The sequence below is a fragment of the Vibrio sp. SSH13-20 genome (genome assembly GCF_040104475.1).
In the GTDB taxonomy this organism is placed as follows: Bacteria; Pseudomonadota; Gammaproteobacteria; order Enterobacterales; family Vibrionaceae; genus Vibrio; species Vibrio harveyi.
Map to the genome: position 1 here is coordinate 112965 of NZ_JBECOU010000009.1, position 57671 is coordinate 170635.

At 46.5% G+C, this 57671-nt stretch carries 52 protein-coding genes and 12 tRNA genes (2 of these 64 cut by a window edge); 32 read left to right on the forward strand and 32 right to left on the reverse strand.

The window, feature by feature from the left end; translation table 11 throughout:
- The 3 genes in view from mutL to tsaE are tightly spaced (at most 18 nt apart) and all read right to left on the reverse strand, a layout consistent with a single transcriptional unit that may run on beyond the window.
- Positions 1–1381, reverse strand: partial view of a DNA mismatch repair endonuclease MutL gene (gene mutL / locus ABMY42_RS22810; RefSeq protein WP_009699455.1) — the 5' portion only. It extends 683 nt beyond the left edge of the window; the window shows 1381 of its 2064 coding nt (coding positions 1–1381); the start codon lies at positions 1379–1381; its stop codon lies beyond the left edge, outside the window.
- A gap of 18 nt (positions 1382–1399) precedes the next feature.
- Positions 1400–3130 carry a LysM peptidoglycan-binding domain-containing protein gene (locus tag ABMY42_RS22815; RefSeq protein ID WP_005451397.1) on the reverse strand — a complete coding sequence of 577 codons (1731 nt, stop codon included), beginning with the start codon at positions 3128–3130 and terminating at the stop codon, positions 1400–1402.
- On the reverse strand, positions 3124–3588 hold the full coding sequence (gene tsaE / locus ABMY42_RS22820; protein WP_005438321.1) for a tRNA (adenosine(37)-N6)-threonylcarbamoyltransferase complex ATPase subunit type 1 TsaE: 465 nt from the start codon (positions 3586–3588) through the stop codon (positions 3124–3126). Before tsaE ends, ABMY42_RS22815 begins: the two co-directional genes overlap by 7 nt.
- 297 nt (positions 3589–3885) lie before the next feature.
- On the opposite strand from tsaE, the gene queG reads away from it, so the two are divergent.
- Positions 3886–5013 carry a tRNA epoxyqueuosine(34) reductase QueG gene (queG, locus tag ABMY42_RS22825; protein ID WP_005451394.1) on the forward strand — a complete coding sequence of 376 codons (1128 nt, stop codon included), beginning with the start codon at positions 3886–3888 and terminating at the stop codon, positions 5011–5013.
- Between the two features lie 528 nt (positions 5014–5541).
- Here the strand turns inward: queG and ABMY42_RS22830 are convergent.
- The 13 genes from ABMY42_RS22830 to orn all read right to left on the reverse strand — a co-directional run bounded on the left by ABMY42_RS22830 (position 5542) and on the right by orn (position 7757).
- Positions 5542–5618, reverse strand: a tRNA-Met gene (locus ABMY42_RS22830).
- 280 nt (positions 5619–5898) lie between these two features.
- A tRNA-Gly gene (locus tag ABMY42_RS22835) sits at positions 5899–5974 on the reverse strand.
- Between the two features lie 35 nt (positions 5975–6009).
- Positions 6010–6085, reverse strand: a tRNA-Gly gene (locus tag ABMY42_RS22840).
- A gap of 35 nt (positions 6086–6120) precedes the next feature.
- Positions 6121–6196, reverse strand: a tRNA-Gly gene (locus tag ABMY42_RS22845).
- A gap of 18 nt (positions 6197–6214) precedes the next feature.
- Positions 6215–6291, reverse strand: a tRNA-Met gene (locus ABMY42_RS22850).
- Between the two features lie 39 nt (positions 6292–6330).
- Positions 6331–6406, reverse strand: a tRNA-Gly gene (locus ABMY42_RS22855).
- A gap of 18 nt (positions 6407–6424) precedes the next feature.
- Positions 6425–6501 (reverse strand) — tRNA-Met (locus ABMY42_RS22860).
- Between the two features lie 42 nt (positions 6502–6543).
- Positions 6544–6619: transfer RNA gene (locus ABMY42_RS22865), tRNA-Gly, on the reverse strand.
- Positions 6620–6637: 18 nt separating this feature from the next.
- A tRNA-Met gene (locus tag ABMY42_RS22870) sits at positions 6638–6714 on the reverse strand.
- A 39-nt stretch (positions 6715–6753) separates the two neighbouring features.
- A tRNA-Gly gene (locus ABMY42_RS22875) sits at positions 6754–6829 on the reverse strand.
- 18 nt (positions 6830–6847) lie between these two features.
- Positions 6848–6924: transfer RNA gene (locus tag ABMY42_RS22880), tRNA-Met, on the reverse strand.
- Positions 6925–6979: 55 nt separating this feature from the next.
- Positions 6980–7055: transfer RNA gene (locus ABMY42_RS22885), tRNA-Gly, on the reverse strand.
- A gap of 156 nt (positions 7056–7211) precedes the next feature.
- Positions 7212–7757 (reverse strand): oligoribonuclease, encoded by a 546-nt coding sequence (gene orn, locus ABMY42_RS22890; RefSeq protein ID WP_349266829.1) that lies wholly within the window; start codon positions 7755–7757, stop codon positions 7212–7214.
- A 129-nt stretch (positions 7758–7886) separates the two neighbouring features.
- On the opposite strand from orn, the gene rsgA reads away from it, so the two are divergent.
- The 5 genes from rsgA to ABMY42_RS22915 all read left to right on the forward strand — a co-directional run bounded on the left by rsgA (position 7887) and on the right by ABMY42_RS22915 (position 14685).
- Positions 7887–8951 (forward strand): small ribosomal subunit biogenesis GTPase RsgA, encoded by a 1065-nt coding sequence (gene rsgA / locus ABMY42_RS22895; RefSeq protein WP_005448333.1) that lies wholly within the window; start codon positions 7887–7889, stop codon positions 8949–8951.
- Between the two features lie 116 nt (positions 8952–9067).
- Complete coding sequence (gene asd / locus ABMY42_RS22900) at positions 9068–9925, forward strand: archaetidylserine decarboxylase (RefSeq protein ID WP_009698885.1); 858 nt, start codon at positions 9068–9070, stop codon at positions 9923–9925.
- Positions 9926–10099: 174 nt separating this feature from the next.
- Positions 10100–11515 carry an SLC13 family permease gene (locus ABMY42_RS22905; RefSeq protein WP_274790503.1) on the forward strand — a complete coding sequence of 472 codons (1416 nt, stop codon included), beginning with the start codon at positions 10100–10102 and terminating at the stop codon, positions 11513–11515.
- Between the two features lie 278 nt (positions 11516–11793).
- Positions 11794–13674, forward strand: coding sequence for a methyl-accepting chemotaxis protein (locus ABMY42_RS22910; RefSeq protein ID WP_017190943.1), 1881 nt, complete (start codon positions 11794–11796; stop codon positions 13672–13674).
- A gap of 123 nt (positions 13675–13797) precedes the next feature.
- Positions 13798–14685 (forward strand): DMT family transporter, encoded by an 888-nt coding sequence (locus tag ABMY42_RS22915; protein WP_009702506.1) that lies wholly within the window; start codon positions 13798–13800, stop codon positions 14683–14685.
- A gap of 119 nt (positions 14686–14804) precedes the next feature.
- Here ABMY42_RS22915 and gpmM read toward each other — a convergent pair whose 3' ends face one another.
- Positions 14805–16337 (reverse strand): 2,3-bisphosphoglycerate-independent phosphoglycerate mutase, encoded by a 1533-nt coding sequence (gene gpmM / locus ABMY42_RS22920; RefSeq protein WP_349266830.1) that lies wholly within the window; start codon positions 16335–16337, stop codon positions 14805–14807.
- Between the two features lie 486 nt (positions 16338–16823).
- On the opposite strand from gpmM, the gene ABMY42_RS22925 reads away from it, so the two are divergent.
- The 5 genes from ABMY42_RS22925 (at position 16824) to ABMY42_RS22945 (ending at position 21242) form a co-directional block, all read left to right on the forward strand.
- Positions 16824–17258: a rhodanese-like domain-containing protein gene (locus ABMY42_RS22925; protein ID WP_005448321.1), complete on the forward strand. Its 435-nt coding sequence runs from the start codon at positions 16824–16826 to the stop codon at positions 17256–17258.
- Between the two features lie 201 nt (positions 17259–17459).
- Positions 17460–17924 carry a protein-export chaperone SecB gene (secB, locus tag ABMY42_RS22930; protein ID WP_005386410.1) on the forward strand — a complete coding sequence of 155 codons (465 nt, stop codon included), beginning with the start codon at positions 17460–17462 and terminating at the stop codon, positions 17922–17924.
- Between the two features lie 205 nt (positions 17925–18129).
- Positions 18130–19167 (forward strand): NAD(P)H-dependent glycerol-3-phosphate dehydrogenase, encoded by a 1038-nt coding sequence (gpsA, locus tag ABMY42_RS22935; protein ID WP_005448320.1) that lies wholly within the window; start codon positions 18130–18132, stop codon positions 19165–19167.
- Between the two features lie 78 nt (positions 19168–19245).
- Positions 19246–20067 carry a serine O-acetyltransferase gene (gene cysE / locus ABMY42_RS22940; RefSeq protein ID WP_349266831.1) on the forward strand — a complete coding sequence of 274 codons (822 nt, stop codon included), beginning with the start codon at positions 19246–19248 and terminating at the stop codon, positions 20065–20067.
- Between the two features lie 26 nt (positions 20068–20093).
- Positions 20094–21242, forward strand: coding sequence for a murein hydrolase activator EnvC (locus tag ABMY42_RS22945; RefSeq protein ID WP_005448319.1), 1149 nt, complete (start codon positions 20094–20096; stop codon positions 21240–21242).
- Positions 21243–21337: 95 nt separating this feature from the next.
- On the opposite strand, the gene ABMY42_RS22950 is transcribed toward ABMY42_RS22945, so the two are convergent.
- The 4 genes from ABMY42_RS22950 to epmA all read right to left on the reverse strand — a co-directional run bounded on the left by ABMY42_RS22950 (position 21338) and on the right by epmA (position 24493).
- Positions 21338–22294, reverse strand: coding sequence for an acetyltransferase (locus tag ABMY42_RS22950; protein WP_050907133.1), 957 nt, complete (start codon positions 22292–22294; stop codon positions 21338–21340).
- A 186-nt stretch (positions 22295–22480) separates the two neighbouring features.
- Positions 22481–23116 (reverse strand): TetR/AcrR family transcriptional regulator, encoded by a 636-nt coding sequence (locus ABMY42_RS22955; RefSeq protein ID WP_005448317.1) that lies wholly within the window; start codon positions 23114–23116, stop codon positions 22481–22483.
- 21 nt (positions 23117–23137) lie between these two features.
- Positions 23138–23512 carry a VanZ family protein gene (locus tag ABMY42_RS22960; RefSeq protein WP_017190947.1) on the reverse strand — a complete coding sequence of 125 codons (375 nt, stop codon included), beginning with the start codon at positions 23510–23512 and terminating at the stop codon, positions 23138–23140.
- 9 nt (positions 23513–23521) lie between these two features.
- On the reverse strand, positions 23522–24493 hold the full coding sequence (gene epmA, locus ABMY42_RS22965; protein WP_017190948.1) for an elongation factor P--(R)-beta-lysine ligase: 972 nt from the start codon (positions 24491–24493) through the stop codon (positions 23522–23524).
- Between the two features lie 449 nt (positions 24494–24942).
- Here epmA and frdA point away from each other — a divergent pair, with 449 nt between their 5' ends.
- Genes frdA through frdD form a run of 4 tightly spaced genes read left to right on the forward strand, consistent with a single transcriptional unit; the run spans position 24943 to position 28297 of the window.
- Complete coding sequence (gene frdA, locus ABMY42_RS22970) at positions 24943–26763, forward strand: fumarate reductase (quinol) flavoprotein subunit (RefSeq protein ID WP_005448312.1); 1821 nt, start codon at positions 24943–24945, stop codon at positions 26761–26763.
- Positions 26763–27521 (forward strand): succinate dehydrogenase/fumarate reductase iron-sulfur subunit, encoded by a 759-nt coding sequence (locus tag ABMY42_RS22975; RefSeq protein WP_005425032.1) that lies wholly within the window; start codon positions 26763–26765, stop codon positions 27519–27521. The genes frdA and ABMY42_RS22975 overlap by 1 nt, the downstream gene beginning before the upstream one ends.
- 2 nt (positions 27522–27523) lie before the next feature.
- Complete coding sequence (gene frdC, locus ABMY42_RS22980; protein ID WP_349266832.1) at positions 27524–27907, forward strand: fumarate reductase subunit FrdC; 384 nt, start codon at positions 27524–27526, stop codon at positions 27905–27907.
- A gap of 12 nt (positions 27908–27919) precedes the next feature.
- Positions 27920–28297 carry a fumarate reductase subunit FrdD gene (gene frdD / locus ABMY42_RS22985; protein ID WP_069687533.1) on the forward strand — a complete coding sequence of 126 codons (378 nt, stop codon included), beginning with the start codon at positions 27920–27922 and terminating at the stop codon, positions 28295–28297.
- A gap of 91 nt (positions 28298–28388) precedes the next feature.
- Here the strand turns inward: frdD and ABMY42_RS22990 are convergent, their stop codons facing one another.
- The 3 genes from ABMY42_RS22990 to efp form a co-directional block, all read right to left on the reverse strand.
- Positions 28389–29072, reverse strand: coding sequence for a nitroreductase family protein (locus ABMY42_RS22990; protein ID WP_017190949.1), 684 nt, complete (start codon positions 29070–29072; stop codon positions 28389–28391).
- 243 nt (positions 29073–29315) lie between these two features.
- Complete coding sequence (locus ABMY42_RS22995) at positions 29316–30719, reverse strand: SPFH domain-containing protein (protein ID WP_005425046.1); 1404 nt, start codon at positions 30717–30719, stop codon at positions 29316–29318.
- 273 nt (positions 30720–30992) lie between these two features.
- On the reverse strand, positions 30993–31559 hold the full coding sequence (efp, locus tag ABMY42_RS23000) for an elongation factor P (RefSeq protein ID WP_005425036.1): 567 nt from the start codon (positions 31557–31559) through the stop codon (positions 30993–30995).
- A 32-nt stretch (positions 31560–31591) separates the two neighbouring features.
- Between efp and epmB the strand changes: the two genes are divergently transcribed.
- Positions 31592–32614: an EF-P beta-lysylation protein EpmB gene (gene epmB / locus ABMY42_RS23005; protein ID WP_069687534.1), complete on the forward strand. Its 1023-nt coding sequence runs from the start codon at positions 31592–31594 to the stop codon at positions 32612–32614.
- Positions 32615–32708: 94 nt separating this feature from the next.
- The gene (locus tag ABMY42_RS23010) at positions 32709–33206 is read left to right on the forward strand and encodes an MgtC/SapB family protein (RefSeq protein ID WP_005425045.1); all 498 of its coding nucleotides are present in this window, start codon (positions 32709–32711) and stop codon (positions 33204–33206) included.
- Between the two features lie 77 nt (positions 33207–33283).
- On the opposite strand, the gene ABMY42_RS23015 is transcribed toward ABMY42_RS23010, so the two are convergent.
- From ABMY42_RS23015 to ABMY42_RS23025, 3 genes are all read right to left on the reverse strand, one after another.
- Entirely contained in the window at positions 33284–33847 is a 564-nt protein-coding gene (locus ABMY42_RS23015; protein WP_005448292.1) for a hypothetical protein, read from the reverse strand.
- A gap of 407 nt (positions 33848–34254) precedes the next feature.
- Positions 34255–35901 carry a chaperonin GroEL gene (gene groL, locus ABMY42_RS23020; protein WP_009698895.1) on the reverse strand — a complete coding sequence of 549 codons (1647 nt, stop codon included), beginning with the start codon at positions 35899–35901 and terminating at the stop codon, positions 34255–34257.
- A gap of 74 nt (positions 35902–35975) precedes the next feature.
- On the reverse strand, positions 35976–36266 hold the full coding sequence (locus tag ABMY42_RS23025; protein ID WP_005448290.1) for a co-chaperone GroES: 291 nt from the start codon (positions 36264–36266) through the stop codon (positions 35976–35978).
- Positions 36267–36495: 229 nt separating this feature from the next.
- On the opposite strand from ABMY42_RS23025, the gene ABMY42_RS23030 reads away from it, so the two are divergent.
- The gene (locus ABMY42_RS23030) at positions 36496–37875 is read left to right on the forward strand and encodes an MATE family efflux transporter (RefSeq protein WP_009698896.1); all 1380 of its coding nucleotides are present in this window, start codon (positions 36496–36498) and stop codon (positions 37873–37875) included.
- A 113-nt stretch (positions 37876–37988) separates the two neighbouring features.
- Here the strand turns inward: ABMY42_RS23030 and pfkA are convergent, their stop codons facing one another.
- The 3 genes from pfkA to ABMY42_RS23045 form a co-directional block, all read right to left on the reverse strand.
- Complete coding sequence (gene pfkA / locus ABMY42_RS23035) at positions 37989–38951, reverse strand: 6-phosphofructokinase (protein WP_005448288.1); 963 nt, start codon at positions 38949–38951, stop codon at positions 37989–37991.
- A gap of 284 nt (positions 38952–39235) precedes the next feature.
- Positions 39236–40144: a CDF family cation-efflux transporter FieF gene (gene fieF / locus ABMY42_RS23040; RefSeq protein WP_005448287.1), complete on the reverse strand. Its 909-nt coding sequence runs from the start codon at positions 40142–40144 to the stop codon at positions 39236–39238.
- A gap of 123 nt (positions 40145–40267) precedes the next feature.
- Entirely contained in the window at positions 40268–40777 is a 510-nt protein-coding gene (locus tag ABMY42_RS23045) for a CpxP family protein (protein ID WP_047517347.1), read from the reverse strand.
- A gap of 191 nt (positions 40778–40968) precedes the next feature.
- Between ABMY42_RS23045 and ABMY42_RS23050 the strand changes: the two genes are divergently transcribed.
- The 4 genes from ABMY42_RS23050 (at position 40969) to trmL (ending at position 44351) form a co-directional block, all read left to right on the forward strand.
- Positions 40969–41658: a response regulator gene (locus ABMY42_RS23050; RefSeq protein ID WP_005448283.1), complete on the forward strand. Its 690-nt coding sequence runs from the start codon at positions 40969–40971 to the stop codon at positions 41656–41658.
- Positions 41658–43061, forward strand: a complete 1404-nt coding sequence (gene cpxA, locus ABMY42_RS23055; protein WP_009700534.1) for an envelope stress sensor histidine kinase CpxA — start codon at positions 41658–41660, stop codon at positions 43059–43061. The genes ABMY42_RS23050 and cpxA overlap by 1 nt, the downstream gene beginning before the upstream one ends.
- Before the next feature lie 72 nt (positions 43062–43133).
- Entirely contained in the window at positions 43134–43742 is a 609-nt protein-coding gene (locus ABMY42_RS23060; protein ID WP_349266833.1) for a superoxide dismutase, read from the forward strand.
- A gap of 129 nt (positions 43743–43871) precedes the next feature.
- Positions 43872–44351, forward strand: a complete 480-nt coding sequence (gene trmL / locus ABMY42_RS23065) for a tRNA (uridine(34)/cytosine(34)/5-carboxymethylaminomethyluridine(34)-2'-O)-methyltransferase TrmL (RefSeq protein WP_009698900.1) — start codon at positions 43872–43874, stop codon at positions 44349–44351.
- 70 nt (positions 44352–44421) lie between these two features.
- Here trmL and ABMY42_RS23070 read toward each other — a convergent pair whose 3' ends face one another.
- Positions 44422–44940: an FxsA family protein gene (locus ABMY42_RS23070; protein ID WP_009698901.1), complete on the reverse strand. Its 519-nt coding sequence runs from the start codon at positions 44938–44940 to the stop codon at positions 44422–44424.
- 424 nt (positions 44941–45364) lie between these two features.
- Here ABMY42_RS23070 and aspA point away from each other — a divergent pair, with 424 nt between their 5' ends.
- From aspA to ABMY42_RS23120, 10 genes are all read left to right on the forward strand, one after another.
- The gene (gene aspA, locus ABMY42_RS23075; protein WP_005428778.1) at positions 45365–46816 is read left to right on the forward strand and encodes an aspartate ammonia-lyase; all 1452 of its coding nucleotides are present in this window, start codon (positions 45365–45367) and stop codon (positions 46814–46816) included.
- Positions 46817–46994: 178 nt separating this feature from the next.
- Entirely contained in the window at positions 46995–48302 is a 1308-nt protein-coding gene (locus ABMY42_RS23080; RefSeq protein ID WP_017190954.1) for an anaerobic C4-dicarboxylate transporter, read from the forward strand.
- A 161-nt stretch (positions 48303–48463) separates the two neighbouring features.
- On the forward strand, positions 48464–50299 hold the full coding sequence (locus tag ABMY42_RS23085) for a protein-disulfide reductase DsbD (protein ID WP_349266834.1): 1836 nt from the start codon (positions 48464–48466) through the stop codon (positions 50297–50299).
- 195 nt (positions 50300–50494) lie between these two features.
- Complete coding sequence (locus ABMY42_RS23090; RefSeq protein WP_005448275.1) at positions 50495–51130, forward strand: response regulator transcription factor; 636 nt, start codon at positions 50495–50497, stop codon at positions 51128–51130.
- 291 nt (positions 51131–51421) lie between these two features.
- Positions 51422–52048, forward strand: coding sequence for a MarC family protein (locus ABMY42_RS23095; RefSeq protein WP_005448274.1), 627 nt, complete (start codon positions 51422–51424; stop codon positions 52046–52048).
- A 200-nt stretch (positions 52049–52248) separates the two neighbouring features.
- Positions 52249–52512, forward strand: coding sequence for a DUF4212 domain-containing protein (locus ABMY42_RS23100; RefSeq protein WP_005448273.1), 264 nt, complete (start codon positions 52249–52251; stop codon positions 52510–52512).
- Between the two features lie 12 nt (positions 52513–52524).
- Positions 52525–54252, forward strand: a complete 1728-nt coding sequence (locus tag ABMY42_RS23105) for a sodium:solute symporter family protein (protein WP_005448271.1) — start codon at positions 52525–52527, stop codon at positions 54250–54252.
- A gap of 260 nt (positions 54253–54512) precedes the next feature.
- Positions 54513–54998 carry a hypothetical protein gene (locus ABMY42_RS23110; protein WP_009707868.1) on the forward strand — a complete coding sequence of 162 codons (486 nt, stop codon included), beginning with the start codon at positions 54513–54515 and terminating at the stop codon, positions 54996–54998.
- Positions 54999–55212: 214 nt separating this feature from the next.
- Positions 55213–55593 (forward strand): hypothetical protein, encoded by a 381-nt coding sequence (locus ABMY42_RS23115; protein WP_349266835.1) that lies wholly within the window; start codon positions 55213–55215, stop codon positions 55591–55593.
- A 16-nt stretch (positions 55594–55609) separates the two neighbouring features.
- Positions 55610–56995, forward strand: a complete 1386-nt coding sequence (locus ABMY42_RS23120; protein WP_047517328.1) for a class II fumarate hydratase — start codon at positions 55610–55612, stop codon at positions 56993–56995.
- A gap of 56 nt (positions 56996–57051) precedes the next feature.
- On the opposite strand, the gene ABMY42_RS23125 is transcribed toward ABMY42_RS23120, so the two are convergent.
- Positions 57052–57671, reverse strand: partial view of a PAS domain-containing hybrid sensor histidine kinase/response regulator gene (locus ABMY42_RS23125; RefSeq protein ID WP_009698905.1) — the final stretch only. The gene runs 2812 nt beyond the window's last position; 620 of the gene's 3432 nt are visible here — the last part of the coding sequence; its start codon lies off the right edge, out of view; the stop codon is at positions 57052–57054.

Genomic DNA, 57671 nt, shown 5'->3' on the forward strand with positions numbered 1-57671 from the left:
TGCTTGGTGCTGGCTCAGCATGACGCTGCTCTTTGTGTGCACTCGGTTTAGGCGCAGGTTTTGATTCAATCCAATCTGTTCTCTTGAACGAGTCTGCTACGCGCGCTTCCCGCACAGAGGAATCGCTTGGCATACGATCGCGAGGTTTCGTTTCGTAGTCTGAGCGCCCCGGATAGGCTGGGGTATTATCAATCGCTTGATACACGCGTTCTGGCACTGGGGAAGCGATATGTTCTGGAGCACCAGTTAGTTCTGGAGTGCTAGTTGCCTCAGGTGAACTTTCTGGTTCAGGGAGAGACGTCATTGCCTCAAGTGACTCTGCTACCTCAATAGGATCTGCGTGGTGGAATGCAGATTCATTCACATGTGGCTTATCAATCACTGAACTTTGCGCAAGGGCATCTGCCAACGCTTGATAGATGAAATCATGCACCAGACGTGCTTGATGGAAACGCACTTCATGCTTTGCAGGGTGCACGTTAACATCCACTTGGTGCGGATCGATCTCAATAAACAATACATACGCCGCGAATTGATCAGGTTTGAGGCTGGTTTCGTAACTTTGACGAATCGCGTGATTGATCAATTTGTCACGCATCATGCGGCCATTCACGTAGCAATATTGTAGATCACTTTGCTGCCTAGCCCCTTCTGGCGTTGTAATCCAACCATGAAGCTTGAGCCCTTGATGTTCCAGTTCGATGCGCAGCATATTACGCACAAAAGCATTACCACATACCGCAGCAATGCGTTTTTCTGTTTGAAGCTGATTTTTTGCCGCGCGGTATTGGCGAATCATTTTACCGTTGTGGCGAACATTGATAGTGACATCAAAGCGACTTAACGCAATACGCTTTAGCAGCTCGTCGATGTGAGCAAATTCGGTTTTTTCCGTGCGGAGGAATTTACGGCGCGCAGGCGTATTAAAGAACAGGTCTAAGACTTCAACTGAGGTACCAATTGGATGCGCCGTCGGTTGGAGTTTGACCTTCATGTCACGCCCTTCAGAATAGGCACTCCACGCTTGTTCCTGTGCGGCTGGACGAGAAGTCATGGTCAAGCGCGACACCGAGCTAATACTCGCTAACGCCTCACCGCGGAACCCCAAACTCATGATGGCTTCGAGATCGTCCAATGTATGGATCTTAGACGTAGCATGGCGACTTAGCGCCAAACCTAACTCATCTTTCACAATCCCTTTGCCGTTATCGCGCACACGAATTAGCTTAGCGCCACCTTTCTCGATATCAATATCGATACGGGTTGCACCAGAGTCGAGACTGTTTTCTACCAGTTCTTTCACGACAGAGGCAGGTCTTTCAACTACCTCCCCTGCCGCGATTTGGTTTGCCAATCGTGCTGGCAAAATCTTAATGGTCATGATGAGTTATCAGTTCACTTACTTGTTTGGAATAATCAGTACCTGCCCGACGGCAAGCTCATCAGAGCGCAAGTTGTTCGCTTTGCGAATGCTAGAGACACTGACACCATATTTCGACGCAATCTTGCCTAGGTATTCTCCACGAGCAACCTTGTGTTTGCGAATTGGTTTGTCTTTCACCGCAACGGTGATCTTCAACTTCTGACCGACCCAAAGCGTATCTGATTTCAAATTATTTTCACGGCGGATATCAGCAATCCTCACTTTGTAGTGGCTTGCGATCTTACCGAGGAACTCGCCAGATTTAACAGTGTGCGTAATTGTCTCAGTTTCTACCGTGTTAGGTTTATTCGGGATGGATACTGAAACGGCACCTGTACCCGGGATTTTCAGCTTCTGACCGACGGCTAAACCGCTTGATTTGAGCTTGTTCGCACTCATGATCGCTTTGGTCGACGAGCCATATTTCTGTGCAATCACAGAAAGCGATTCACCACGCTTCACGGTATGAACAACAGGTTTCGCAGAAGACGAGAACACCGTGCCTTCTGGAGGATTATCTTTCAAGTACTGTACGACAGCTTTAGTAATCGCACGCGCTAGCTTATCTTGGTGAGAGCGTTGGAATAGTAACTTCTCTTCCGTTGGGTTCGAGATAAAGCCCGTTTCAACCAAAACAGAAGGAATCTGCGGAGAACGCAAAACTGCCAAGCTGGTATTGATTGGTTTCGAGTTATGCAGGCGAGCAACTTTGCCCATCTCACCTAAAATGTTTGTCGCTAACTTATAACCTTCTTTTTGCGAATGGCTGAACTGAAGATCTAACAAAGTTTGGTTGACGTTACGGTCATTTGAATTGCTCACAAATGCCGTTCCAGAGCCACCAAGTAGCTCAGATTGTTTCTCGTGATTCTCTACCCAACGTGCAATTTCGGTATTGGCACGACGAGTATTTAACACGAACACCGAACCACCACGAGGTTTAGGAGAAGTAAACGCATCGGCGTGAATCGAAATTAATAAGTGTGCGTCATGTTCACGAGCAATCGCAACACGGCGATTCAAGTTGACGAAGTAGTCACCAGTACGAGTCATGCGAGTTTTGATGCCAGGTACTGCATTTAGCTGGGCTGAAAGCTTACGAGAGATGCTCAATACCGCGTCTTTTTCATACTTTCGACGTGATGGACCAATTGAACCAGGATCTTCACCACCGTGGCCTGGGTCGATCACGATCAGAATCTCTTGTGCACGTTGGACCGTACTCATGTCTTTGCTTGGTTTTGCCGGTTTGCTCGGCTTAGAAGTATTACTCGCCGCCGCTGATGTTTTCGCCCCATGTGGCAAATCAATCACCAAACGATGACCATACTGACCACCTGGCGTTGGTTTTAGCGTAAACAGTTCAGCTTTGACGCTCTTCTTCAACTCAAAAACCAAACGGTATGTGCTTTTGTTTGGCGGAGAGCTTTTACGAACACGCTTCAACACAGGACTGTCCGTTACCGTAACAGGCAACTTAGCTTGCATAGACGTGTTTTTAATATCCACGACCAAGCGATCCGGTCCAGATAAAGAGAAATAGGAATAGTCAGCTTCCGCGCTTAAATCGATGACAACACGAGTCTCATCTGGTGAAGGCCAAACTCGGAAACTTTTAACGACGTTAGCAAATGCTAAATTGGGGATGATAAGGAGAAAAGTGGCGACAAATGCCGCCACTACTCTAAATTTTGAAAGACTCAACATAGCTCCAATCGACTGAGTAACTGCACACCATATTCATTATTTGCCGTAAGTTCGGCTACGCGCTGCTCGCCTTGGTAGCGAATATCCACATCAAGATCCGGTTGTGGCAGCATTCCTTGCCCTTTTTCTGGCCATTCAACCAAACAAATCGCATCATCCGTGAAGTAATCGCGAATCCCCATGAATTCTAACTCTTCAGGATCTGCCAGTCGGTATAGATCAAAGTGGTAAACTTGCCACTTATCCAGCTGATAAGGTTCAACCAAAGTATAGGTCGGGCTTTTTACGTTTCCTTGATGGCCAAGAGCACGGACAAAACCACGACTAAAGGTTGTTTTACCCGCACCCAGATCGCCATGCAGATAAATAGTGGTTTGTTGGGAACAAAGTTGAGCCAACGCGGTACCTAGTGCTACCGTTTCATGCTCATCTTTCAGGTTAAATTGTTTCGTGCTCATTGATGTTTCTCTAACTAATGATCGTTGACTATATAAAAATCAAAAGAACAGGAATAGTAAACTGTGTTGGTTTTGAGAGACAAGCTTTCAAATGTCATATGTGCGAAAAAAGTAGCCAATAAGGCAAAACCTAATTACCTGATTCTATTGAATGCATAAACAAAATTGCTCATGCCTGCGTCAACTTTTGATGACTTTGTTTCAAAATCTATTTCTCGACTTTATGTCTAGACTTTCTGGTAGCACCAATTCATAAGATCCGGTAAGATCCGCCCCCCTTTATCTCGGTGATAAAACATGAACTTCGAACAACTCGCTCAACAAATCAAAATTTGGGGTAAAGAGCTCGGCTTTCAGAAAGTCGGTATCTGCGATGTTGATCTTAGTGAACATGAAGCGGCTCTGCAAAAATGGCTTGATCAAGGCTACCACGGTTCAATGGACTGGATGGCTCGTCACGGCATGATGCGCGCCAGACCAAATGAACTTTTGCCGGGAACCGTGCGAGTGATTAGCGTACGTATGGATTACTTGCCACCCGAAGCAAAGTTTGCTTCCAATCTGGCAAACAAAAACCACGCTTATATCAGCCGTTACGCGCTCGGGCGTGACTATCACAAATTGGTGAGAAAACAGCTTAATAAACTTGGCAAACTTATTGAGCAAGAAGTCGGACAATTTGGCTATCGCCCTTTTGTCGACTCAGCCCCGATCCTTGAACGTCCATTGGCGCAAAAAGCCGGATTAGGCTGGACTGGCAAACACTCTCTGATTTTGGATAAAGATTGCGGCTCTTGGTTTTTCCTTGGTGAGCTGCTTATCGACTTACCTTTGCCTGTTGATGAACCAAGCGTTGATCAATGTGACAAATGTAAAGCTTGCATCACATCTTGTCCGACACAAGCGATTGTCGATGAAAAAGTCGTGGATGCGAGACGCTGTATCTCATATCTCACGATTGAGTTTGATGGTGTGATCCCAGAAGAGTTCCGCAAACCGATGGGAAACCGTATCTATGGATGCGACGATTGCCAATTAGTTTGCCCTTGGAACCGATATGCAGAAATCACTGAGCAAGAGGATTTTCATCGCCGCGAGAGTTTTGAAGACCCAGATCTCGTTACCATGTTCAATTGGGATGAGGCAACCTTCCTAAAACAAATGGAAGGGTCAGCAATTCGTAGAATTGGACACCTGCAATGGCTACGTAATATTTCTGTCGCACTTGGCAATGCAGAATACAGCCAGAGAACAATTGATGCCCTAGAAGCAAGACGCGGTGAAAGTGAACTGCTCGATGAACACATTGAATGGGCTCTTGCACAACAATTCAACCAACTTCCAGCAAATGAATCGGATTCTATTGAGACCAAGAAAAAGCGTTTAATCAGAATCGTAGAAAAAGGACTTCCAAGAGACGCATAATGCGTAGCTCATATGCAAGAGATTGAAAACTCTTTTTGCACGATCAATTCATGACCTTGTTCTCAATTCTGTAATGTGGAAAAAAATTATAGAGTCGAAGGAATTCAGGGAAGATAAAAAAGTTAAACACAACCTGAAGAAATGACTAGGATCAAAAAAACACAAATTAATGATCCTAATTTAACGCATCCGATCCGCAATAAAAGCAAGTTTTACTATATAAAACAAGCAGTTACGCAGTTACAGAAAACTTTTATTGTGCCCTCACAAAGAAAAGATCTTTCTTTACAGTCCTTCAAATTGAAGCTGAGAACACTTTATCAACCAACTTATCCACAGAATGACATATGTGGATAACTCTGTTAATTAAAGAGCAGAAAGGGACCCGAACACCAGATTATTCGCTGTTCAGACAAGTCGTCTCATGTTTAAAACACAAACGAAATCGTCCGACATCGAGTGATGCGGATTAAATATTGTTTTTCAGGGGTTCATGCTTCGCAGCATTATGAAAAGAGCGATGTGAATTGGTTGCGGGAGCCGGATTTGAACCGACGACCTTCGGGTTATGAGCCCGACGAGCTACCAAGCTGCTCCATCCCGCGTCCATGTATCACTGCTTTTGCAGTAATAAGAATTGGAGCGACACACGAGGTTGCCCTATCTATAACAGAAAGGCGTGACCTCAACCTTGACAAGTTTTTACTCTATAAACGAGCGAGTGTCGCAATTCATTGTTAAGCACAATGAAAGCTATAAAGCTGGAGCGACACACGAGGTTCCCTATTCATAATAGAAAGGCGTGACCTCAACCTTGGCAAGTTTTTGCTCTATAAACGAGCGAGTGTCGCAATTCACTGTTAAGCACAATGAAAGCTATAAAGCTGGAGCGACACACGAGGTTCGAACTCGTGACCTCAACCTTGGCAAGGTTGCGCTCTACCAACTGAGCTAGTGTCGCAATGTCACTGTTAAGCACAATGAGGGCTATCAAATTGGAGCGACACACGAGGTTCGAACTCGTGACCTCAACCTTGGCAAGGTTGCGCTCTACCAACTGAGCTAGTGTCGCAATGTCATTGTTAAGCACAATGAAGGCTATCAAATTGGAGCGACACACGAGGTTCGAACTCGTGACCTCAACCTTGGCAAGGTTGCGCTCTACCAACTGAGCTAGTGTCGCATATTCTCAGAAGAGAATTGGTTGCGGGGGCCGGATTTGAACCGACGACCTTCGGGTTATGAGCCCGACGAGCTACCAAGCTGCTCCACCCCGCGTCCGTATTTCATTGTTAAGCACAATGAGAGCTATAAAATTGGAGCGACACACGAGGTTCGAACTCGTGACCTCAACCTTGGCAAGGTTGCGCTCTACCAACTGAGCTAGTGTCGCATACTCTCAAAAGAGAATTGGTTGCGGGAGCCGGATTTGAACCGACGACCTTCGGGTTATGAGCCCGACGAGCTACCAAGCTGCTCCATCCCGCGTCCATAGTTCATCATTTAAGGTATGATGAAAACCTTTTAATTTGGAGCGACACACGAGGTTCGAACTCGTGACCTCAACCTTGGCAAGGTTGCGCTCTACCAACTGAGCTAGTGTCGCATATTCTCAGAAGAGAATTGGTTGCGGGGGCCGGATTTGAACCGACGACCTTCGGGTTATGAGCCCGACGAGCTACCAAGCTGCTCCACCCCGCGTCCGTATTTCATTGTTAAGCACAATGAGAGCTATAAAATTGGAGCGACACACGAGGTTCGAACTCGTGACCTCAACCTTGGCAAGGTTGCGCTCTACCAACTGAGCTAGTGTCGCATACTCTCAAAAGAGAATTGGTTGCGGGAGCCGGATTTGAACCGACGACCTTCGGGTTATGAGCCCGACGAGCTACCAAGCTGCTCCATCCCGCGTCCATAGTTCACCATTTAAGGCATGATGAAAGCCTTTCTTTCCACTTAAGAAAATTGGAGCGACACACGAGGTTCGAACTCGTGACCTCAACCTTGGCAAGGTTGCGCTCTACCAACTGAGCTAGTGTCGCATCAACAACGTTTCCGCTGTTCAGGGCTGCGAATTATAAGAGCATTTTTTTGTGATGCAAGTCCTTCGTTCAAAAAAACTTTATTTTTTTACTGACAGATGAAAAAGCAAGCAAAACGCTCATTAATTACAACAATTTGGATCGCAGCCTTAACAGTTAGATCTTAAAGATCGTTTCGCGGTAGTACTTTAGCTCAGCAATCGACTCACGGATATCATCCAATGCCAGATGCGTGCCCTGCTTCGAAAAACCGTCTAACACTTCTGGTTTCCAACGGCGAGTCAGTTCTTTAAGCGTACTCACGTCCAAATAACGGTAGTGGAAGTATTCTTCCAACTCAGGCATATGCTTGTACAAGAATCGACGGTCCTGACCAATACTGTTACCACAAATTGGAGAAACGCCTTTTGGTACCCATTTCTCAAGGAACTCGATGGTCTGCGCAACGGCATCTTGTTCAGAGACGTCACTGTTGCGAACGCGATCAACCAAACCACTTGCAGTGTGCGTATTGGTACACCAGTCATCCATCTTCGCCAGCTCTTCTTCTGGCTGATGAACGACTAAAACTGGACCCTCAGCTAAAATATTTAACTCACTATCCGTGACGATAGAAGCAATTTCGATGATTTTGTGCGTTTCAGGATCGAGACCTGTCATCTCTAAATCCACCCAAATCAGGTTTTGATCGCTAAAGGACATGGTTACGCCGCCTATTTGTTTATCGATAAAAGAGGTACTATACCTGAAAATACTTGAAACACGATACTCACGAGTTTGAGCCGAAAGCGTGCTCAATCAGTTGAGTTAACTCACATTAAGTACAAGATTGTGGCAAAAAAGAAAAAGTTAACCAAAGGTCAGGTGCGCCGCGTACGCAGCAACCAACAAAAACGCCTAAAGAAGCAAGAAGAGTCTATCCAGTGGGATGAGAACATGCTGGGCGCAAGTAAACAGGGTCTCGTTATCACTCGTTTCGGTCAGCACGCTGACATCGAAGATCTAGAAACCGGTGAGGTGCAGCGCTGTAACCTTCGTCGTGGTATCGAATCACTGGTGTCTGGTGATCGCGTGCTTTGGCGTGAAGGGCTTGAGTCAATGGCAGGTATCTCTGGCGTGGTTGAAGCCGTAGAACCTCGCACATCAATGCTAACTCGCCCTGACTACTACGATGGCTTGAAACCTGTCGCCGCTAACATCGACCAAATGGTGATCGTGTCTTCGGTTTTGCCTGAGCTTTCGCTCAATATCATTGACCGCTACTTGGTGGCGTCAGAAACCCTGAACATCGCACCGCTACTAGTACTCAACAAAATAGACCTACTTGCTGATGAAGATCGAGCGATGTACGAAGAGTGGCTAGAAGAATACAAACGCATTGGCTACAAAGTACTGTTTGTGAGCAAGCAGTCAGGTGAAGGCATTGCCGAACTTGAAGAGCAATTGCGTGATCGTATCAATATCTTCGTTGGTCAATCTGGCGTAGGTAAATCGAGCCTAGTAAACGCACTGATGCCTGAACTTGAGCAGGAAGTGGAAGAAGGCGAGATCTCAGAGAACTCAGGTTTGGGTCAGCATACAACCACAGCAGCTCGCTTGTATCACATCCCTACTGGTGGCGATTTGATTGACTCTCCAGGAGTACGTGAATTCGGTCTGTGGCACTTAGAAGCAGAGGAAGTGACCAAAGCATTTGTTGAATTCCGTCCTTATCTTGGCGGTTGTAAGTTCCGCGACTGTAAGCACAATGACGATCCTGGCTGTATCTTGCGAGAGGCCGTGGAAAAAGGCGAAGTGAGTGAAGTCCGTTTTGAGAACTACCATCGCATCCTAGAAAGCATGGTGGAAAACAAAGCCAACCGTCAGTATTCACGCAGCAAGAAAGCTGATCTGTAGCCGAGATAACGCTGCAACTGTGTAAGAAATCATCACCTAATACTGACAAGCAGATGAAATTTCAGTAACATCACGCGCCCTAAAGCGAGAATCTAACAGAAGTATCGGAATTAAAGATGGACAAGATTAAAGTTGGACTGCAGTACTGGATCCCACAACACGGACTAACGCGCCTAGTGGGTAAACTGGCTTCAGCTGAGGCTGGCGGTCTAACAACAGCAATCATTCGCTGGTTTATCAAACAATACAATGTGAACATGGATGAGGCGAAGCACTCCGATCCTAAGCACTTCAAAACCTTCAATGAATTCTTTGTACGTGAGCTAAAAGAAGGCGCTCGTCCAATTACGGAAGGTGAAAAGGTGATCACTCACCCTGCGGACGCGTGCGTAAGCCAATTTGGTCCGATTGAAGATGGTCAGCTTATCCAAGCTAAAGGTCATAACTTCTCAGCACAAGAGCTACTAGGTGGTGACGCAAAACTGGCTGAAGAGTTCCAAGACGGCTCTTTTGCTACTTTGTACCTATCGCCTCGTGACTACCACCGCGTACACATGCCATGTGACGGTACGCTGCGTCAGATGATTTACGTACCTGGTGACCTATTTTCAGTTAACCCACTAACCGCAGAGAACGTGCCAAACCTATTTGCACGTAACGAGCGTGTAGTGTGTATCTTCGATACTGAGTTTGGTCCAATGGCACAAGTACTGGTTGGTGCAACTATCGTAGGTAGCATTGAGCAAGTATGGGCAGGCACTATCACGCCGCCACGCGGTAACTCGGTTTACAAATGGGACTACCCTGCAGAAGGCGATAAAGCGGTTATCTTGAAGAAAGGCGAAGAAATGGGGCGCTTCAAGCTTGGCTCAACCGTTATCAACCTTTTCGCAAAAGATGCTATCGCATTCGATGAAAGCATGGAAAATGGTAAGCCAACCGTAATGGGTACACCTTACGCTCATCAGCAGTAAGACTCCTACTCAAACTGACTTTGAAGCCTCCGTTTACGGGGGCTTTTTTATTGACGAAAAGCAAAACTCTGTTCGAAATTTCGCCTCTCTTTTTCAAACTCGTACTTGCCTCTAAGTACCTAAAAGCGCAATCAATTACTCTGCGTTGAGGGATGATGATAAAAGGGGCTGCCAATGCCAAAGATGAGTGCGGACACACTGGTCAAATTACTGGTGTGTTTTTTGATTCCACTCGGTGTCTTAATGATGCCGATCGATGCCATTCCAATTGACGATCTCACTTTAATTCAACATCGTCTATTGGCTATTTTCCTTCTTGCTGCACTACTTTGGGTTTTAGAACCCGTCCCCGTATTTGCTACGTCCATTCTTATCATTGCTCTTGAATTGATTATGATATCGGACAAAGGCTTACATCTCTTTCGTACCCCTCCTCCGGGGCATGATTTGGGGGATTTGATTGCTTATACGGATATATTTTCCGCGTTCTCTTCTCCTATTATCATCCTTTTCATGGGTGGCTTTGCGCTCGCTATTGCCGCTTCTAAATACGAACTTGATAACAACCTCGCCCGTGTTCTTCTTAAACCGTTTGGCACTCAACCTAAGTTCATTATGTTGGGTTTAATGCTGATCACTGCCGTGTTCTCGATGTTTATGTCAAATACTGCGACTACCGTTATGATGCTTGCGCTATTGGGTCCTATCGTGGCATCTGCACCAAAAGGCGATTTGGGGATAAAAGCGCTGGTTCTCTGTATTCCAATTGCGGCTAATACAGGTGGTATCGCGACACCAATCGGTACCCCGCCTAACGCGATTGCCTTGCAATATTTAACCGGAGAAAACAGCATCGATTTCCTATCTTGGATGATGATGGGCTTGCCTTTTGTCTTAGTGCAACTGACGCTAGCTTGGTTCTTATTGCAAAAACTCTTCCCTTCTAGTGAACCGGAAATGAAACTGCGTTTGGATGGTAAATTTAAGAGAAGCTGGCGTGCCATAGTGGTCTACGTGACCTTTGCTATGACCATCCTGCTATGGATGACAACTAAAGTGCATGGCATGAATACCTATGTAGTCGCTATCATTCCACTCGCGGTGTTTACCTTAACGGGCATCATGGGCAAAGAAGAGCTCAAGCTTATCAACTGGGATGTGCTATGGCTGGTAGCCGGTGGTATCGCCATTGGTATTGCGCTAGATAAAACTGGCTTGGCTGAAGCACTCGCACACGCAATTGATTATGAGTCCCTATCACCATTCGCTGTCGTTGTTGCCCTATCGATCGTGTGCTGGCTAATGGCAAACTTTATGTCGAATACCGCCACAGCGAACTTGTTGATGCCGATTGCAGCGGCGATTGGTGCTTCTATGCCAAGTCTGGTTGCCATCGGTGGCTTACAAGGATTGCTGGTTGTCGTCGCTTTCTCGGCTTCACTAGGTATGATCTTACCAGTATCAACACCACCAAACTCCCTTGCGTACTCAACGGGATTAATTGAAAGTAAAGACATGGCGAAGGTCGGTTTGATTATCGGCTTGGTCGGTCTGTTCATTGTCTATGGTGCGGTAATTATTCTGTTTTAGTCCATCGCTCTGCGGTAACAAAAGGTTGCCGCAGAGCTTTATCACCCATATACCTATTTGGTTTTGCATCACTCCCTCTGTTTTTATCTCAAATTTGATTCACTTAGTTAATCAATAAGTTGAATAAAAATCACACTATTCGACTCAAGTTTATCGAATATAGGTCGATAAATTTTGTACAGCCTTTCATGTAACTTTCAGTGCTTGAATCGTCTCATACCCTTTGGAGTCACAACTCGTGACGTTGATCTTTTTGTCTGTTTTATGAAGGTAAGACAATGAGAAATACCATCAAATTAAAAATACAGATTGCGATTGCAGTCATTATCGCCATTGTTAGTGGCGTTCAGGCTTGGGTTTCCGTCAATCAACTACGCGAAGAAACCACTTCTACCCTTAATCGAGAAATTCAAAACATCTCTCAATCGACCAACCGCTACATCAGTGACTGGCTTGCGATTCGTAGCGATATGATGCTCGCGAATGAAAACATCATCGCTGGCAGTGACGATGCCGATCGCGAGATGCTACTGACAAAGCGAGCCGGTAAGTTTCTATCGGTTTATGCTGGCTTCTCTGATGGCTCAATTGCCTACGGTGATAAATCTGAATCTTGGCCTTCTGACTACGATCCTCGCACTCGCCCTTGGTACCAAGATGCGATGGCGAAATCTGGTTTGATCATCACAGAGCCATACCAAGATTTCGATGGCAGCATTGTGGTTAGCTTTGCTAAGGCATTCAATCAAGGTAAGAAAGGTGTGCTTGCCGCTGACTTAGCGGTAACTGACATCATCAAAGAAGTCCTTAATATTCAGCTTGATAATGACGGTTTCGCATTCCTAGTTGATGGCAACAATAACTTGGTAGCTTACAAAGATGAAAAGCTTAGCCAAAAACCGCTGACAGAACTCAATCCAGCCTTAACTCATAGTACGATGATGACACTTGCAGGCGAAGCAAGGCTAGACACGATTCAATGGCCCAGCCAAGGCGATAAGCTGATTTACGTAGCTAAAGTGCCGAACACCGATTGGTCTTTAGGTATTGTGCAAGACAAACAAATGGCATTTGCGTCTGTCTCTGAGCAAGTGACATTTACGGCTATTGCTTCTATCGTGCTGTACCTGATTATTGCGGCAATCAGTACTTACATCATCACTCGCTTGCTACAACCTCTCCAAACGCTGTCTGATGCGCTTTCAGAGCTATCACAGGGCGAAGGCGATCTTACGCAACGCATCAAGATCGAGCGCATGGATGAAATTGGCGAACTCGCAACCCACGTGAACCAGTTCCTTGCGCAAATGCAAACCATGTTAAAAAGCATTGTCGAGAACAGTGAACAGCTTTCAGAACAAGCGAATCAAGCAAATGAGCTATCTGCGATGGCTGCGGGTCGCGTTGAGCATCAACAAAACGACGTTAACCAAATTGCAACCGCCATTCATGAGATGTCAGCAACCGCTGCTGAGGTAGCAAGTCATGCAGAGCTGACGGCAAGCGCTTCACAAAACTCAGCGTCTGCTTGTATGGAAGGACAAAACGTCATCCAGAAGAATCGTGAAGCGATCGTAGAGCTCGCAGAGCAAGTTAGCGATGCCGCCAGCGTAATTTCGGAGCTAGAAGCAAACACGCAAAGCATCAACCAAATCCTATCGACGATCCAAGGTATTGCCGAACAAACTAACTTGTTGGCACTTAATGCTGCCATTGAAGCGGCTCGTGCTGGTGAGCAAGGTCGCGGCTTTGCCGTGGTTGCCGATGAAGTACGCGTACTTAGCCAACGCACCCATGGTTCGACGGAAGAAATCCGCACCATGATCGAAACGTTGCAAAACAACACCAAACTGGCAGTAAATAGCATGCAAACCAGTACCAGTTTGGCAGATACTAGCGTGGATTATGCTCAGCAAGCACACGACAGCTTAACCAGCATTACTAACTCGATCACTGAGATCAACGACATGGCAATGCAAATCGCAAGCGCAGCAGAAGAGCAACGCGCGGTAAGCGAAGACATCAGCCGTAACACGCAAGGCATTAAAGACGATGCAGATATGATTGCCGAGCAATCACTTAAGAGCAGTGAAGGTTCACGTCAGATGTACGATACCGCCAATACGATGCGTGAAAACATCAGTCGCTTTAAAGTGTAATCCTCCCCATCAAAAGCAGCTCAACGAGCTGCTTTTTTATTGGCATAAATATGCGCTTTTAGATCTTTATAAATTCATGCATATTAAAGCCTCTCCCCTGCTCTACAAGGATGTCTCGCAATCATGGGTTATGAATGGCTGGCGCTGTGCGCTGCTTTCTTATGGGCTGTTTCTAGCTTAATTTCTGTTGTTCCCGCTCAACATCTCGGGGCGTTTGCTTATAGTCGATGGCGTATGGGCTGTACCGCAGTCATCCTCTCCACGATGGCGTGGTTCACGGGGGGCTGGCTAAGTGTCTCCACCGAACATATTACGCCAATGATGGCGTCCGGTTTAATTGGCATCTTTATTGGCGATACCGCGTTGTTCGCCTGTTTGAATCGCATGGGACCACGCCAAGCAGGCTTGTTGTTTTCTTGCCATGCGGTGTTCTCTGCCATCTTGGGTTACTTCCTATTTAGCGAAAGCATGACTGGCACGGAGTTGATTGGTGCAACCTTAGTCTTCAGCGGTGTCGTAATGGCGATTTTCTATGGTCGACGCGGGCAAGCTAGCAACGCGCTAGAAGAGATCAAAGGCAACGTTTGGATTGGTATCGGGCTCGGGTTAACCGCCGCTATGTGTCAGGCTCTGGGTGGCATCATCGCTAAACCTGTCATGCAAACCACTGTTGACCCTGTCGCCGCCTCTGCCATTCGTATGATCAGTGCTTTCGTCGCACATTGTGCACTTTGGTTAATTGGCGCCAAAGTCGCTCGCGCGACTCAAACCATCACATGGAAAGTCTTTGGCATTACAGCATTAAATGGCTTTTTGGCTATGGCGATTGGTATGACATTGATTCTTTACGCCCTGCGTGAGGGTAACGTGGGAATGGTAGCGCTGCTTTCTTCAACAACACCTATCATGTTGTTGCCACTACTGTGGATTTATACCAAGAAACGCCCAAATCGATTTGCTTGGTTAGGCGCTGCACTAGCGGTTATTGGTACGGGCATCCTAGTGCAATAGTTCAGGTTCAATTAGGGACTATTGACCTTAATAACTCTTCGCCTTACCCAACACAGGATCGCAGACACAAAAAAGCCCGAGTCGAACTCGGGCTTTTATCATTCTGAATCGTCAGTTAATTACTTAACTAGCACTTCACCAGACATTTCTGCAGGGATTTCTAGACCTGCTAGAGAAAGCATTGTTGGCGCAAGGTCAGACAGTTTACCGCCTTCTTTGAACTCAACCGCTTTGTCACCTACGTAGATTAGAGGTACTGGTAGGTTAGTGTGAGCAGTGTGGATGCCGCCAGTTTCAGGGTCGATCATCATTTCTGCGTTACCGTGGTCTGCCGTGATCAACAGTTGACCGCCAACTTCTTTGATCGCTTCAACCACTTTACCAACGCTTTCGTCTAGAGCTTCGATTGCTTTCTCTGCAGCTTCGTAAACGCCAGTGTGGCCAACCATATCTGCGTTCGGGTAGTTACAGATGATAGTATCGAACTTACCAGACTTGATAGCAGCAACCATCTTCTCTGTTAGCTCTGGAGAGCTCATTTCTGGCTGCATGTCGTAAGTTGCTACTTTTGGAGAAGCAACAAGTTGACGCTCTTCACCTTCAAATTCGTTCTCAACACCGCCGTTGAAGAAGAAAGTCACGTGTGCGTATTTCTCTGTTTCAGAGATACGTAGCTGAGTTTGACCTTGCTTAGATAGCCACTCACCGTAAGTGTTTTCTAGAGACGCAGGTGGGAATGCGATAGCTAGAGGGATATCAGCCGCGTATTGAGTCAGCATTACAAAATTGATTGCTGGGAATGCAGCACGCTCGAAGCCGTCAAATGCAGGAACGAATGCACGCGTGATTTGACGCGCACGGTCAGCACGGTAGTTCATGAAGATAACTGCATCGCCATCTTGCATGATTGCGTCTTCTTGACCTTCCGCTTTAATAGCTGTTGCTTTAACGAACTCATCGTTTTCGTCACGAGCGTAAGCCGCTTCTAGACCAGCAACCGCTGTTTCTGCAGTGAACTCAGCTTTCGCTTGAGTTAGAAGATCGTAAGCAACTTGAACGCGATCCCAGTTATTGTCACGGTCCATTGCGTAGTAACGACCTACTAGAGAAGCAACACGACCTTTACCTAGTTTCGCAAATAGATCTTGGAAACGTTGTAGTGAGTTTTCGGCACTACGTGGTGGCGTATCACGACCGTCTAGGAAGCAGTGTAGGTAGATCTCTTCAGCGCCACGAGCTGCTGCCATTTCAACGGCTGCGTAGATGTGGTCTTCGTGAGAGTGAACACCACCTGGAGACATAAGACCCATGATGTGTACTGCTTTTTCAGCTTTTACTGCAGAATCGATAGCTTCTACTAGTGCAGCTGTCTCAGCAAATTCACCATCAGCGATAGACTTAGTGATGCGAGTTAGATCTTGGTATACAACGCGACCTGCACCGATGTTGGTGTGACCAACTTCTGAGTTACCCATTTGACCATCAGGTAGACCAACGTCCATGCCTGAAGCAGAGATAAGAGTGTGTGGGTTATTCGCAATCAGTGCATCCATTACTGGTGTTTTAGCATTTGCAATTGCGTTACTTGCTGTGTCTTCACGGTAACCGTAACCGTCAAGGATAACTAGAGCCAATGGCTTCTTAGCAGACATAGTGATGACCTCATCAAATTTAAGTAACTTTCGGTGTAGAGCTTCGCTGCTCCATCTAACCTTGAAACAAAACTAGCGTAATTTTACTACACTTTTTAACCAAAACTGTAGGTTAAGATCAAATAATGTTTGCGATTTATTGTTGCTATCTTACAAGTTAGCAAGCAATCCGACCTAGTCAGCAAACGTGTTCCACAAGCATAGTCACTTTCAAGATGCTTTGTACGACCACCGAAATACTTTGGTGAAAAACTTTTTGTTGTAACCCATTGTGCGCTTTTTCGACCAGAAGTGAAGTCAATTACGCCGATTGAATTGATAGGAGGAAGTGATAATAAGATTGCATGAATGACTAGCTTCAGCCAGTTTGCTGGGAGCGCTTAGATCTCAATTATTCGTTAGAAAATTTTAACCCTCTCGCCTAAGGCGGCTATCCCCGCTATACTCCTGCTTTATTTTTCCGCCAACAGTGTAAGAGCTCAGGACATGCAAGAGTACATTGATTTTTTCCAACAGAACATGATTCTATCTTTGGTTTGGGTAGGTCTTCTTGTCGCATTCATCATGAACATCGTGAAATCTGCGACGGCAGCATACAAAGAGATTAACGTGAACCAATTGACTCACCTTATGAACCGTGAAAACGGCGTTGTGGTGGATATCCGCTCTAAAGATGAGTTCAAACAAGGTCACATCACCGACGCACTTCACATTTTGCCGTCTGATATCAAAGCAGGTAACTTTGGTAGCCTTGAAAACCGTAAATCAGACCCAATCATTGTGGTATGCAAAACGGGTCAAACCGCTCAAGAAAGTGCAAACCTACTAGCGAAAGCAGGCTTCGAAAACGTAAGCCTACTGAAGAACGGTTTGATTGCATGGAACGAAGCGAACCTTCCACTAGTACGTGGTAAGAAATAAGGTCGCGGTAAAACAATTTTGCCAGCCTCGTTTATATAAACTGAGCAAATAGAAAGCAGTTGAAGCACTAAGTTGTGATGCTTTGCACGTAATACGCGCTTCATCTAGTCAAGGTAGATTTGCTCAGTTAGTCTCAGGACAAACCATATTTCTGGGTTTAGAAAATCCTAGACCCAACAAATGTTTATTAAGGATTTAAAAATGGCTGAAGCAGCACCACAAGACGCACAACAAAACTTTGCAATTCAACGCATCTTCCTAAAAGACGTTTCTTTCGAAGCGCCTAACTCTCCAGTAATCTTCCAAAAAGAGTGGAACCCAGACGTTAAACTAGACCTAGACACTCAAAGCCGTGAGCTTGGTGAAGGTGTTTACGAAGTTGTTCTACGTCTAACAGTTACTGTTAAGAACGAAGAAGAAACAGCGTTCCTATGTGAAGTTCAACAAGGTGGTATCTTCACAGCTGAGCAAATGGAAGCAGGTCAACTTGCACATTGCCTAGGCGCATTCTGCCCGAACATCCTATTCCCATACGCTCGTGAAACTATCTCTAGCCTAGTAGTTAAAGGTACGTTCCCTCAACTGAACCTAGCACCAGTTAACTTCGACGCGCTATTCATGAACTACCTACAACAGCAAGCTCAACAAGGCGAAGCTGAAGCGTAATTCACGTTTTTGTAAGTGACGTGTTGCCCTTCCTAAGAACGAGCTCACGTCATATACCTGAAGAAAATGCACAAAGCGTCCTCTCTGCGATGCAATGTGCATTTTTTATTTCTGATAAAAGTTCCTAGTTCCTAACCCCTAGAGAGCGTAAACTCTGGCGATTATGAACTAGATTCTACTAGTAGAAAGGCAATTAGGCGGTAGCATGACACAAGCAAATACAAACAATGCTTACGGTAAAGACATCGCAATGACTGTGATTGGTGCAGGCTCATACGGCACTTCTTTGGCAATCTCCCTTGCTCGTAACGGCGCAAACGTCATCCTATGGGGTCACGAGCCAGAGCATATGGCACGCCTTGAAGCAGACCGTGCCAACCACGAATTCCTACCTGGTATTGATTTCCCAGAGAGCTTGATTATTGAATCGGATTTAGAAAAAGCCGTTCAAGCAAGCCGTGACTTGTTAGTTGTGGTTCCTAGCCACGTTTTTGGCATCGTACTGAACAGCTGTAAGCCTTTCTTACGTGAAGATTCTCGTATTTGTTGGGCAACCAAAGGTCTTGAGCCAGAAACGGGTCGTCTACTAAAAGAAGTAGCATTCGATATCATCGGTGACAGCTACTCGTTGGCAGTTCTATCCGGTCCTACATTTGCTAAAGAGCTTGCGATGGGAATGCCAACAGCAATTTCTGTAGCTTCTCCAGACGCTAACTTTGTTGCTGATCTGCAAGAGAAAATCCACTGCAGCAAAACCTTCCGTGTCTACGCAAACAACGACTTTATCGGCATGCAATTGGGCGGTGCGGTGAAAAACGTTATTGCCATTGGTGCAGGTATGTCTGATGGTATCGGTTTTGGTGCCAATGCCCGTACAGCACTGATTACACGTGGTTTGGCAGAAATGAGCCGTCTTGGTGCCGCACTAGGCGCACAACCAGAAACCTTTATGGGTATGGCTGGCTTGGGCGACCTCGTCTTAACTTGTACCGATAACCAATCACGTAACCGCCGTTTTGGTTTGGCACTAGGTCAAGGTAAAGACGTCGACACTGCGCAAGAAGAAATCGGTCAAGTCGTTGAAGGCTACCGCAACACCAAAGAAGTTTGGATGCTCTCTCAGCGCATGGGCGTAGAGATGCCAATTGTTGACCAAATTTATCAAGTATTGTATCAAGGAAAGGATGCACGCCTGGCAGCGCAAGATTTACTTGCTCGTGACAAAAAAGCCGAAGGAAAGTAGCAATCTACCGCCTTTTGCACCTCATCTGAGAAGAATAGAAGTTGTCGGGTCACGGAAGAACCACTCAGGATATTGAGAATGAAACACTGCGAAAAACAAAAAGTCTGGAACAAAATTGTTTCAGAAGCCCGTGAGATGTCAGAGCAAGAGCCTATGCTGGCGAGCTTTTATCATGCGACCATCATCAAGCATGAAAGTCTATGTGCCGCATTGAGCTACATTCTGGCCAACAAATTGAACACCGCTTCCATGCCAGCAATGGCAGTGCGTGAAGTGGTTGAAGAAGCCTTTGCCGCCGATCCAATCATCACCGACGGCGCGGCTTGTGACATTTGTGCCACGGTTAATCGCGACCCTGCTGTTTCAATGTACTCAATGCCATTGTTGTACCTGAAAGGCTACCATGCTCTGCAAGGGTACCGAGTGGCAAACTGGTTATGGAAGCAAGGTCGTCACGCTCTTGCGACTTACCTGCAAAATCAGATTTCTGTAGCATGTCAGGTCGATATTCACCCTGCAGCGCGTATTGGTAGTGGTATCATGCTAGACCATGCAACTGGCATCGTGATTGGTGAAACCGCCGTTGTCGAAAACGACGTATCTATTCTGCAAGATGTCACTCTAGGTGGTACCGGTAAAGAATGCGGTGACCGTCACCCGAAAATTCGCGAAGGTGTAATGATCGGCGCAGGTGCTAAAATTCTTGGCAATATCGAAGTGGGCGAAGGCGCAAAAATTGGCTCTTGCTCTGTGGTATTGCAAGCAGTGCCGCCACACACAACCGTGGCTGGTGTGCCTGCAAAAATTGTTGGTCGTCCGAAAACGGACAAACCTTCTCTCGATATGGATCAAGGCTTTAACGGTAAATCGCAAAGCTTTATCCATGGGGATGGTATTTAATCGTCATCTGATCCTTTGACAATAATGTGGTAGGTAACTCTCAAGTGCGAAAACAAAATCACCCAGTGCTACGCTCGGCTATTTTATTAACTTGTGCTTTATCTGCCACATATCCCCTCACCTCTTTCGCCGCAAGCCAACAAGAGCTCAAAGGCGTATCTAGCGAAATCAATCGCCAGAAAAAATCGCTAACTTCTCAAGAAAAACAGCTCAACGATCTGCAAAAATCGCTGAAAAGCCAAGAACTCGGTATCTCCAAGTTAGAACGCGAGATCAAACAAACCAAAGCAGACTTGGCACAAGCGGATCAAAACATCAGTAAGTTGGAAGAGAAGATTGCGCTGCAAGAAGCTCAACGCCAAGCACAAGAAGAAGAGCTCAAACAACTGATTCAAACCTACTACGTCACGGAGCGTGCGAAAGCCAATGGGCATCTCCTTAACGAAGGCGTAGAAGAAGATCGCATCAGCCAATACTTTCAACATCTTGCCAAAGCACGCGCGGAAGTCATTGATGCGATCACCAAAACCACCCAAGAGTTGGCGCACAACAAAAACCAACTCGAACTGGAAAAAGACCAAATTGAAACCTTGCTTAAGCAGCAGTCGGAAAAGCGCTCGTCTTTAGCAAGCACGCAGTCGAAACGTAAAGGTACGCTGAGCAAGATTCAAAAGAGCATCAAAGATGACAAACGTTACTTAGCAGAACTGCAACGTAACGAAACCCGTCTAAAGGCCGAGATAGCGAAAGCAGCAAAACGTAATGCAGTACCGATGGACGGTATTGCAAAACAACGTGGAAAACTACCGTGGCCGTTGAAAGGTCGCGTACTGCACAGCTTCGGTACCAAACAAACAGGGCAGGTAAACTGGAAAGGTATGGTGTTGTCTGCCAGATACGGTCAGCAAGTCAAAGCCGTTTACCCAGGCACCGTGGTATTTGCTGAATACCTGCGAGGCTACGGCTTAGTCGTGCTGCTTGATCACGGGAAAGGCGACATGACGCTTTACGGTTACAACCAAGCTTTGACCAAGAAAGAAGGTGATAAGGTGACCGCAGGTGAGGTGATTGCACTTGCAGGTGATACCGGTGGTCAAGACAGACCTTCACTGTACTTCGAAATTCGCCGTAACAGTGAAGCGCAAAACCCGAAATCTTGGTTAAAGCGTTTATAACTGCCGTTTATCATCGCAGTTCTAAACTGCACTATCGCGACACAAAAACAAAGGAGCCACTCGGCTCCTTTGTCGTATTCGCATTCAGAAAAATGCTAGGCGTAGTAAGTCTCTACTGCGTCGATGAAAGCACTGACATCGTCTTTGCTTAATGCATTAATGCCTGCTGCGGCTTCTCGCCCCCCACCTGTTGGGAACTGCCCACACACTGCCACCGCACCTTGCTTGTTATTCAGTGGCGCACGAAGAGAAACAGTGTAAGTGCCGTCAGCGTTTTCCGTTAACACCGCATGCGCAGAGTCTGGAGTTTGGTTTGCAAGCCAGTTGCCATAAACACCACTGATTCGGCGTGATGCCGCATTGTCTGGCAGTTCAAACAGCTTGAGCTTAGTGCTTTCGTGAGTCGCAGGGACGGCGAGTGCTGCGTCCATATCTTGCTGATAAGCCGATTGTAATTGATAGTAAGGTGACGCTTTATCTGCTATCGCATCGAATGGTGAAGCGTATTGCTTTAATGCTTGATACAAGTCCGCAGGATGGAAATGAAGGTCGTCGACTTTCGAGCCATAACCGTTGTAATTAATCAACGTCCCGAGCTCTTTTAACTGCGCTTTTTGCGCTTCATTGAGTCCGGCTTTATCCGCCAACACATCCGCCTTAGCAATCAAGTTATCGCCATAAGCAGCAGTGATTGCCCAAGTATGGAAACGTCCTTCCAACAACTGATCGACAATCAAAGCAGTACACATATTAGCATCGAGGTCGATGTGCGCGTCCAAATTACCATGCTGAGGGATCTCACCCGCTTTGTGGTGATCGGCGTAGAAAACATGCGCGCCTTGAGCTAAAGCTTGCTCTAAACCTACCATGTTCTTTTCCATTGAAATGTCCAACACCGTCAGTTCATCACCCGCTTGCACATCCACTTTCTCCACCAGCTTGATGTCGCGCTTTACGCCCGTCACCAACTCAGCGTTGATAGGATCCGCTAAACGCAATTGCAGCAATGCGATGATGCCGTCGGCATCGCCATTAAAAATGTCGTAATTCATTGAACGATAGTTCCTTTATCGAGAATCATACCCCAACGGATGCTTTTAGGGTGCATGAATCCTATTGTGCGAAATGAGCACAGCAAGTCAACTCAAGGAGGGAGTTGAAAATGAGAGCTGCGCTCTAAACTTTAAGCGTAGAACCATACTCTCATTTTCTAGATTTAATAAGGAGGGAAAATAGTATTAACTGTGCAGTCGGCTCACCGCTTCTTCAAGCAGTAGCAATTGCTCCATACCTTGCTCGGTTGCCACTGGTTTAACGACATTGAGCATTTGCAGCATACCTTGTTTTACCATTTGCTCGGTAATTTCGGTCTTTGGTGACATCGCTGACTGGTAAGCTAACCAACTACACGCGATAAGGTGCAGTGTACAAACCAGTGATTTCAACTGCTCTTGATCAACATTCAATAATTTCAAAGACACAAACTCTTGCATGATCGCAATCAGGTTGGCTTGTAGCTTCTCTTGAACATCAATGTATTCATCATGAAGTTGTTCGTCTCGAGAAAGGATTTCGGGAAGATTCGCGTAGAAAAAACGGTACTTCCACATCAAAGTGAAGATCGAGTCGAGGTAGCTTTTCAGCATGGTCAGGCTCTCTTGAGAACCTTGAATAGGGGTAAAGCGTTCTAGCAGTTCCGCAGAGTATAGCGCGAAGATCTCACGCACAATTTCCTGCTTATTACGGAAGTGGTAGTAAAGGTTGCCTGGGCTAATTTCAATATGGTCAGCAATGTGATTGGTTGTGATATTGCGCTCACCATGTTGGTTGAACAACTCCAGTGCGGCATAGACGATTTTGTCGCGCGTTTTCATGGTTATCGTATTCCCTCTTCATTAACGAATCGAGTATAGCGACTTCACCAACCTAGGTCGATAGAGGCTCCAAATACGGTAACATAGCAGACCAGTTAGAATACCAATCGAGTTCGCAATCAAGTCGAGCCAAGAGGTTTGGCGTCCCACATAACCTTGTAAAACTTCAATCACAGCGCTGAATAAAAGAATACTCAGTGCCACAATCCAACGCTGACGCCAATTTGCGACACAGAAGCCTCCCAAGAAACCAAAACCACTGTACGCCATCGCATGCTGCATCTTATCCAAATATGCAATGTTGCCCCAATCTTGCAACTCTCCCGAGCTCAGAGACAAGTACGCAATCAAAGTCGCATAACTAAGCAGCACCAAACGTCCAGCGGTCAGGTTCATTATTTATCCTTAAGCAATAGGGAATGGAAAAGCGGTCACTTGGTCGATATGGTCACAACCCAGCGCCAACATGATCAGGCGATCAACGCCTAACGCCACACCTGCGCAATCTGGCAAACCTGCTTCTAATGCGCCAATCAAATGGTAATCAATCGGCTGTGGTTTCAAACCCATTTCCAGACGCTTAGCATTATCTTGTTCAAAACGCGCCAATTGCTCTTTCGGGTTATCCAGCTCGTGGAAACCGTTCGCCAGCTCAATGCCTTTGAAGTACACCTCGAAACGATCCGCCACTCGGTTGTCTTGCGGATTGATCTTTGCCAGCGCCGCTTGCGATGCAGGGAAGTCATACACAAATGCAGGCGCTTGTTGACCAATCTTAGCTTCGACACCAATACTGAAAAGTAGTTGCAGCAAGGTATCGCGATCCTCCTCAGGCTCAGCAATATCACTTAGCCCTAACTTAGCCGCGACCACTTTTAGCTCTTGCATCGAGCCTTCTAAAGGGCACACGCCTAGCACATCAATAAAAGCTTGCTGGTAAGTCATACGTTCTGCCGCACCACACTTCAGCACCAGTTGAAGTAGGTCATCCATCTCATCCATCAACTTATGGTGATCAAAACCAATCCGGTACCACTCCAGCATGGTGAACTCGGGGTTGTGATGACGACCATTCTCTTCGTTACGAAACGCTTTGTTAATTTGGTAGATACAGCCGCTGCCCGCCGCCAACAAGCGCTTCATATGGAATTCAGGGCTGGTCATAAAGAACAGTTTGCTGCCGTCGGCATAACCCGGTCCAACAAACTCTGTTTGGAAGGTATGCAAATGAATGTCGGTCACCGTGGCGTGGCTCATAGCTGGCGTGTCAACTTCCATCACCTGTCGCTCGGCAAAGAATTGACGAATAGAGGTGATCAACGCAGCACGTTGACGAAGTTGTTCCATAGAAGCGGTTGGTTGCCAGGTCGTTTGCATAACAAGAGTCTCAATACATTGGTGAGCGAGGAAAATAGCAATTTTGGCACGCTTTGCCTAGTTCATCGATAGGGGATTCCTCTTAATTTCATCCGTCTAAATACGAATAAAACTCGATTAAAACTGAAGCAAGCATTTCACGTTCCACAGTACAAAAAACACTCACAATTAATCCTATTATCAATGAGGGTAATGTCGTGCAACACCTATGTAACATTGACCGAGTTTACGTTTATCCCTCAACCGTTTCGTGCCGTGATAGCAGTCACATAACCTAGAATTTCTATGCTCTTGTGTGCATTACCGGAGAAAAAACCCAAATACATCAATTTTTCTGCCATAAGGCTCCCCTACACTAACCCTACTACTTTTGAGGGATTGCCTTAAAACCCTTCCCTCACACTCACAATAACAAGCGGATTTCCGCAATCACACACTGGAGGATAACTGTGCAAATTATCACCACAGATATCGCAGTCATCGGCGCAGGCGGCGCTGGTCTTCGTACTGCTATTGCAGCGGCTGAAGCAAACCCGGACTTAGAAGTAGCACTTATTTCTAAAGTTTACCCAATGCGCTCCCACACGGTTGCTGCAGAAGGTGGCTCAGCAGCAGTTATCAAGGATGAAGATAGCTTAGACAACCACTTCAACGACACTGTTGGCGGTGGTGACTGGCTATGTGAACAGGACGTTGTTGAATACTTTGTAGAGAACGCGACTCGCGAAATGATCCAAATGGAGCAATGGGGTTGCCCATGGAGTCGTAAAGAGAACGGTGAAGTCAACGTACGCCGCTTTGGTGGTATGAAGGTTGAACGTACTTGGTTCGCTGCAGATAAAACTGGCTTCCACATGCTTCACACGCTATTCCAGACGTCGATGAAGTACGACAACATCAAGCGCTTTGATGAGTACTTTGTTGTCGACTTGCTTGTTGATGAAGGTGAAGTACAAGGTCTGATTGCAATCCACATGTCTGAAGGTGAACTGGTTACGATTAAGGCGAAGTCTGTCGTACTAGCAACGGGTGGCGCAGGTCGCGTTTACCACTGTAACACCAACGGCGGTATCGTAACGGGCGATGGCATGGCGATGGCTTACCGTCACGGCGTTCCTCTACGTGATATGGAATTCGTTCAGTACCACCCAACAGGTCTTCCTGGCACTGGTATCCTGATGACTGAAGGTTGTCGTGGTGAAGGCGGTATCATCGTCAACAAAGACGGCTACCGTTACCTACAAGACTACGGTATGGGTCCTGAGACTCCAGTGGGTCAACCTAAGAACAAATATATGGAACTGGGTCCTCGTGACAAAGTTTCTCAAGCTTTCTGGCACGAACAACAGAAAGGCAACACCATCAAACACCCTCTTGGTGATGTGGTGCACCTAGACCTTCGCCACCTAGGTGAAGAGTATCTACAAGAGCGTCTACCATTCATTTGTGAGCTAGCGAAAGCTTACGTGAACGTTGACCCAGCAAAAGAGCCAATTCCAATTCGTCCAACGGTTCACTACACCATGGGTGGTATTGAAACCAACGGCGAATGTGAAACTCGCATTAAAGGTCTATTCGCGGTTGGCGAATGTGCGTCTGTTGGTCTTCACGGCGCAAACCGTCTAGGTTCTAACTCGCTAGCTGAGTTCGTGGTATTTGGTCGCGTTGCGGGTGAACAAGCGGTGAAACGTGCTGCAGAATTCAAAGGCTGGAACGAAGAGTCTATCGCGACTCAGGTGAAAGCAGTTGAAGACCGCATTGCCGCTCTAATGAACCAAGAAGGTGATGAAAACTGGGCAGATATCCGTACTGAAATGGGTCACACCATGGAAGCAGGTTGTGGTATCTACCGCCAAGAAGACTTGATGCAAGCAACCATCGAGAAAATCACTGAGCTGAAAGAGCGTTACAAGAAAATCAGCATCAAAGACAAAGGCAAAGTGTTCAACACTGACCTTCTTTACGCTATTGAAGTGGGCTACGGTCTAGAAGTCGCAGAAGCGATGGTTCACTCTGCAATCCTGCGTAAAGAATCTCGTGGTGCGCACCAACGTCTAGACGATGGTTGTACAGAGCGTGATGACGTGAACTTCCTGAAACACTCGCTTGCTTTCTTCAAAGAAGATGCAGCACCAAGTATCGACTACAGCAACGTGACGATTACTAAGTCACAGCCTAAAGCGCGTCTATACGGTGAAGCCGCAGAAAAAGCAGCAGCAGCTGAAAAAGCCGCTGAAGCAGAAGCGAAGAAGGCAGAGGAGCAAGCATAATGTCATCAAACCGCATTCAAAAAGTCGACATTCTGCGTTACGACCCAGAGAAGGACGCAGAACCATATACTCAAACGTTCGAAGTACCTTTTGATGAAACCATGTCTGTGCTTGATGCACTTGGTTACATCAAAGATCACCTAGACAAAGATCTATCTTACCGCTGGTCTTGTCGAATGGCGATCTGTGGTTCTTGCGGCATCATGGTAAACAACGTGCCTAAGCTAGCTTGTAAGAGCTTCCTACGTGATTACCCGAATGGCGTGACTATCGAGCCACTAGCAAATTTCCCAATCGAGAAAGACTTGATCGTGGACATGACGCCGTTCATCGAGCGCTTAGAAGCTATCAAACCTTACATCATTGGTAACGACCGCAAACCAGAAGACGGCACAAACCTGCAAACGCCTGAGCAAATGGCGAAATACAAGCAGTTTGCTGGCTGTATCAACTGTGGTCTGTGCTACGCAGCATGTCCTCAGTTTGGTTTGAACCCTGAGTTCATCGGTCCTGCTGCTCTAACTCTGGCACACCGTTACAACCTAGACAGCCGTGACAACGGTAAAGATGAGCGCATGAAGCTGATCAACGGTGAAAACGGCGCTTGGGGTTGTACGTTCGTAGGTTACTGTTCTGAAGTTTGTCCGAAGAGCGTAGATCCTGCAGCGGCAGTAAACCAAGGCAAAGTAGAGTCTTCTATGGACTTCGTAATTGCTATGTTGAAACCTGATGGTTCACCGAAAAAAGTGGAGGCATAAGGATGAGCAACCGTAAACCTTACGTTCGTGAAGTAAAACGCACTTGGTGGAAGAACCATCCTTTCTACCGCTTCTACATGCTACGTGAAGCAACTGTGCTTCCTCTGATCCTGTTCACTATCTTCCTGACTTTCGGTCTAGGTTCTCTAGTGAAAGGTCCTGAAGCTTGGCAAGGTTGGTTGGAGTTCATGGCAAACCCTATCGTGGTAGCGATCAACATCGTTGCACTACTAGGTAGCCTGTTCCACGCACAAACTTTCTTCAGCATGATGCCACAGGTTATGCCAATTCGTCTGAAAGGCAAACCAGTGGATAAGAAAATCATCGTTCTGACTCAGTGGGCAGCAGTTGCGTTCATCTCACTGATCGCTCTCATCGTGATGTAAGGAGCTTGAGTAATGAAACCAAATTATAGTGTTAATACAGCACCGAAACGTTCTGATGAGCCAATCTGGTGGAGTCTATTTGGTGCCGGTGGTACTTGGTTCGCAATGATCACGCCAATCACGGTACTCGTACTCGGCATCCTAGTTCCACTAGGTGTGATTGATGCAGAAGCAATGAGCTACGAGCGCGTATCTGAATTCGCAACCAGCATCATTGGTGCACTGTTCATCATCGGTACGCTAGCACTGCCAATGTGGCATGCAATGCACCGTGTACACCACGGCATGCACGACCTTAAATTCCACACAGGGGTGGTAGGTAAGATCGCATGTTACGCATTTGCAGGTCTTATCTCTGCACTGGCTGTTGTCTTTATCTTCATGATTTAAGACGCTGACGGAAAATGAAAAAAGCTGGCACCTCGCCAGCTTTTTTATTGCCTGTTATTTGGTTTATCGTCAGCGCTATTCGTTTCAGACACTATTCAATAAAGGTCGCGATTTCATCCAGTGACTTTTTGTGCATTGCATGTTCTGGAATAGTCGCATCTTCTTCCGGATAACCGGTCACAATTAACATATACGGACGGTCAACATCGTTGTCTCGCCCACAAATCTTACTCAAGAAACTCATCGGCTTTGGCGTGTGAGTCAACGTACCCAAACCGGCGTTATGCAATGCTTGAAGCAAAAAGCCTGTGGCAATCCCTACTGACTCGTGTACGTAATAATTGGTTTGTTCCCCATCATTGCTCATGCCACCTTTCTTTTGCGAAAACACAGCGATCAGCCACGGCGCTTTTTCCAAATACGGCTTACTGGCATTCGTGCCGAGTGGTTTCAGTGCATCTAACCATTCTTGCCCAGCTCGACCTTCATAGAAAGAACGTTCTAATTCTTCAGCGGCTTGGCGGATCTGCCCTTTCACTTCCGCACTGTTAATCGCAACGAAATGCCAAGGTTGATGGTTTGCCCCACTAGGTGCCGTACCTGCAGCTCGAATACAGTGCTCAATCACTTCTTTCGCCACTGGGCGATCAGAGAAACTTCGAATGGAATGACGGCGCTGAAGTTGCTCAAGATTATGTACAGCTCTTGCTGCCATTTCCTGCGGAGGGTATTCCACATAATCATTGAGTGGATGGTGTTGCTCTTGAGTAGACATAGTGCTTCCTTGCGCTTGTTGGGTGTTGATTCACTATAGTCACAAATTTCACTCTCGACTTTTTATCTTCATAAAATCAATGTGATATTGAGATAAAGTGCAAATATTCAGCCGTATTTCACCAACAAAAAAGAGAGGCTGATAACTCGTATCAGCCTCTGCATTACTCTGATTTGTACAGTTATCAGAGCTTTTAGTCACCTATGATCTTTTTGCTTTTTGAGCTTTTGACCACCCATGATCTTATTGCTGTGTGACCTTCTTAGTTTGGTCCATTAAGCCCAACGCGCCAAAGCCAGTAATCACATCAAGGTTGGTTTTCAGACCTGTTTCTTCACCACCACCAATGTAGTTTTGTGGCATCTGCACTTGGAAGTTTTGTAGGTTGTTGTACAGCGAGTTCGCCACGTCTCGATTCAACTCGGCCAAGTACACTTCTCTGTTTGCGCCCAATGCCGCATACTTCGCTTTCAAGACTTCCGCTTCTGCACGACCTTTTTCAAGAATCGCTTTTGCTTCAAATTCCGCAGACAAAGCATTGGCTTTTTGAATCGCTAGGTTAGCTTCCGCTACTGCTAGCTCTTTCTCTTTCTCCACCTCAGCCAGTCGCTTAGTTTTCTCTACTTCAACAATTTCACGCTCCGCAATTTGACGCGCAACTTCGACTTCTTTTTGCTGTGCGATGATCGCGAGCTCTTTGCTACGCTGAGCATCTTGTACTTCACGAGTACGTTGAATCTCTTTACGTAACTGCTCAGTCTCTGCTTGTGCTTTGGAGGTCTCTTGCTCCTGAATCGCACGAATACGGTCGGCAACTAGACGCTTCTTATCTGCCAACAACTGATCAAGCTGTTTCTCTGGCTGCGGGTCACCGATGGTCACCTGCGTCACTTGAATACCGTATTGCTGTAGCGGGTTATCCTGTCGGATTGGTTGCCCTGTTCCATCCACAACCGGAACCGTCTTCCACACCAATTGGTTAGTACGTTGCAGTTGGTTCGCATTCGATTGGTTAGCACCTACTGGAGCAAGGTCTAGCTCTTCCACTTCTACCTGACGACGCTCAGTCAGATAAATGCCTTCACGCAGTTGATCACCCAATTTGGATTTGAACTGGTTCAAACCACCTTGGAAGAACTCTTCCCCCGTGTACTGGGTCGCGGTAATCACTGTCACGTTACGTGCGTTCTTCACCAACAGAGCATCGATAAGGTTGCTGTTGTTGCGGAACTCTTTGTGCATCTTCTTAACCGCTTCAGGATCATTGCTGAGCTTAAAGCGGAATGTCACCGGAATTTGACCAATGTAGGTATCGGCAAAGCGAACCTGCACCGCATCAAGGCGTTGATAAAAATCCTCACCCTTGCTGTTACCAAATGACACGGTGATCACTTGGTCATACTTGGTGATCTTAGACAGGAACGGCATACGAAAATGAATGCCCGGCTCCGTGAATACATCCAATTCACCGGTGATGTTGTTCTGATGCACATAGCTGTAACCCGCATCGGTCATTAGCACTGAGCTGTTAATCGTTAAGCCTATGGCCAGCAGCGGGATACCAAATACGGCTGCTTTCAATCCTTTATGTAGTAACTGACGTCTCTCTTCCACTTTTAAACCTCGTCCTAAGCCTCTGCTTTCCATTTTGTTCTCCTTTTTAGGTTGTCATTGAGTTAAATCGATAAAAATCAAATTGCTATACAACTCGCTGACAACGAGGACTAATGTATCAAATTGTGACATTAAGAAATAATCGAAAGATTCATGAAATAAATAAGATTTTTACGAATAATACAAAATCATTAAAAATTTGCGGAGGATATCGATGTTTTGCACAGAAGCATTAAAGGGAGGGGAATTGCAGACAATAAAAAAGGCCGCCGAAGCGACCTTTTTCATCAAATACGTTTGAGTGAATTACTTCACACGACCTACGTATTCAGCAGTACGAGTGTCAACTTTGATCACTTCACCGATTGCGATGAATAGTGGAACACGTACAACAGCGCCAGTTGATAGCGTAGCTGGTTTACCACCTGTGCCTTGAGTATCACCTTTCAGACCTGGATCTGTATCTGTAACTTCTAGCTCAACGAAGTTTGGTGGAGTAACAGTAATTGGGTTACCGTTCCAAAGCGTGATCATACAAGTGTTGTTTTCTACCAACCACTTAGCGTTGTCGCCAACTGCTTTCGCGTCTGCAGCGATCTGCTCGAAAGTTTCGTTGTTCATAAAGTGGTAGAATTCGCCGTCTGAATATAGATAATCTAGGTCGATATCCATTACGTCTGCCACTTCACAAGTGTCACCAGACTTGAATGTTTTCTCTAGCACTTTACCAGAAAGAAGTTTACGAATTTTAACGCGGTTGAACGCTTGGCCTTTACCTGGTTTAACGTATTCGTTTTCCAGAATTACACAAGGCTCGTTATCAAGCATTAACTTAAGGCCGCCTTTAAATTCATTGGTGCTAACTGTAGCCATTTTTTCCTCTTACATTCTTAGAGCTAAATTCAATGCCGCACATAATAACCCGAAAAGTCGAATCTGTTGAGCAAAACTGGCTCAAACAGTTAGCGAATGGGATCTCTGATCCTGCAAAATTGCTGGAAATGTTGGAAATTGATCCATCGCCATGGCTGGACGGGTTTGCTGCGCGCAAGCTGTTTGCACAGCGTGTACCGCAAAGTTTTGTCGATAGGATGGAAAAAGGCAATCCTTACGATCCACTTTTACGCCAAGTATTACCTTTGAACGAAGAATTTGAGGTCCATGAAGGCTATTCCAATGATCCGCTAGAAGAGCAAGACAATGACATTCCGGGATTGCTGCACAAGTATCGCAACCGCGCCTTGATGATTGTGAAAGGCGGCTGCGCGGTGAATTGCCGTTACTGCTTCCGCCGCCACTTCCCTTATCAAGAAAACAAAAGCGGCAAGCAAGCATGGACTAAGTGCCTTGAGTACATGGCACAACAACCTGAGCTAAACGAAGTGATCTTCTCTGGTGGCGATCCTTTGATGGCAAAAGACGATGAGATCCACTGGCTATTGGAGCACATCGCACAAATTCCACATATCAAACGCCTGCGTATTCACAGCCGTTTGCCTGTCGTGATTCCTGCTCGTATTACTGATGAGCTATGTCACCTACTTCGCGCTTCTCGTCTGCAAATCATCTTGGTAACTCATATCAACCACGCCAACGAAATCAACGCTGAGTTTGCCGCTCAAATGGCGAAGTTGAAGCAGGCTGGCGTTACCTTGCTAAACCAGGGGGTACTGCTGAAAGACGTTAACAACAGCGTTGAAGCACAAGTTGCACTGAACGAAGCGTTATTTGATGCTGGCATTTTGCCTTACTACTTGCACGTTTTAGATAAAGTCCAAGGCGCGGCACACTACTTTGTTTCCGATGAAGAAGCGAAAGAGCTCATGCGTGGCGTAATCACGCGAGTGTCTGGATATTTAGTGCCTAAATTGACCCGTGAAATTGGGGGTCGACCAAGTAAAACACCACTGGATCTACATCTAGAGTAAGTTGCTTGCCGTATAAAGATTGTCGTTACGAGTAAAAGCTTTTGTTCGCTCAGGCGGTCTTATCTATGCATACTCCGCAAATTTGGAGGTTAAGATGCAAGCAACTTTTGAACACTATTTCGATCTTGGCCCATTCAGTTGGGCGGCATTACTTTGCTGCGCAATCAATGGTTTGATGATTGGCATTGAGCGTCAAACTCGAGGTAAACCCGTTGGTATTCGTACTGCAATTCTCGTCATATCAGGTACTTACCTATTTATGTCAATGGCGGTTTCACTTTCACCAAACACGTTAGACCAAGCTCGTGTTCTTGGGCAGATCATTACTGGTGTTGGCTTTTTAGGTGCAGGTGTGATGATGACTCAAGACGGCAAAATCCACGGTGTGACTTCAGCAGCAGTAATTTGGGTATTGGCAGGCTTGGGCTTGATGATTGGCTTAGGTTACTTATCGCAGTCGATCATTATTACCGTGTTGGCATTGACCGTTTTGCTCGGTGTAGACCGGGCAGAAAACCGCGTCAAAGCTTTGCGCCGCGGTGTGCACCAGAAAATGCAGCAGCGAAAAACATCTACACGTTTGATCAAATAATCCATTCAATAAAAAAGACCCCGACGTCTCGCCGGGGTCTTTTTGTATCTGGCATTTATCGTGGAAGGTCGCGGAACTTATTTCGCAAAGTTCACGATAGGGAAACACTTGAAGAAACCGTTGTCCGCACAGTTTAGAAGACCAATTTGAACACCATCGATTTGATCAGTCATGTTGAAGACACCAAGCTGGAAGTTAGATTTTTTAGAGATACTTGCCAGACCAATGTCTGCCATTGTGTAACCTTCAGAGTAGTTCACCGCACTCCAGTTCAAACCTTTCACATTGTTTGTTACGTTCACTGCACCCAAGTTAACACCGTTCGTCTGACCTTGGTTCCAGTTAAATAGACCCAGAGAAGCACCTGTCATTTCTTGATTTACTTTTGATGCACCAAAGAAAAGACCGAAGTTCACACCGGTTGTACGATCTGTTTCAGACATACCAAGTAGAGAGAAATCGACACCTTTCACTTCGTTCACCTGACCGTGAAGAACAGCAAGACGCACACCACCAACTGAGGAGTTAGAAGGCGCGTTCGTGTTGTCGATTGTAGAGAACATAACTGGTGAGCTGTCAGCAAGAGCAACAGGTGAAGCGATAACGGCTGCAACAGCCAGTGACGTCATTAGCTTTTTCATTTTCATCTCCATGGGGATTTGTCTTTTACAACATAGTGTAGTGTTCAGAGTTTGCGCTATTTTTAGTTAATGAATGTTAGCGCTAAGTCATATTTAACTGAGTGAATATTTAACCCAATAATTCACACGCATTATTTATCCGCTTTTTTCCTAAACTCTGATGATTAGTAACCACTCAATTTCGAGTGTTTCCGTCAATGTTCTCAGCACTCAGCTCAATCCAATAACACCTTGCTCTGCTATGTCTAACGAAGAAGAATCAGAATTTCCCTACAACTCAATCTCACCCACAAACAGCCTCAATTCACAAACATAAAAAAGCCGAGGCATTCACCTCGGCTTCCTAGTTTGGTTTGGTCGGTTGTCTTTAAGCTATAAGGCGTTAGAGCGACAAGACAAGCAGCAAATTACATCATGCCGCCCATACCACCCATACCGCCCATACCACCCATGTCAGGCATACCTGCGCCTTCTTTTTGTGGTAGGTCAGTAACCATCGCTTCAGTTGTGATCATTAGACCTGCAACTGATGCTGCAAATTGTAGAGCAGAACGCGTTACTTTAGTTGGGTCTAGGATACCCATCTCTAGCATGTCGCCGTACTCGCCTGTTGCTGCGTTGTAGCCGTAAGAACCTTCACCTGCTTTCACGTTGTTCGCTACTACTGACTCTTCATCACCCGCGTTCTTCGTGATTTGACGGATTGGCGCTTCCATTGCGCGTAGTGCAACGCGGATACCAACGTTTTGCTCTTCGTTGTCACCTTCTAGGTCAACAATCTTAGATGCTGCACGGATTAGTGCTACACCACCACCAGCAACAACGCCTTCTTCAACCGCTGCGCGAGTTGCATGCAGTGCATCTTCTACGCGGTCTTTCTTCTCTTTCATCTCAACTTCAGTTGCTGCACCAACTTTGATTACTGCAACACCGCCTGCTAGCTTAGCAACGCGCTCTTGTAGTTTCTCTTTGTCGTAGTCTGAAGTTGCATCTTCGATTTGCTGACGGATTTGAGCAACACGACCTTGGATCATTGCTTCTTCACCCACGCCATCGATGATGGTTGTGTTTTCTTTTGTGATTGCAACGCGCTTCGCCTGACCTAGGTCTTCTAGTGCTACTTTTTCTAGCTCTAGACCAACTTCTTCAGAAATCACGATACCGCCAGTTAGGATAGCGATGTCTTGTAGCATTGCTTTACGACGGTCACCGAAACCAGGCGCTTTCACTGCTGCTACTTTCACGATGCCACGCATGTTGTTCACAACAAGTGTTGCTAGTGCTTCACCTTCTACGTCTTCAGCGATGATAAGTAGTGGGCGAGATGCTTTTGCTACTGCTTCTAGTGCTGGAAGAAGTTCACGGATGTTCGATACTTTCTTATCGATCAGAAGGATGAATGGGTTTTCAAGATCAACAGAACCTGCTTCTTGGTTGTTGATGAAGTAAGGAGATAGGTAACCGCGGTCGAACTGCATACCTTCAACTACATCTAGCTCATCTTGTAGTGCTTGACCTTCTTCAACAGTGATAACACCGTCGCGACCAACTTTTTCCATTGCTTCAGCAATGATGTTACCTACGCTTGAGTCAGAGTTCGCAGAGATGGTACCAACCTGTGCGATTGCTTTGGTGTCGTTACACTCAACAGATAGCTCTTTTAGTTGCTCAACTGCTGCAATAACTGCTTTGTCGATACCGCGCTTAAGGTCCATTGGGTTCATACCCGCTGCAACTGCTTTTAGACCTTCATTTACGATTGCTTGCGCTAGTACGGTTGCTGTTGTTGTACCGTCACCCGCTGCGTCGTTTGCTTTAGACGCAACTTCTTTAACCATTTGTGCGCCCATGTTCTGGAATTTATCTTCCAGTTCAATTTCACGCGCTACTGATACACCATCTTTAGTGATAGTTGGTGCACCAAAAGATTTGTCTAGAACTACGTTACGACCTTTAGGACCCAGTGTTACTTTTACTGCGTCCGCTAGAACGTTTACGCCTTCTAGCATTTTAACTCGTGCGTCATTACCAAATTTAACGTCTTTAGCAGCCATCTTTGATTTCCTTTCTAAATTCTGTTTTCGATTTCGTTTTTGAATCAGAGCAAAAAATTACTCAACGATTGCTATTAGTCGACAATAGCCATGATGTCGTTTTCAGACATTACTAGCACTTCTTTACCGTCGATTTTTTCAGTTTTAGTACCGTAACCTTCAGCGAAGATAACAGTATCACCAACTTTAACGTCCAGCGGTAGCACTGTGCCGTTCTCTAGGATGCGGCCTTTACCCACAGCTAGAACAACACCGCGAGTCGATTTTTCCGCAGCAGAACCAGTTAAAACGATGCCACCAGCTGACTTTGATTCAACTTCTTTACGTTCAACGATAACTCGGTCATGTAATGGACGAATGTTCATCGGTCGTCTCTCCTGAAAATTTCCATGTTTATTTGATAATTGCCCGCGCAGGGGCACGTGATCACTATATAAGGGGCAAAGCTAAGGATCCCAAGGGGTAGACGTGAATTTTTTGTGACTTAGTTAAAATAACCGGCAGCTAAGCAACGGTTTGCGCGCGAAATGCTCACTCGCCGAGGCAACGGCTTTCTTGTATCCTTGCCCTTCCCTCACCAGATAGATGTCAAAAATGCTGGAAAAGAATAAGCCGGACAATCAGACTCAAGACAAGCATGGTTTGTTGACCGCGCCCATTCCTGACACCTTACGCAAAATGACCGTCCCAATGACCATGGGCATGATCGCGATTTTGATGTTTAACTTGGTCGATACCTTTTTCATCTCGCTATTGGGTACCGAAGCGCTCGCGGCAATCAGTTATACCTTCCCAGTAACCTTTGCTGTGAACTGCATCACTATGGGCATTGGTATGGGTCTGTCGACCAATATCGGTCGCCTGTTGGGTCAAGGAGAGTCTTCTCAAGCTGCACGTTTTACTAGCCATGGTTTATTACTGGCAGTTGCTCTAGTTACGATTGCTTCAACGCTAGGTTTGTTTACCATCGAGCCATTATTCAGCTTCCTTGGCGCAAAAGAAGATTCCATTCCACTGATCAAGCAGTACATGCAAGTCTGGTATCTGACAATTCCCCTGCTGGTGATCCCAATGGCAGGCAATAGCGCTATTCGGGCGACTGGTGATACCAAGACTCCGGCGAAGATAATGATGCTCGCTGGATTGATTAACGGCATACTCGATCCATTACTCATCTTTGGCTACGGTCCTTTTCCTGAGCTCGGCATTCAAGGCGCTGCGATTGCTAGTGCATTCAGTTGGTTTGGTGCTTTGTGCGGTTCTTTCTATGTATTGATCAAACGCGAAAAGCTGCTTGCGGCACCACAATGGCAGTGCATCAAACAAGATTGGCAACAAACGCTCAAGATCGGTACGCCCGCTGCTCTCTCGAATGCGATGACGCCGCTATCTGGTGCGATTCTGATGATGATTTTGTCTCACCATGGCACCGCAGCGGTTGCCGCTTATGGCGCTGCGCAGCGAATTGAGTCGATCTTGATTTTGGTGTTGATGTCACTGACTTCTGCACTCACCCCGTTTATGGCGCAAAACTTTGGGGCTAATAACCCTGCTCGTGCATTCGCTGGCTGGTTCCTGAGCATGCGCTTTGCGGTGGTGTTCCAAGGCTTTATCTTTTTGATGATGGTGCCCCTTAGCATTCCTCTCGCAGCACTCTTCTCCCAAGAAGCGGCAGTAAAAGACTTGCTCTGGCATTACCTCTTAGTCGTGCCGTTTAGCTATGGTTTCCAAGGTATTGTGATGATGCTGGTGAGTGGCTATAACGCGATGCACAAACCGCTGCGCGCTTTCCAATGGAGCTTTATGCGCTTGTTCGTCTTTACGCTGCCAGCGGCATGGATTGGCAGCCAGCTTTATAGCATCGAAGGTTTGTTCATTGGTATTGCTCTGGGTAACACACTAGGCGGTTTGCTAGGGTATCTCTTTGCCCTGCGCGAGCGTCGTATGACATTAGCAGAGCATGCGAGCTCTTAGTTCCACATAAAGCCAGTTTCAATCTCAGACGGACTTCAGCTTAGACAAGTTTCGGATAATAAAAAACCGCGGATAACCGCGGTTTTTTTAGATTTTGACTTTATCAAGCAGGCTTAGAATAGCTCTTCAGCAACTTGGTATAGGTCGTTGCGTACAGGACGCTTCATGTTCTCGATAGCATCGATGATGTCGTGGTGAACCAGTTGCTCTTTCACGATACCAACACAACGACCACCGTGGCCTTCCATTAGTAGGTGAACAGCATAGTTACCCATACGAGACGCTAGAACGCGGTCAAATGCAGTTGGACGACCACCACGTTGGATGTGACCAAGAACCGTTGCACGAGTCTCACGACCTGTTGCCGCTTCGATCTCTTTCGCTAGTTCGTTTGCATCCATCATCAGCTCAGTTAGCGCGATGATTGCGTGCTTCTTACCTTTAGAGATACCGTCTTGGATGTTACCAATCAGCTTCTCTTTATCTAGACCAGTTTCTGGAGTAATGATGTACTCACAGCCACCTGCGATTGCAGACATCAGAGTTAGGTCACCACAGTGACGACCCATGATTTCTACGATAGAAATACGCTGGTGAGAAGAAGACGTGTCGCGTAGACGGTCGATTGCGTCGATAACTGTGTTTAGCGCTGTTAGGTAACCGATTGTGTAATCTGTACCTGCGATATCGTTATCGATTGTGCCTGGTAGACCGATACATGGGTAACCCATCTCAGTCAGTTTCTTAGCACCCATGTAAGAACCGTCACCACCGATGACAACTAGTGCATCGATACCGTGCTTTTTAAGGTTCTCAATCGCTTGTTCGCGTACTGCCACTTCCTTGAATTCAGGGAAACGTGCAGAACCTAGGAATGTACCACCCTTGTTGATCACATCAGAAACGCTAGAACGATCTAACCTTTCGATGCGGTCTTCGTAAAGACCTAGGTAGCCATCGTAAACACCGTAAACTTCCAATCCCTCAGATAGTGCTGTACGAACTACGCCGCGTACTGCAGCGTTCATACCAGGTGCGTCACCGCCACTTGTTAAAACACCGATCTTCTTAATCATGCTCACCCTCGATCTTTGGCAATCAATTATTTAATTTTCTTTTAGGCCCCTTGTTACCAAGCAACCTGCATAATCCAGAACTGTGCGTTATGTTACATTTCCTCTACAGGAATACCAATGAAAACACACTTTTTTATGTAACTTTTCTACTTATGTAAGAGTATTACAGTTTCTCTTTGCAACTTCGTTGATTCACATCAGGATCACGATTCTTAATAAGTAGTGATGGAAAGATAGTCAATAAGCGCCTATTTGTCGTCAGGCACAGCCCTATTTTTCGACCGTTACCAATCTTGCGCCTTCTGGTCTCTTTCTGGACCAAACACCACTGACAATGGATCTTGATGGATCAGCACATCCGCTTCCGGGAACAGCTCAAGTAGATTATCTTCTACTTTATCGGCAATGTGGTGGGCCTCGATCAAACGTAAGTTATCATCCAATTCTAAGTGCAGTTGGATAAAGCGCGTTGGACCAGACATCCGTGTACGTAACTGATGCACACCCAATACCCCTTCCACTTTTAAGCACTCTTGACGAATCTGTTCCAACTCTTCATCTGGCAGTTTTCTATCCAACAAGGTCTGAATCGCTTCGCTGACCATCTTGAATGCGCTGTATAAAATAAAGATACCAATACCCACCGCAAACACTGCATCGGCTTGCGTGACACCAAAGTAACTCAAACCTAATGCCACCATAATGGCACCATTCATATACAGGTCTGTTTGGTAATGCAGTGAGTCGGCGGCGATCGCCTGACTGCCCGTCACACGCACGACATGCTTTTGGAACATCACAAGTCCAAAAGTGACCACCATAGCAAATAGAGAAACGTAAACACCGAGCTCTGGGGCGTTTAATTCATGTGGGCGGAAGAAGCGCTCGACACCGTTCAGGATCAAGAACACCGCAGAACCAGAAATAAACATCGCTTGTGCCAGCGCCGCCAACGACTCGGCTTTACCGTGACCAAAAGTATGTTCTCTGTCGGCAGGTTGTAGGGAATAGCGCACCACAATGAGGTTCACCACCGAAGCTGCGATATCCAGCATGGAGTCAATTAAAGAGGCAAGTAAGCTGACTGACCCCGTCACCCACCAAGTGATGACTTTGACAATCAAAAGAAGCGTCGCAACGATGGTTGCCGTCCAAGCTGCCATCGTCACTAAACGTGCGTATTGCTGTTTCATAATCAAATAGTTAACTCAAACCGTGCTTTGAGTATACCTTGAGAATGATTTAATGAGTATGAAATCGCCAAGATCAAAAAGAGGCAGCACTCTGGCTACCTCTCTTACGTTATCTTTCAGCGATTAGCTGTTGTGGTGCTTTTCCATGCGTTTTTGCATTTTTTCGCCACACTTTTGTTGACGCTCTTTTTGTAGCTCAACAAATTTTGTTTTTTGCTCAGGTGTTAGCACGCTCAGCATTTGATGCTTCTTCTCTAGCATTTTAACGCGACGTTCAGTCTGCTTCTCAACCATCTCTTTTGCTAGGTCGTTTGCCGCTGCTGCATCGAAGTTATCAGCCAATAGCAGTGCTTGAACCTTTTCGTGGTGCGCTTGACGCTCAGCCATACGTGCTTCTTTACCATCCGCGAATTTTGCTTTCATTTCCGCTTTGTTCGCTTCACGCATTTCTTTTAGTTGGTCTTTTTGTGCATCAGTTAGGTCTAGTTGACGCATGATACCGCGGTCCATACCCATACCACACTCACCGCGATGACCTTTGTGGTCTTTACCGCCAAATGCGAATGCACTCGCTGTACCTAGAGTTAGAGGTAGAACAACAGCCGCTAGTACCAGTTTCTTTGCAGTTTTCATAATACGATTCCTTACACAGGTTAGTGATTCTTCTGAGCTGTTCTCACAGCGCTTGAGTGTAGAATACGACCTACTAGGTAAAGCGACGTATAGAGACCGTAAAGAATCGTAAAGAGTGATTTTTACACTCATTCTTCACCGTCATTACCATGTAATATTAAAACAACTACGAATGATAAATAGGTACTCATATGGCGAACATTCTTTTGATTGATGACGATACCGAGCTAACCAGCCTACTTAAGGAAGTGCTGAGCTTCGAAGGTTTTAACGTCAACGAAGCCAACGATGGAGAAGCTGGTCTCGCGGCAGTCACTGACGAAATCGACCTTATTCTGCTCGATGTCATGATGCCAAAACTCAATGGAATGGAAACCTTAAAGCGCCTGCGTGAAAACTGGGAAACGCCTGTTCTAATGCTGACAGCTAAAGGCGAAGAAATCGATCGCGTGATCGGTCTTGAACTGGGTGCGGATGATTACCTGCCAAAACCATTCAGCGACCGCGAACTACTGGCACGTATCCGAGCAATTTTACGCCGCACAAGCAGCACTCAAAAGAGCACTAAAAACGGTGACTGCATTGAGTATCAAGAAATCAAACTCTATCCAGGCAAACAGGAAGCCTATTGTGAAGAGGTTCTGCTGGATTTAACGACCACAGAGTTCGCCTTGTTGACTCACTTTGTACAAAATCCGGGGCAAGTCCTCACTAAAGAAACCCTGAGTCTTGACGTGCTTGGTAAGCGCCTTGCAGCCTTTGACCGCGCGATCGATATGCACGTGTCCAACCTACGGAAGAAACTGCCAGATCAGAGTAACGGTAAGCCACGCATTAAAACCCTACGAGGGCGCGGCTACATGTTGATTGAGGAGGATTAATGCGAGCACCACGCTTCAAACTACCGAAGATAAACAGCTTGTATGGACGCATCTTTGCCATCTTCTGGTTCACCATGTTTTTGGTTCTGATGGCTGTGCTGTCACTACCTCATCTTGATCCACGGAAAGCGCGCGACATTCCAAAAGAGCATTATCAACGTATGCTTGAAATACGTGACGGTATTGAGAAGAAGTATCGCAACCAAGATAACCTCGGCAAAATCTTATTTAGCCTTGAAGGACAACGACGCAGCAAGCATGACCCACGTCCAAGGATCTTCTTTTCCGATCACGAAGGGAATGTCTTAAGCACCTCGAGCCACAAAGACTTTAAGCTGCGTGCACTGCAAAATTTTGTCACCAGTATTGAAGATCAGTCACAGCCGAAACAAAAACTCTACGGTCGTTACATGATTGCAGGTCCAGTGCCAATCAATGTCGCTAATTCAGATCTACTGATGTACGTCGGCTTTAAGTGGAACGAGCCGCCACCAATCATGTTGCGCCTGTTTGACCACCCATTGCAGTTGCTGCTCGCCGTTATGTTGGTGAGTACACCGCTATTATTATGGTTAGCATGGGCATTGAGCCAACCAGCTCGACGATTGGAAACCGCAGCACAACGCGTTGCTAAAGGTGAGTTTGTCATCGATCCAAATCTAGAGAAAGGCACCACCGAGTTTCGCCAAGCAGGTACGAGCTTCAACCAAATGGTCGAGGCTGTGAATCAAATGATTTCTGGTCAGCAGCGTTTACTCTCGGACATCTCACACGAGCTGCGTTCCCCACTCACTCGCCTGCGTATGGCAAGTGCGTTGGCGACTCGTAAACAAGGTGAAAGCCCAGAGCTAACTCGTATTGATACCGAAGCGCAGCGCTTAGAGCAGATGATTGCCGAGCTGCTTGAGCTGTCGCGCATGCAGGTAAACAGTCACATGACGCGCGAGACTCAGCCAATTGTCAGCTTATGGGAAGAGATCATCAAAGACGCGCAGTTTGAAGCCGAGCAAATGGGTAAAACCCTTAGCTACTCAACCTTACCGGATCGCAGTATCTCTGGTAATCCTAAATTGTTGATGAGCGCGGTAGAAAATATCATCCGCAACGCGATTTACTACGGCAAAGATGAAGTAAGAATCGACATTCAGGATTCATTCGATACCCTCAGCATCGTGGTTGACGACAATGGGGAAGGCGTACCTGACGAAGAATTGGAAGCAATTTTCCGCCCGTTTTACCGTGTATCTACAGCACGAGATCGCCATTCAGGTGGTACTGGCTTAGGATTAACCATCACCGACAGTGCGATTCGTCAGCACAGCGGTTCGATTGTTGCTAGCCGTAGCCCACTCGGCGGTTTACGTGTCACCATCACCCTACCATTGATCAGCGCAGGCAAATAACCTTACAAAGATCAAAGTTGATAATGATTTTCATTAACATTAAAGTAAATCCTCCATAAAGGAGGATTTACAATGTCGCACATTTTCCCCGAGCTTCCATACGAATACGATGCGTTAGAGCCGTACATCGATGCGAAAACAATGGAAGTTCACTACAGCAAACACCATAAAACTTATTACGACAAATTCATGGCTGCCGCAAAAGGCAGCGCTCTCGAGACCCAAAGCCTCGATGACATCTTCGCTAGCATTTCTCAACACAGCCCAGCTATCCGCAACAACGGTGGCGGCTATTACAATCACATCATTTACTGGAACTGCATGTCACCAAACGGTGGCGGTGAACCTCAAGGTGCTCTAGCGCAAGCCATCAACGACAAATATGGCGACTTCGAAAAGTTTAAAGATGAGTTCGCACAAGCTGCTATCAATACTTTCGGCTCTGGCTTTGCTTGGCTGGTCGTAAAAGATGGCGATATTCACATTACGTCAACGAGTAACCAAGACAACCCTCTAATGGACGTTGCCGCGGTACAAGGTGAACCAGTCCTAGCATTGGATGTGTGGGAACACGCATACTACATCAGCTACCAAAACCGTCGTCCTGAATACATCGACGCATGGTGGAATGTGGTCAACTGGCGCGCAGTGGAAGAGAACTACACTCGCGCTCTAAGTTAATCCGTAACCATTAGGGCAACACGCTGAGAGGTTGCCCTCTTCTATACCCAGTCATTGTGTTGAATCTCGCTTCCCATGGTGACTTGGGTATATACTGCTAGCCTGTTTTGACCAATCTAATTCAATACCATGTTTGATATCGCTCTATACGAACCAGAAATCGCGCCGAACACCGGCAACATCATTCGCCTGTGTGCTAACTGCGGTGCGAATCTGCACCTGATTGAGCCACTGGGTTTCGATCTAGAAGAGAAGAAAGTCCGCCGCGCAGGTTTGGATTACCACGATTTGGCTCGCGTGACGCGTCATAAAAATTATCAAGCATTCTTGGAATACTTAGAGAAAGAGAAACAAGGCAACTACCGCCTGTTTGCATGTACGACAAAGACTACAGGTCATCACGTCGATGCAAAATACCAAGAAGGCGATGTTTTGATGTTTGGTCCAGAAACGCGAGGTCTGCCGGCAGACGTGATCGATAGTCTGCCAATGGAGCAACGTATCCGCATTCCAATGATGCCGGATGCACGCAGCCTAAACCTATCTAATGCCGTAGCTATCATTGCGTTTGAAGCGTGGCGCCAGATGGGCTTTGAAGGTGCGTTGTAAGCACAGCAAATGACAGATACTAAAAAGGGCGCTGAATGCGCCCTTTTGCTTTTTTTACTTACCGATTGAATCAGTTGAGCTTGTTACGATCATTGTCGTCTTTACGCTCGTACTCACCTTCGAAGGTGTTGCCGTTATCCGATTGAGAATTGAATGGGTCACGACGGAACGGGTCTTGCTCAAATGGACCTTGGCTTGAGAAGCCGCCTTGAAAGCCGCCACCATTTACCGTCTTCACCACCATCTTGCTCATTAAGTATTTCGCAATCGCCGCTCGTGGGGCTGGCAATAATACCAACATACCCAATGCATCGGTCATGAAACCTGGGGTTAACAACAGCACACCGGCAACCGCCAGCATCACACCTTCAAAAATCTGTTGAGCAGGAAGCTCACCTTGCTCTAAGCGACCTTGCACCGACATTAGCGTCTGGATGCCTTGGCTACGTACCAAAGACGCACCGACAAATGCAGTAATCAACACCAAAGCAATCGTAGGCCAGAGACCTAAGAAGCCTCCCACCTGAATAAATAGGCCGATTTCGATGATCGGGACGAAAATAAACGCCAATAATAAGATAGGAAACACATGCCCTCCTTTGTTGAATTCAGTGTAATGGCAAAAGCCTACTAAGCTCAAACGAATCGTTGTAAAAAAGCGTGTTCACCCTGGGGAGAATGCATTGTGCAAAAAACGCCCTTTGAACAAAGGTGCATATACAAAAATTGATCGTTGAAAAGTGCTATTTTCGGACTCTTAAAATCCATGTTTGTCGAGGAAAAACATCTACCCATAAAGGGTTATTAATATCCCGTTCATACTTTGCAAATTATTGACGCATTAAAAGCGAAAAAGGTGATCCACTTACTATTTTTATGCGCTAGGTGCAGTATGATGTGCCACATAAGTCAGGACGGTTTTTCCAGCCAAAAACTCTGATGAATGGATTCTTGATTGCAGAAATGGCTAATAAATAACTTAAATATCAGAATTATTATCTAAGGATCCTGTTATGGCTACACTATCTGATGCTCCAAAGACAGCAAACCAAGCCACTCGTATTGAAGAAGATCTATTAGGCCAACGTCATGTCCCTGCCGATGCTTACTACGGCATCCACACACTTCGCGCTATCGAAAACTTCAACATTTCAAGCACTACCATCTCTGACGTACCTGAATTTGTACGTGGCATGGTAATGACTAAGAAAGCCGCTGCACTAGCAAACAAAGAGCTAGGTGCGATTCCAAAAGACGTTGCTAACTATATTCTAGAAGCGTGTGATTTGATCCTTGAAACAGGTAAGTGCATGGATCAGTTCCCTTCAGACGTATTCCAAGGTGGCGCAGGCACGTCAGTTAACATGAACACAAACGAAGTTATCGCGAACGTTGCACTTGAACTGATGGGCAAGGAAAAAGGCCAATATGAGTTCATCAACCCGAACGATCACGTTAACAAGAGCCAATCAACAAACTGTGCGTACCCAACGGGCTTCCGTATCGCGGTTTACAACAGTGTTCATCAGTTGATGGAAGCGATCGAATACCTAAAAGGCGCATTCGAGCTTAAAGCACAAGAATTCAAAGATGTATTGAAGATGGGTCGTACTCAGCTTCAAGACGCGGTTCCTATGACTGTAGGTCAAGAGTTCCACGCATGGGCAGTAACACTAAACGAAGAAATTCGTGCCCTAGATTACACATCCAAACTACTACTAGAAATCAACCTAGGGGCAACGGCAATCGGTACAGGTCTAAACGCACCAACTGGTTACCAAGCACTAGCAGTGAAACACCTAGCGGAAGTCACTGGCGTTGAAGTGGTTGCAGCAGAAGACCTAATCGAAGCAACCTCTGACTGTGGTGCCTACGTGATGACGCACGGTGCGCTGAAACGTCTAGCAGTGAAACTATCGAAGATCTGTAACGACCTTCGTCTACTTTCTTCTGGTCCACGTGCAGGTCTTAACGAACTGAACCTACCAGAAATGCAAGCAGGCTCTTCAATCATGCCAGCTAAAGTAAACCCAGTTATCCCTGAAGTAGTAAACCAAGTTTGCTTCAAAGTTCTAGGTAACGACAACACGGTTTCTTTCGCAGCAGAAGGCGGTCAGCTACAGCTTAACGTAATGGAACCAGTTATCGCACAAAGCGTGTTCGAGTCTATCTCTCTACTACACAACGCGTGTGTGAACCTACGTGACAAATGTATCGATGGCATCACTGTGAACAAAGAAGTTTGTGAGAACTACGTTTACAACTCTATCGGTATCGTAACTTACCTAAACCCATACATCGGTCACCACGAGGGCGATATTGTGGGTAAGATCTGTGCTGAAACAGGTAAGAGCGTACGTGATGTGGTTCTAGAACGCGGTTTATTAACTGCAGAAGAGCTAGATGACATCTTATCGGTTGAAAACTTCATGCATCCGACTTATAAAGCGAAACGCTACGAGTAATCGTATATGTAAAGGGGTCCCTAACGGGGCCCTTTTTTAGGCTCTGATACGGTTAACCACATTTTTTATGCGCTTTTTATTGCCGTAAGCCGATCAGGTTCTGATTTTCTGAACACTTACTCCTGTTCCTGAGTGCTCAAAAAATCAGAATCATTAAAAAACTAAAAGAGGTATCAATATGGTAATGGTCGAACTCTTCGTGGTTCTGCTCTTCATCTATTTGGGGGCAAGAATCGGTGGTATCGGCATTGGTTTTGCCGGTGGTGCTGGGGTAATTGCATTGTCTTTAATCCTAGGCGTACCGACAAGCCAAGCTTACATTCCTGTCGACGTAATCCTGATCATCATGTCTGTAATTACCGCTATCGCAGCAATGCAAGTTGCGGGTGGTTTGGACTGGATGGTTCAAGTTGCAGAAGACTTTTTGCGTAAACATCCCGAACGCATCACTTTTTACGCGCCTATCGTGACATTCCTAATGACACTGATGGCGGGTACAGGTCATACCGCTTTCTCTACTCTACCTGTAATTGCAGAAGTAGCAAAAGGTCAAGGCGTTCGCCCTTCTCGTCCACTGTCTATCGCGGTAGTTGCATCGCAAATCGCTATCACAGCATCGCCAATCTCAGCGGCAGTTGTAGCGTTCGCAGCAATGCTTCACCCATTCGGCGTTGACTACTTGACGCTACTAGCGATCTGTATCCCAACAACGTTCATCGCTTGTATGATCGGTGCATTCGTTGCGAACTTCATGGGTAGCGAACTTAAAGACGATCCTGAATACCAAGACCGTCTAGCAAAAGGCTTGATCAAGCTAAACACAGAATCTAAGCGCGAAATCCTGCCAACAGCGAAGAAAGCAACTTTCATCTTCCTAGGCGCTATCGCATTCGTAGTATGTTACGCAGCAGCAATCTCTGGCTCTGTTGGCCTTATCGAGAACCCTGCTCTAGGTCGTAACGAAGCTATCATGACGGTAATGCTTGCAGCTGCGGCAGCTATCGTAATGAGCTGTAAAATCGACGCTGGCAAAATCCCAGCAGCAGCAACATTCCGCTCTGGTATGACAGCGTGTGTGTGTGTTCTTGGCGTAGCATGGCTAGGTTCTACGTTCGTTAACGCGCACGTTGACGGCATCAAAGAAGTGGCTGGTGCGCTACTAGCAGACTACCCATGGATGCTAGCACTTGTTCTATTCTTTGCTTCAATGCTGCTTTACTCGCAAGGTGCAACTACCGTTGCGCTTATGCCAGCAGCACTAGCAATCGGTGTGGCACCACTTACCGCAGTTGCGTCTTTCGCAGCAGTAAGTGCGCTATTCGTACTGCCAACTTACCCAACGCTTCTAGCAGCGGTTGAGATGGACGACACGGGTTCAACTCGTATCGGTAAATACGTATTCAACCACCCATTCTTTGTACCTGGTGTGGTAACCATCGCTTCTGCGGTAGCACTTGGCTTCGCATTCGGTGGTCTGCTGATCTAGTAGAAACAGAGTCTTACTCGGGGAGCTTCGGCTCCCTTTTTTATTGCCTGTCGCATTGGAGAGCGCTTAACAAATCTTCACTTCCATGAAACTTATTGGCTAGTCAGCAGGTCTGATTGAGTTACACTAACGGCAATTATCTAAGATGAATTGAACCTTTTATGCGTGCATTACTCTCCGTCTTACTCTTAGGGCTTATTACCTTCTCTGCGCCTTCTTTTGCTTTGTTTGGCAATGATCAGTTAAACAACAGTCAAAGCAATGCTTTTGGCAGCAGCAACGATACCTTTGTACCTGTCGATCAGGCTTTCCCATTCAACTACTACCAGCAAGACGGCAAATTAATGTTGGATTGGCAGGTACGTGATGGTTACTACCTGTATCAAGAACGTTTGTCGGTAGCGGGCGAGAAGGTGTCGTTAGGCGAACTGCAAATGGAAGATGGAACGCCGCATAAAGATGAATTCTTTGGTGACGTACATATCTACACTCAGCCTCTGTTCGTTAACGTCCCAATGCACGACTGGCAAGACGGAGCACGCGTGGTAGTACAATACCAAGGTTGTGCGAAAGCAGGCTTCTGTTACCCACCAGAAACTCGCGTGATTCCTATCAGCGCGTTTACTTCATCGAACTCAGATTCAACAGCGGCGACGACTGCACCAAAAGCAGAACAAGCGCCAACAGCAACGCCACCAGCGGCGCAATCATCTAGTTCTAGCGACACATCATCGGCTCCAGTAACACAGCAAGATAGCCTTGCCGCAAACCTAGCTGATAACTGGTGGACGCCACTTCTGTTCTTGGCGCTTGGTGTGGGCTTAGCATTTACGCCATGTGTTCTGCCGATGTACCCAATTCTGACCAGCATCGTGCTTGGCAGCGGCAAACTAAGCCAAAGTCGCGCGCTAGGTTTGTCGTTTGTCTACGTGCAAGGCATGGCGCTGACTTATACCCTACTGGGCCTTGTGGTGGCGTCTGCGGGCATGCAATTCCAAGCAGCGATGCAACACCCTTATGTGTTGATTGGTTTGAGTGTGCTGTTCGTGACGCTCGCCCTGTCTATGTTTGGCGTTTATAACCTGCAACTGCCAAGTGGGGTACAAACTTGGTTAAACAACCTCAGCAACAAACAACAAGGTGGTAGCAGCGCAGGTGTATTCGCCATGGGTGCGATTTCTGGTCTGGTGTGCTCCCCATGCACCACGGCTCCTCTGTCTGGTGCGCTACTTTACGTTGCACAAAGTGGTGACTTACTGACAGGTGGTATCGCGCTCTATGCACTAGCAATGGGTATGGGTATTCCACTCATTCTTGTTGCAGTATTCGGCAACAAACTTCTGCCAAAAGCAGGAGGTTGGATGGATCGCGTTAAGACTCTGTTCGGCTTCATTCTACTGGCTGCTCCTATCTTCCTACTTGAGCGCATCTTGCCAGAAATGTGGGCTACGGCATTGTGGTCAGCACTGGGTATCGCGGCTTTTGGTTGGCTATACCACATCAAAAACAGCCTAGAATTTGGCGGTTGGAAGCAAAGCGCAGTAGGCATCATTGCTGTGCTTGGTTTGTTTGCTTCTGCTCAACCAGCATTGAACTATTGGTTTGGCGGCAACACCACTACACAAACTCAGCAAGCAACAGTGAGTTTTACTCGTATTGCTAACGTGGCTGAGCTTGAGGCTGCACTTGCTCAGGCGAAACAAGTAGGTAAACCAGTGATGCTGGATTTCTACGCCGACTGGTGCGTAGCATGTAAAGAGTTCGAGAAGTACACCTTCCATGACCCAAGCGTCGAAGCCAAACTGCAAGACTTCGTTCTTCTGCAAGCGGACGTAACTAAGAACCAAGTGCAAGACATCGAGCTGCTTAAACATATGAATGTACTTGGTTTGCCAACGATTGAGTTCTGGGATGCCAATGGCGAACATGTTTCAAACGCTCGTTTGACAGGCTTTATGCAAGCCGAGCCTTTCTTAGAGCACATCAACCGATTCTGATGATGAATCTTTCAAACGCCAGTGATTTTTCACTGGCGTTTTTTGTTGTCTCAATAAAACTAAGAAAGTTGCGTTTATATGCAATTTTTCTAATAAAAGTCGATTTAGTTCAGACTTTTAGCGGATAAATATTGTCCACATTCTTAAAGGTGGACAATAATTCCATTAACGAAATAGTCAAAAGTGTTTAACGTCATGGATTCGACCTACACCATTATCATCGCTGATGATCACCCGCTGTTCCGCAATGCCTTGTTCCAATCGGTACACATGGCTGTGAGTGGCGCCAACCTTCTCGAAGCGGATACGCTGGACGCTCTACTCGCGTTGCTGGAAAAAGAAGAAGAGCCAGATTTGGTGTTGTTAGATCTCAAGATGCCGGGCGCCAATGGCATGTCGGGCTTGATTCACCTTCGTGCTGAATACCCAGATATCCCAGTGGTGGTGGTATCTGCCAGCGAAGAAGCAAGCGTGGTCACTCAAGTGAAGAGCCACGGTGCATTCGGATTTATTCCAAAATCGAGCGACATGCGTGAGCTAGTCAATGCCCTCAACCAAGTGCTCAATGGCGACCCATACTTCCCAGAAGGCTTGATCACCAATAACGCAGCCTGTAATGACTTGGCAGAGAAAATTGCCGCACTTACCCCTCAGCAATACAAAGTGTTGGGCATGCTTTCCGATGGCTTACTCAACAAACAAATCGCTTACGAGCTCAATGTCTCAGAGGCCACCATCAAAGCCCACATGACCGCAATTTTCCGCAAACTGGGCGTGAAAAACCGAACTCAAGCCGTCATCCTACTGCAGCAAATGGAACCCGAGCAGTAATGTGTTAGTAAATATATCTAATTCACATTTATATGACGCAAAAAGAACAACAGACGTTAAAATGATAATGCCAATCACAGTGAGTCAGAGCTTATAAATAGCGTAGGAAAAAGGCTTCAGAACAAGGCGACAATTTTCGATAAGTAGTTCTCCTACAATCGAAATTTTTAACGCCGTTATCGAGCGTTTTCACAAGCTAGAATAAGCAATTACTAGCTACGATTGGCATAGATTGCACCATGCAGCCTTTTTCATCCCTCTGTTAAACCGCTAACTCTGGGAGGTCATACTTTGCTAAGTATTCTCGTCACTCAATTCGTCGTACTCTGGGCCGTCATCGACCCGATTGGTTCAGTACCCGTTTATCTATCACAAACTCAACACCTCACGGCAAAACAGCGTCGTCTCGTAGCGTTGAAAGCCATTGCCATTTCAATGGGTGTGTTGCTGTTCTTCCTTATTGCCGGTCAGTTGTTGCTGGAAGCAATGCAAATCCCATTGCCCGCGTTCCAAGCCGCTGGTGGCTTAGTGTTATTGCTGTTTGCATTGTCGATGATTTTTGGTGAGAGCAAGCCAGAACAAGAACAAAAACTGGGCGAAGAAGTCAGCCACTCCGATCTCGCTGACTTAGCCGTTTACCCTCTTGCGATCCCTTCGATTGCATCGCCGGGTGCAATGATGGCTATCGTGATGCTCACCGATAACAACCGCTACTCTTTCGTCGACCAAGCCATGACCGCAGGCGTCATGATTGCGGTACTTCTGGTTACCCTATTCTTGTTACTGGGTGCAAACACGATTCAAAAAGTGATTGGTAACGTAGGCGCAGCCATCATCAGCCGCGTAATGGGGCTTATCCTTGCCGCTGTTGCACTGAATAATTTGCTGCTTGGTATAAAAGATTTCTATGTTAATTGATAAAACTCTTAGACCTTTGGCTAATTTAACATCAAATTAACATCACACTTTTGTTCCCACTTCTTCTCAAACGCCCTAAAAATGGGCGTTTTTGCTTTTTAGCATCCCGACTAAAGTTGAAAAGAGTTCTTGCCAGTGCCTTGCTAATGTACATGTTGAAACATTTTTTTAACAACAATACCAATCGTAAGGAGACGGCAATGGCATTTGAAAGCGAAGAAAGAGCCAAAGCCTACTGGGACAAGAACGTGAAGCTCATGATTACCCTGATGGTCATCTGGTTCGTAGTGTCTTTCGGCTGCGGCATTTTATTTGTCGACGTACTTAATCAATTTCAATTAGGTGGATACAAACTCGGGTTCTGGTTTGCTCAACAAGGTTCCATCTATGCCTTCCTAGGTATTATTTTCTACTACGCGTGGAAAATGCGCCAAATCGACCGTGAATTCGGCGTAGATGAGTAAGGAGTAACTCAGATGGATTTGAAAACTATTACCTATCTGGTGGTTGGCGCGACGTTCGTCCTCTACATTGGTATTGCGATTTGGGCTCGTGCGGGCTCAACCAAAGAATTCTATGTAGCAGGCGGCGGTGTAAACCCTATCGCTAACGGCATGGCAACCGCAGCAGACTGGATGTCAGCAGCATCGTTCATCTCAATGGCAGGCTTAATTGCCTTCATGGGGTACGGAGGTTCGGTATTCCTGATGGGCTGGACAGGCGGTTACGTACTACTGGCACTTCTGCTTGCACCATACCTACGTAAATTCGGTAAGTTTACTGTGCCAGAATTCGTAGGTGAGCGTTTCTACTCTAACGCAGCGCGTATCGTAGCAGTTGTGTGTCTTATCATCGCATCAGTGACTTACGTTATCGGTCAGATGAAAGGCGTGGGCGTGGCGTTCGGTCGTTTCCTAGAAGTGGATTACTCAACAGGTCTACTGATCGGTATGTGTATCGTATTCATGTACGCCGTTATGGGTGGCATGAAAGGCATTACCTACACGCAGATTGCTCAATATTGCGTACTCATTCTTGCTTACACTATTCCTGCAATCTTTATCTCTCTGCAACTAACAGGTAACCCACTACCACAGATCGGCTTAGGTAGTACCATCCAAGGCACTGATGTCTATCTACTCGATAGGCTCGACCAAGTAGTCACCGAGCTCGGCTTCAGTGAATACACCACCCAAGTTCGTGGCGACACGCTAAACATGTTCGTGTACACCATGTCATTGATGATCGGTACTGCGGGTCTGCCACACGTAATCATCCGTTTCTTTACCGTTCCTAAGGTTCGTGATGCACGTACATCAGCAGGTTGGGCGCTAGTTTTCATCGCTATCCTTTACACAACAGCACCTGCAGTATCTGCTATGGCGCGTCTAAACCTAATGGATACCGTTAACCCAGCTCCGGGTCAGCACCTTGCTTATGATGAGCGTCCTGACTGGTTCAAGAACTGGGAGAAAACAGGTCTACTAGGCTTTGATGATAAGAACGGCGACGGTCTGATCGAGTACACATCAAACCCAGCAACCAATGAGCTGAAAGTTGACCGTGACATCATGGTACTAGCAAACCCAGAGATTGCTAAGCTACCTAACTGGGTTATCGCACTTGTCGCAGCAGGTGGTCTGGCGGCAGCACTATCGACGGCTGCAGGTCTACTACTGGCGATTTCGTCCGCGATATCCCATGACTTAATCAAAGGCGTGATAAATCCGAACATATCCGAGAAGAAAGAGCTGCTCGCGAGCCGAATCTCCATGGCAGTTGCCATTGCAGTCGCCGGTTACTTAGGCTTGAATCCGCCTGGGTTTGCAGCCGGTACGGTAGCGCTCGCCTTCGGTCTGGCGGCATCCTCCATCTTCCCTGCGTTGATGATGGGTATCTTCAGTAAGAGCATCAACAAAGAAGGCGCAATCGCAGGTATGATTGCAGGTATCAGTATCACGCTATTCTACGTATTCCAGCACAAAGGCATCCTATTTGTTGCTGACTGGACTTACCTACAAAGCTGGGGTCAGAACTGGTTCCTAGGCATCGAACCAAACGCATTTGGTGCAATTGGTGCTGTGTTCAACTTCATCGTGGCATTCGCTGTATCGAAAGTAACGGCAGAAACACCACAAGAAGTAAAAGACCTAGTCGAGCACGTACGTGTACCAGCAGGCGCTGGCGGTGCGGTAGACCACTAAAATATAACGCAAACCACAAAAGCCCCGCTTGGGGCTTTTTTATTCACTTAACTTATTCTAATAATTAGAGATTCCCTGAACCGTAGCAAGGAAGCATACCAATGCCATTGATTGTATGTTCAGGGGTTACGCGGAAAAAATCGCTTAGAACAAGGCAAAGATTGCTGCAAGCTAGTTGCTCTAACTTCAAAATCTTTAACGAAGTTATTAGCGATTTTAGCCAGTAAAAATGAACAGATAATTGATGGGATTAGTATTTTATGTTCAAAAACAAGCACTTTATTATCGCTCTGTTGATCGCCCCAATTCTGTCTTTGATCGCTTATTTCGGTACAGACATGGCTCTGAGTGAAAAGCCTCATGCCGCTAAAGAAGGGGAAAGCTACAAACTGGCCAGCAAGTCGAATTGCCGTTACACCAGTGGCTTGTGTGATATGGAGAACGGCGACTTTAAAGTGAAGTTTCGCTCAGAAAAGCTGACTCAAGATAGCCTAGAGTTGTCTTTACATGCGGCTTATCCACTGGAAGGGGTGAAGGTTTCGGTCGTGGATAGCCAAGAGCAAAACGCACAGCCAATTGACATGACGCCAGCGGATCAAGCCGGACAAAACTGGACCATCACTTTGCCTAAGCCTGCATCAGCCGAGAGTTGGCTACGTGTTGCGATTCAATCTGAAGGCACGCTCTACTACGGTGAAACGCAAACAGCGTTTGTGAAATACGAAACCCTGTTTACGGACAAATAACTTACTTGCTCCATAAGGCTTGAAGACGCATTTGAGTCGACCTTATCTCGCGAAAGAATACCGAGCTTAATTTAGGGATTGGGCTCTCCCACTTCAGCCGATACTGAGTCCGAGTATCGGCTTTTTTTGTTGTGTTATTTCCTCAAAAAAGCTGTGGTTGCTAATCGGCAATTAATTGATAATAATTATCATTACCTTAAGTGTCGAGGTAACTATGGACAGCAGCCAAGCCATCTACAACGCCTTTTTTAAAGCGCAAGACCGATTCCTTCATGTGTATGCGCCAAGCGGCTTCGAACCCGATGTGATCCATGATTACATCCATTGGGGTATGGTGCTGTCGTCCATCTACGATCACGATGCAGAGCACGAAAACCTGTTGCTGTGCGAGCTGTATTTGCGCCAAGTCTACTTCCATCTACTTGATGCCATTCAGGGCCCTACTCGCAGCCGCATCTTCCGCCGAGTCTGCCTCGATTCTATTCACACTCCGCTACTTTGTCTCAAACGTTACTACTACCAATTTGAGGATGGCGATGTGAAATTTCTCTCATTACAACAACAATTACGTCTGATACAGACGCCACTCGATTAAACAAAAGGAACCTACCATGACCACGGAATTCCGTATCGAAGCGGACAGCATGGGCGAAGTCAAAGTCCCTGCGAACGCTTTGTATCAAGCCCAAACTCAACGCGCTGTCGATAACTTTGCTTTCAGCAAACACACCATGCCGACAGGGTTTATTCAAGCACTCGCTCACATCAAACAAACCGCAGCGCTTACCAATGCTCAACTTGGCTTGCTAGAAGGTGATATTGCCAATGCCATCGCCGATGCCGCGCAAGCCATCATTGATGGTAAACACCTCGACCAATTCCCTATCGATGTATTCCAAACCGGCTCGGGCACCAGCTCCAACATGAATGCCAATGAAGTAATTGCAACATTGGCGTCTGAGCACTTAGGCGGAACGGTCAATCCAAATGATCACGTCAATATGGGTCAAAGCAGTAACGACGTAGTGCCTACTGCGATTCAAGTTAGCTCTGCAATTGCGATTGAAAAACAGCTACTGCCTGCACTGTCCCACCTAAGTGAAACACTAGAAACTAAGCAGCAAGCTCTGAAAGATGTAGTGAAAACAGGTCGCACGCACCTCATGGATGCAATGCCAATTACCTTCGCCCAAGAGCTTGGTGGCTGGCAGTTCCAAATCGAACACGCCAAACAAGCCATCGAACAAACACTGCCAGCAGTGAAAGCGTTAGCCCAAGGCGGAACAGCGGTGGGGACAGGGATCAACGCCGATCCACGCTTCGCCGATCTTTTTGCAGATAACCTAACGCAATCAACGCGCATCGAGTTTGCTTCAAGCAAAAACTTCTTCTTCAATCTCAGCAGTCAGGATGCGATCGTCGCCCTATCGGGACAGCTCAAAACAGCAGCAGTTGCGATCATGAAGATCGCAAACGATCTTCGCTGGATGAACTCAGGCCCACTAGCCGGCTTAGGTGAAATCGAACTGCAAGGCTTACAACCGGGCTCTTCTATTATGCCGGGTAAAGTGAACCCCGTGATTCCAGAAGCAGCGGCCATGGCGTCAGCACAAGTGATTGGTAACGACGCAACCATTACCGTTGCAGGTCAATCGGGTAACTTCCAACTTAACGTGATGCTGCCAGTGATTGCTCATAATGTACTAGAAAGCATTGAACTGCTGTCGAACAGCGCCGTTGCTTTGGCAGACAAAGCCATCGCGACGTTTGAAGTGCGCCAAGACAACCTTGATGTTGCACTGGCGAAGAACCCGATTCTGGTCACCGCACTTAACCCTGTGATTGGCTACCTAAAAGCAGCGGAAGTGGCGAAGAAAGCCTACAAACAAGGTCGCGCTATCATTGATGTCGCGGAAGAAGAAACGGACTTAGATCGTGCCACATTAGAAAGATTGCTCGATCCAGCCAAACTGACTCAAGGCGGCGTTGCAGAATAAGCCACCGACCGATCACCCCCTTAAAGCAAAAGACCTCCAATCGGGGGTCTTTTTTTCTAGGCGACTCGATTAAGTACCGAACGCAATTTCAAAGGTTTCACCGGTTTGGCGATAAAACTGAACCCATTGGCTTTAATGCCTTCCATCATGTCATCGGTTCGATCGGCACTGATGATCACCCCTTCAAAGCGATTACCCAGACGCAAGCGGCATTGTTGCAACACTTCTAATCCTGTTCGACCATTGTCTAAACGATAATCGGAGAAAATCACATCCGGCAACCAATCGTCTTCGATCGCTTTCAGACTCTCAACGATGTCGGTCGCAATGCGAATATCACAGCCCCAACGTGAGAGTAGATTTTCCATTCCGACCAGAATATCTGGCTCATTATCGACACACAGCACACGAATATGGCTCAAGTCAGATTGTGCACTCTTCACTGCTTTGACTGCCGGAATGTGCACCTTCTCTGCCTTATCTAAGGTAATCGAGAACACGCTGCCTTGACCAAACCAAGAACGCATCGAGATTTCATGCCCTAGCACTTGAGCAATCCCTTTCGAAATAGCCAAACCTAGCCCTAAACCTTGGTCAGAACGCACTTGGGTACCACGATTAAACTCTTCGAAGATCTCTTGTTGCTTCTCTTCTTCGATACCCATTCCGTTATCCC

Excerpts from the sequence above, each read along its gene's own strand:
- ABMY42_RS23025 (WP_005448290.1), bottom strand. The coding sequence starts at position 36,266 with ATGAACATTCGTCCATTACATGACCGAGTTATCGTTGAACGTAAAGAA.
- ABMY42_RS22975 (WP_005425032.1), top strand. The coding sequence starts at position 26,763 with ATGTCATCAAACCGCATTCAAAAAGTCGACATTCTGCGTTACGACCCA.
- ABMY42_RS23110 (WP_009707868.1), top strand. The coding sequence starts at position 54,513 with ATGTTCAAAAACAAGCACTTTATTATCGCTCTGTTGATCGCCCCAATT.
- epmA (WP_017190948.1), bottom strand. The coding sequence starts at position 24,493 with ATGCAAACGACCTGGCAACCAACCGCTTCTATGGAACAACTTCGTCAA.
- ABMY42_RS22960 (WP_017190947.1), bottom strand. The coding sequence starts at position 23,512 with ATGAACCTGACCGCTGGACGTTTGGTGCTGCTTAGTTATGCGACTTTG.
- frdD (WP_069687533.1), top strand. The coding sequence starts at position 27,920 with ATGAAACCAAATTATAGTGTTAATACAGCACCGAAACGTTCTGATGAG.
- ABMY42_RS23080 (WP_017190954.1), top strand. The coding sequence starts at position 46,995 with ATGGTAATGGTCGAACTCTTCGTGGTTCTGCTCTTCATCTATTTGGGG.
- epmB (WP_069687534.1), top strand. The coding sequence starts at position 31,592 with ATGCCGCACATAATAACCCGAAAAGTCGAATCTGTTGAGCAAAACTGG.
- ABMY42_RS23030 (WP_009698896.1), top strand. The coding sequence starts at position 36,496 with ATGCTGGAAAAGAATAAGCCGGACAATCAGACTCAAGACAAGCATGGT.
- ABMY42_RS23050 (WP_005448283.1), top strand. The coding sequence starts at position 40,969 with ATGGCGAACATTCTTTTGATTGATGACGATACCGAGCTAACCAGCCTA.
- ABMY42_RS22910 (WP_017190943.1), top strand. The coding sequence starts at position 11,794 with ATGAGAAATACCATCAAATTAAAAATACAGATTGCGATTGCAGTCATT.
- asd (WP_009698885.1), top strand. The coding sequence starts at position 9,068 with ATGGACAAGATTAAAGTTGGACTGCAGTACTGGATCCCACAACACGGA.
- ABMY42_RS23045 (WP_047517347.1), bottom strand. The coding sequence starts at position 40,777 with ATGAAAACTGCAAAGAAACTGGTACTAGCGGCTGTTGTTCTACCTCTA.
- gpmM (WP_349266830.1), bottom strand. The coding sequence starts at position 16,337 with ATGTCTGCTAAGAAGCCATTGGCTCTAGTTATCCTTGACGGTTACGGT.
- orn (WP_349266829.1), bottom strand. The coding sequence starts at position 7,757 with ATGTCCTTTAGCGATCAAAACCTGATTTGGGTGGATTTAGAGATGACA.
- ABMY42_RS23015 (WP_005448292.1), bottom strand. The coding sequence starts at position 33,847 with ATGAAAAAGCTAATGACGTCACTGGCTGTTGCAGCCGTTATCGCTTCA.
- trmL (WP_009698900.1), top strand. The coding sequence starts at position 43,872 with ATGTTTGATATCGCTCTATACGAACCAGAAATCGCGCCGAACACCGGC.
- pfkA (WP_005448288.1), bottom strand. The coding sequence starts at position 38,951 with ATGATTAAGAAGATCGGTGTTTTAACAAGTGGCGGTGACGCACCTGGT.
- ABMY42_RS23120 (WP_047517328.1), top strand. The coding sequence starts at position 55,610 with ATGACCACGGAATTCCGTATCGAAGCGGACAGCATGGGCGAAGTCAAA.
- frdC (WP_349266832.1), top strand. The coding sequence starts at position 27,524 with ATGAGCAACCGTAAACCTTACGTTCGTGAAGTAAAACGCACTTGGTGG.
- efp (WP_005425036.1), bottom strand. The coding sequence starts at position 31,559 with ATGGCTACAGTTAGCACCAATGAATTTAAAGGCGGCCTTAAGTTAATG.
- ABMY42_RS22955 (WP_005448317.1), bottom strand. The coding sequence starts at position 23,116 with ATGAAAACGCGCGACAAAATCGTCTATGCCGCACTGGAGTTGTTCAAC.
- ABMY42_RS23100 (WP_005448273.1), top strand. The coding sequence starts at position 52,249 with ATGGCATTTGAAAGCGAAGAAAGAGCCAAAGCCTACTGGGACAAGAAC.
- ABMY42_RS23060 (WP_349266833.1), top strand. The coding sequence starts at position 43,134 with ATGTCGCACATTTTCCCCGAGCTTCCATACGAATACGATGCGTTAGAG.
- ABMY42_RS22995 (WP_005425046.1), bottom strand. The coding sequence starts at position 30,719 with ATGGAAAGCAGAGGCTTAGGACGAGGTTTAAAAGTGGAAGAGAGACGT.
- ABMY42_RS22990 (WP_017190949.1), bottom strand. The coding sequence starts at position 29,072 with ATGTCTACTCAAGAGCAACACCATCCACTCAATGATTATGTGGAATAC.
- ABMY42_RS23115 (WP_349266835.1), top strand. The coding sequence starts at position 55,213 with ATGGACAGCAGCCAAGCCATCTACAACGCCTTTTTTAAAGCGCAAGAC.
- ABMY42_RS23010 (WP_005425045.1), top strand. The coding sequence starts at position 32,709 with ATGCAAGCAACTTTTGAACACTATTTCGATCTTGGCCCATTCAGTTGG.
- fieF (WP_005448287.1), bottom strand. The coding sequence starts at position 40,144 with ATGAAACAGCAATACGCACGTTTAGTGACGATGGCAGCTTGGACGGCA.
- ABMY42_RS22925 (WP_005448321.1), top strand. The coding sequence starts at position 16,824 with ATGCAAGAGTACATTGATTTTTTCCAACAGAACATGATTCTATCTTTG.
- tsaE (WP_005438321.1), bottom strand. The coding sequence starts at position 3,588 with ATGAGCACGAAACAATTTAACCTGAAAGATGAGCATGAAACGGTAGCA.
- ABMY42_RS22915 (WP_009702506.1), top strand. The coding sequence starts at position 13,798 with ATGGGTTATGAATGGCTGGCGCTGTGCGCTGCTTTCTTATGGGCTGTT.
- queG (WP_005451394.1), top strand. The coding sequence starts at position 3,886 with ATGAACTTCGAACAACTCGCTCAACAAATCAAAATTTGGGGTAAAGAG.
- gpsA (WP_005448320.1), top strand. The coding sequence starts at position 18,130 with ATGACACAAGCAAATACAAACAATGCTTACGGTAAAGACATCGCAATG.
- aspA (WP_005428778.1), top strand. The coding sequence starts at position 45,365 with ATGGCTACACTATCTGATGCTCCAAAGACAGCAAACCAAGCCACTCGT.
- ABMY42_RS22905 (WP_274790503.1), top strand. The coding sequence starts at position 10,100 with ATGCCAAAGATGAGTGCGGACACACTGGTCAAATTACTGGTGTGTTTT.
- cysE (WP_349266831.1), top strand. The coding sequence starts at position 19,246 with ATGAAACACTGCGAAAAACAAAAAGTCTGGAACAAAATTGTTTCAGAA.
- ABMY42_RS23105 (WP_005448271.1), top strand. The coding sequence starts at position 52,525 with ATGGATTTGAAAACTATTACCTATCTGGTGGTTGGCGCGACGTTCGTC.
- ABMY42_RS23090 (WP_005448275.1), top strand. The coding sequence starts at position 50,495 with ATGGATTCGACCTACACCATTATCATCGCTGATGATCACCCGCTGTTC.
- secB (WP_005386410.1), top strand. The coding sequence starts at position 17,460 with ATGGCTGAAGCAGCACCACAAGACGCACAACAAAACTTTGCAATTCAA.
- cpxA (WP_009700534.1), top strand. The coding sequence starts at position 41,658 with ATGCGAGCACCACGCTTCAAACTACCGAAGATAAACAGCTTGTATGGA.
- groL (WP_009698895.1), bottom strand. The coding sequence starts at position 35,901 with ATGGCTGCTAAAGACGTTAAATTTGGTAATGACGCACGAGTTAAAATG.
- ABMY42_RS22815 (WP_005451397.1), bottom strand. The coding sequence starts at position 3,130 with ATGTTGAGTCTTTCAAAATTTAGAGTAGTGGCGGCATTTGTCGCCACT.
- ABMY42_RS23085 (WP_349266834.1), top strand. The coding sequence starts at position 48,464 with ATGCGTGCATTACTCTCCGTCTTACTCTTAGGGCTTATTACCTTCTCT.
- ABMY42_RS22950 (WP_050907133.1), bottom strand. The coding sequence starts at position 22,294 with ATGAATTACGACATTTTTAATGGCGATGCCGACGGCATCATCGCATTG.